Annotated in this window: 53 protein-coding genes, 1 tRNA gene and 1 riboswitch (1 of these 55 running past the window's edge); of the genes, 17 read left to right on the top strand and 37 right to left on the bottom strand. The window is 67.2% G+C overall.

Annotation, left to right across the window (positions count from 1 at the left end; all coding sequences use genetic code 11):
* Both ACT3S2_RS05415 and ACT3S2_RS05410 read left to right on the top strand, forming a co-directional pair.
* On the top strand, window positions 1-66 hold the final stretch of the coding sequence (locus tag ACT3S2_RS05415) for a hypothetical protein (RefSeq protein WP_444554249.1). It extends 288 nt beyond the left edge of the window; 66 of the gene's 354 nt are visible here — the last part of the coding sequence; the start codon falls outside the window, past its left edge; it ends in the stop codon at window positions 64-66.
* Window positions 50-670 carry a hypothetical protein gene (locus ACT3S2_RS05410; protein WP_444554250.1) on the top strand — a complete coding sequence of 207 codons (621 nt, stop codon included), beginning with the start codon at window positions 50-52 and terminating at the stop codon, window positions 668-670. The genes ACT3S2_RS05415 and ACT3S2_RS05410 overlap by 17 nt, the downstream gene beginning before the upstream one ends.
* Window positions 671-705: 35 nt before the next feature.
* On the opposite strand, the gene ACT3S2_RS05405 is transcribed toward ACT3S2_RS05410, so the two are convergent.
* Genes ACT3S2_RS05405 through ACT3S2_RS05395 form a run of 3 tightly spaced genes read right to left on the bottom strand, consistent with a single transcriptional unit; the run spans window position 706 to window position 4,109 of the window.
* Window positions 706-1,206 carry a PTS sugar transporter subunit IIA gene (locus tag ACT3S2_RS05405; RefSeq protein WP_444554251.1) on the bottom strand — a complete coding sequence of 167 codons (501 nt, stop codon included), beginning with the start codon at window positions 1,204-1,206 and terminating at the stop codon, window positions 706-708.
* Entirely contained in the window at window positions 1,175-2,944 is a 1,770-nt protein-coding gene (locus ACT3S2_RS05400) for a glycerol-3-phosphate dehydrogenase/oxidase (RefSeq protein WP_444554252.1), read from the bottom strand. Before ACT3S2_RS05400 ends, ACT3S2_RS05405 begins: the two co-directional genes overlap by 32 nt.
* Before the next feature lies 1 nt (window position 2,945).
* The gene (locus ACT3S2_RS05395) at window positions 2,946-4,109 is read right to left on the bottom strand and encodes a GuaB3 family IMP dehydrogenase-related protein (RefSeq protein WP_444554253.1); all 1,164 of its coding nucleotides are present in this window, start codon (window positions 4,107-4,109) and stop codon (window positions 2,946-2,948) included.
* A gap of 220 nt (window positions 4,110-4,329) precedes the next feature.
* Between ACT3S2_RS05395 and ACT3S2_RS05390 the strand changes: the two genes are divergently transcribed.
* On the top strand, window positions 4,330-5,334 hold the full coding sequence (locus ACT3S2_RS05390) for a carboxylate-amine ligase (RefSeq protein WP_444554254.1): 1,005 nt from the start codon (window positions 4,330-4,332) through the stop codon (window positions 5,332-5,334).
* Window positions 5,335-5,362: 28 nt separating this feature from the next.
* Here ACT3S2_RS05390 and ACT3S2_RS05385 read toward each other — a convergent pair.
* The 18 genes from ACT3S2_RS05385 to ACT3S2_RS05300 form a co-directional block, all read right to left on the bottom strand.
* A tRNA-Leu gene (locus ACT3S2_RS05385) sits at window positions 5,363-5,436 on the bottom strand.
* Between the two features lie 114 nt (window positions 5,437-5,550).
* Complete coding sequence (locus ACT3S2_RS05380) at window positions 5,551-6,930, bottom strand: NAD(P)/FAD-dependent oxidoreductase (RefSeq protein ID WP_444554255.1); 1,380 nt, start codon at window positions 6,928-6,930, stop codon at window positions 5,551-5,553.
* Window positions 6,931-6,972: 42 nt separating this feature from the next.
* Complete coding sequence (locus ACT3S2_RS05375) at window positions 6,973-8,457, bottom strand: S8 family serine peptidase (protein ID WP_444554256.1); 1,485 nt, start codon at window positions 8,455-8,457, stop codon at window positions 6,973-6,975.
* Between the two features lie 43 nt (window positions 8,458-8,500).
* On the bottom strand, window positions 8,501-9,454 hold the full coding sequence (locus tag ACT3S2_RS05370) for a Ppx/GppA phosphatase family protein (RefSeq protein WP_444554257.1): 954 nt from the start codon (window positions 9,452-9,454) through the stop codon (window positions 8,501-8,503).
* Window positions 9,451-10,182 (bottom strand): DUF501 domain-containing protein, encoded by a 732-nt coding sequence (locus ACT3S2_RS05365; protein WP_444554258.1) that lies wholly within the window; start codon window positions 10,180-10,182, stop codon window positions 9,451-9,453. Before ACT3S2_RS05365 ends, ACT3S2_RS05370 begins: the two co-directional genes overlap by 4 nt.
* Before the next feature lie 21 nt (window positions 10,183-10,203).
* Window positions 10,204-11,130 (bottom strand): septum formation initiator family protein, encoded by a 927-nt coding sequence (locus ACT3S2_RS05360; RefSeq protein ID WP_444554259.1) that lies wholly within the window; start codon window positions 11,128-11,130, stop codon window positions 10,204-10,206.
* A gap of 123 nt (window positions 11,131-11,253) precedes the next feature.
* Window positions 11,254-12,534, bottom strand: a complete 1,281-nt coding sequence (gene eno, locus ACT3S2_RS05355) for a phosphopyruvate hydratase (protein WP_444554260.1) — start codon at window positions 12,532-12,534, stop codon at window positions 11,254-11,256.
* A gap of 77 nt (window positions 12,535-12,611) precedes the next feature.
* Window positions 12,612-13,346, bottom strand: coding sequence for a MazG nucleotide pyrophosphohydrolase domain-containing protein (locus ACT3S2_RS05350; RefSeq protein ID WP_444554261.1), 735 nt, complete (start codon window positions 13,344-13,346; stop codon window positions 12,612-12,614).
* Window positions 13,333-14,514, bottom strand: a complete 1,182-nt coding sequence (locus ACT3S2_RS05345; protein ID WP_444554262.1) for an adenosine deaminase — start codon at window positions 14,512-14,514, stop codon at window positions 13,333-13,335. Before ACT3S2_RS05345 ends, ACT3S2_RS05350 begins: the two co-directional genes overlap by 14 nt.
* A 74-nt stretch (window positions 14,515-14,588) precedes the next feature.
* Window positions 14,589-15,257: a DedA family protein gene (locus tag ACT3S2_RS05340; protein WP_444554263.1), complete on the bottom strand. Its 669-nt coding sequence runs from the start codon at window positions 15,255-15,257 to the stop codon at window positions 14,589-14,591.
* A gap of 186 nt (window positions 15,258-15,443) precedes the next feature.
* Window positions 15,444-16,754, bottom strand: a complete 1,311-nt coding sequence (locus tag ACT3S2_RS05335; protein WP_444554264.1) for a thymidine phosphorylase — start codon at window positions 16,752-16,754, stop codon at window positions 15,444-15,446.
* Between the two features lie 39 nt (window positions 16,755-16,793).
* Window positions 16,794-17,210 carry a cytidine deaminase gene (locus ACT3S2_RS05330; RefSeq protein ID WP_444554265.1) on the bottom strand — a complete coding sequence of 139 codons (417 nt, stop codon included), beginning with the start codon at window positions 17,208-17,210 and terminating at the stop codon, window positions 16,794-16,796.
* 4 nt (window positions 17,211-17,214) lie between these two features.
* The gene (locus ACT3S2_RS05325; protein WP_444554266.1) at window positions 17,215-18,504 is read right to left on the bottom strand and encodes an ABC transporter permease; all 1,290 of its coding nucleotides are present in this window, start codon (window positions 18,502-18,504) and stop codon (window positions 17,215-17,217) included.
* Window positions 18,501-19,838, bottom strand: coding sequence for an ABC transporter permease (locus ACT3S2_RS05320; RefSeq protein WP_444554267.1), 1,338 nt, complete (start codon window positions 19,836-19,838; stop codon window positions 18,501-18,503). The genes ACT3S2_RS05325 and ACT3S2_RS05320 overlap by 4 nt, the downstream gene beginning before the upstream one ends.
* Window positions 19,831-21,426 carry an ABC transporter ATP-binding protein gene (locus ACT3S2_RS05315; protein WP_444554268.1) on the bottom strand — a complete coding sequence of 532 codons (1,596 nt, stop codon included), beginning with the start codon at window positions 21,424-21,426 and terminating at the stop codon, window positions 19,831-19,833. Before ACT3S2_RS05315 ends, ACT3S2_RS05320 begins: the two co-directional genes overlap by 8 nt.
* Window positions 21,427-21,645: 219 nt before the next feature.
* The gene (locus ACT3S2_RS05310) at window positions 21,646-22,764 is read right to left on the bottom strand and encodes a BMP family lipoprotein (RefSeq protein WP_444554269.1); all 1,119 of its coding nucleotides are present in this window, start codon (window positions 22,762-22,764) and stop codon (window positions 21,646-21,648) included.
* Between the two features lie 213 nt (window positions 22,765-22,977).
* Complete coding sequence (locus ACT3S2_RS05305; protein WP_444554270.1) at window positions 22,978-24,186, bottom strand: amidohydrolase; 1,209 nt, start codon at window positions 24,184-24,186, stop codon at window positions 22,978-22,980.
* An 85-nt stretch (window positions 24,187-24,271) separates the two neighbouring features.
* Window positions 24,272-25,384 carry a mannose-1-phosphate guanylyltransferase gene (locus tag ACT3S2_RS05300; protein ID WP_444554271.1) on the bottom strand — a complete coding sequence of 371 codons (1,113 nt, stop codon included), beginning with the start codon at window positions 25,382-25,384 and terminating at the stop codon, window positions 24,272-24,274.
* Between the two features lie 263 nt (window positions 25,385-25,647).
* Between ACT3S2_RS05300 and sdhC the strand changes: the two genes are divergently transcribed.
* Genes sdhC through ACT3S2_RS05280 form a run of 4 tightly spaced genes read left to right on the top strand, consistent with a single transcriptional unit; the run spans window position 25,648 to window position 29,102 of the window.
* A complete protein-coding gene (gene sdhC, locus ACT3S2_RS05295; protein ID WP_086999449.1) occupies window positions 25,648-26,028 on the top strand; it encodes a succinate dehydrogenase, cytochrome b556 subunit in 381 nt (126 codons plus the stop codon).
* A 3-nt stretch (window positions 26,029-26,031) separates the two neighbouring features.
* Window positions 26,032-26,481 (top strand): succinate dehydrogenase hydrophobic membrane anchor subunit, encoded by a 450-nt coding sequence (locus ACT3S2_RS05290; protein WP_444554272.1) that lies wholly within the window; start codon window positions 26,032-26,034, stop codon window positions 26,479-26,481.
* 51 nt (window positions 26,482-26,532) lie between these two features.
* Window positions 26,533-28,320, top strand: a complete 1,788-nt coding sequence (gene sdhA / locus ACT3S2_RS05285) for a succinate dehydrogenase flavoprotein subunit (RefSeq protein ID WP_444554273.1) — start codon at window positions 26,533-26,535, stop codon at window positions 28,318-28,320.
* On the top strand, window positions 28,320-29,102 hold the full coding sequence (locus tag ACT3S2_RS05280; RefSeq protein ID WP_086999444.1) for a succinate dehydrogenase iron-sulfur subunit: 783 nt from the start codon (window positions 28,320-28,322) through the stop codon (window positions 29,100-29,102). The genes sdhA and ACT3S2_RS05280 overlap by 1 nt, the downstream gene beginning before the upstream one ends.
* A gap of 57 nt (window positions 29,103-29,159) precedes the next feature.
* Here the strand turns inward: ACT3S2_RS05280 and ACT3S2_RS05275 are convergent, their stop codons facing one another.
* From ACT3S2_RS05275 to ACT3S2_RS05205, 15 genes are all read right to left on the bottom strand, one after another.
* Entirely contained in the window at window positions 29,160-30,347 is a 1,188-nt protein-coding gene (locus ACT3S2_RS05275; RefSeq protein WP_444554274.1) for a YihY/virulence factor BrkB family protein, read from the bottom strand.
* Complete coding sequence (locus ACT3S2_RS05270) at window positions 30,313-30,900, bottom strand: 2'-5' RNA ligase family protein (RefSeq protein WP_444554275.1); 588 nt, start codon at window positions 30,898-30,900, stop codon at window positions 30,313-30,315. The genes ACT3S2_RS05275 and ACT3S2_RS05270 overlap by 35 nt, the downstream gene beginning before the upstream one ends.
* A gap of 2 nt (window positions 30,901-30,902) precedes the next feature.
* Window positions 30,903-31,982: a tryptophan--tRNA ligase gene (trpS, locus tag ACT3S2_RS05265; protein WP_444554276.1), complete on the bottom strand. Its 1,080-nt coding sequence runs from the start codon at window positions 31,980-31,982 to the stop codon at window positions 30,903-30,905.
* A gap of 12 nt (window positions 31,983-31,994) precedes the next feature.
* Complete coding sequence (locus ACT3S2_RS05260) at window positions 31,995-32,831, bottom strand: exodeoxyribonuclease III (protein WP_444554277.1); 837 nt, start codon at window positions 32,829-32,831, stop codon at window positions 31,995-31,997.
* Between the two features lie 24 nt (window positions 32,832-32,855).
* Window positions 32,856-33,377: a hypothetical protein gene (locus tag ACT3S2_RS05255; RefSeq protein WP_444554278.1), complete on the bottom strand. Its 522-nt coding sequence runs from the start codon at window positions 33,375-33,377 to the stop codon at window positions 32,856-32,858.
* Between the two features lie 79 nt (window positions 33,378-33,456).
* Window positions 33,457-34,521 carry an NAD-dependent epimerase/dehydratase family protein gene (locus ACT3S2_RS05250; protein ID WP_444554279.1) on the bottom strand — a complete coding sequence of 355 codons (1,065 nt, stop codon included), beginning with the start codon at window positions 34,519-34,521 and terminating at the stop codon, window positions 33,457-33,459.
* Window positions 34,518-34,877 (bottom strand): VOC family protein, encoded by a 360-nt coding sequence (locus ACT3S2_RS05245; RefSeq protein WP_086999433.1) that lies wholly within the window; start codon window positions 34,875-34,877, stop codon window positions 34,518-34,520. The genes ACT3S2_RS05250 and ACT3S2_RS05245 overlap by 4 nt, the downstream gene beginning before the upstream one ends.
* 60 nt (window positions 34,878-34,937) lie before the next feature.
* Entirely contained in the window at window positions 34,938-35,768 is an 831-nt protein-coding gene (locus ACT3S2_RS05240; RefSeq protein ID WP_444554280.1) for an ABC transporter permease, read from the bottom strand.
* A 1-nt stretch (window position 35,769) separates the two neighbouring features.
* Window positions 35,770-36,654, bottom strand: a complete 885-nt coding sequence (locus tag ACT3S2_RS05235; RefSeq protein WP_444554281.1) for an ABC transporter permease — start codon at window positions 36,652-36,654, stop codon at window positions 35,770-35,772.
* A complete protein-coding gene (locus ACT3S2_RS05230) occupies window positions 36,647-37,588 on the bottom strand; it encodes an ABC transporter ATP-binding protein (protein WP_444554282.1) in 942 nt (313 codons plus the stop codon). Before ACT3S2_RS05230 ends, ACT3S2_RS05235 begins: the two co-directional genes overlap by 8 nt.
* Before the next feature lie 59 nt (window positions 37,589-37,647).
* Window positions 37,648-38,751 (bottom strand): fatty acid desaturase family protein, encoded by a 1,104-nt coding sequence (locus tag ACT3S2_RS05225; protein WP_444554333.1) that lies wholly within the window; start codon window positions 38,749-38,751, stop codon window positions 37,648-37,650.
* A 196-nt stretch (window positions 38,752-38,947) separates the two neighbouring features.
* Window positions 38,948-39,736 carry a hypothetical protein gene (locus tag ACT3S2_RS05220; protein WP_444554283.1) on the bottom strand — a complete coding sequence of 263 codons (789 nt, stop codon included), beginning with the start codon at window positions 39,734-39,736 and terminating at the stop codon, window positions 38,948-38,950.
* Between the two features lie 187 nt (window positions 39,737-39,923).
* The gene (locus ACT3S2_RS05215; protein ID WP_444554284.1) at window positions 39,924-40,808 is read right to left on the bottom strand and encodes a bifunctional methylenetetrahydrofolate dehydrogenase/methenyltetrahydrofolate cyclohydrolase; all 885 of its coding nucleotides are present in this window, start codon (window positions 40,806-40,808) and stop codon (window positions 39,924-39,926) included.
* Between the two features lie 2 nt (window positions 40,809-40,810).
* Window positions 40,811-42,100, bottom strand: coding sequence for a serine hydroxymethyltransferase (glyA, locus tag ACT3S2_RS05210; RefSeq protein WP_444554285.1), 1,290 nt, complete (start codon window positions 42,098-42,100; stop codon window positions 40,811-40,813).
* Between the two features lie 70 nt (window positions 42,101-42,170).
* Window positions 42,171-42,257, bottom strand: a riboswitch (ZMP/ZTP riboswitch).
* A gap of 3 nt (window positions 42,258-42,260) precedes the next feature.
* Window positions 42,261-44,144 (bottom strand): heavy metal translocating P-type ATPase, encoded by a 1,884-nt coding sequence (locus ACT3S2_RS05205; protein WP_444554286.1) that lies wholly within the window; start codon window positions 44,142-44,144, stop codon window positions 42,261-42,263.
* Between the two features lie 92 nt (window positions 44,145-44,236).
* On the opposite strand from ACT3S2_RS05205, the gene purU reads away from it, so the two are divergent.
* From purU to ACT3S2_RS05165, 8 genes are all read left to right on the top strand, one after another.
* Window positions 44,237-45,085 carry a formyltetrahydrofolate deformylase gene (gene purU, locus ACT3S2_RS05200; RefSeq protein ID WP_444554287.1) on the top strand — a complete coding sequence of 283 codons (849 nt, stop codon included), beginning with the start codon at window positions 44,237-44,239 and terminating at the stop codon, window positions 45,083-45,085.
* A 34-nt stretch (window positions 45,086-45,119) separates the two neighbouring features.
* Window positions 45,120-45,641 (top strand): gamma carbonic anhydrase family protein, encoded by a 522-nt coding sequence (locus tag ACT3S2_RS05195; protein ID WP_444554288.1) that lies wholly within the window; start codon window positions 45,120-45,122, stop codon window positions 45,639-45,641.
* 51 nt (window positions 45,642-45,692) lie between these two features.
* Complete coding sequence (locus tag ACT3S2_RS05190; RefSeq protein WP_444554289.1) at window positions 45,693-46,766, top strand: Gfo/Idh/MocA family protein; 1,074 nt, start codon at window positions 45,693-45,695, stop codon at window positions 46,764-46,766.
* A 51-nt stretch (window positions 46,767-46,817) separates the two neighbouring features.
* Complete coding sequence (locus ACT3S2_RS05185) at window positions 46,818-48,308, top strand: glutamate--cysteine ligase (RefSeq protein WP_444554290.1); 1,491 nt, start codon at window positions 46,818-46,820, stop codon at window positions 48,306-48,308.
* Window positions 48,309-48,419: 111 nt separating this feature from the next.
* A complete protein-coding gene (locus tag ACT3S2_RS05180) occupies window positions 48,420-49,610 on the top strand; it encodes an ROK family transcriptional regulator (RefSeq protein ID WP_444554291.1) in 1,191 nt (396 codons plus the stop codon).
* Between the two features lie 73 nt (window positions 49,611-49,683).
* The gene (gene mmsA / locus ACT3S2_RS05175; protein ID WP_444554292.1) at window positions 49,684-51,243 is read left to right on the top strand and encodes a multiple monosaccharide ABC transporter ATP-binding protein; all 1,560 of its coding nucleotides are present in this window, start codon (window positions 49,684-49,686) and stop codon (window positions 51,241-51,243) included.
* Between the two features lie 52 nt (window positions 51,244-51,295).
* Entirely contained in the window at window positions 51,296-52,564 is a 1,269-nt protein-coding gene (mmsB, locus tag ACT3S2_RS05170) for a multiple monosaccharide ABC transporter permease (protein ID WP_444554293.1), read from the top strand.
* A gap of 44 nt (window positions 52,565-52,608) precedes the next feature.
* Window positions 52,609-53,709 (top strand): substrate-binding domain-containing protein, encoded by a 1,101-nt coding sequence (locus ACT3S2_RS05165; protein ID WP_444554294.1) that lies wholly within the window; start codon window positions 52,609-52,611, stop codon window positions 53,707-53,709.
* 84 nt (window positions 53,710-53,793) lie between these two features.
* On the opposite strand, the gene ACT3S2_RS05160 is transcribed toward ACT3S2_RS05165, so the two are convergent.
* Window positions 53,794-54,804 (bottom strand): bile acid:sodium symporter family protein, encoded by a 1,011-nt coding sequence (locus tag ACT3S2_RS05160; RefSeq protein WP_444554295.1) that lies wholly within the window; start codon window positions 54,802-54,804, stop codon window positions 53,794-53,796.
* Window positions 54,805-54,996: 192 nt separating this feature from the next.
* Here ACT3S2_RS05160 and ACT3S2_RS05155 point away from each other — a divergent pair, with 192 nt between their 5' ends.
* Window positions 54,997-56,658: an ABC transporter substrate-binding protein gene (locus tag ACT3S2_RS05155; RefSeq protein WP_444561359.1), complete on the top strand. Its 1,662-nt coding sequence runs from the start codon at window positions 54,997-54,999 to the stop codon at window positions 56,656-56,658.
* A gap of 15 nt (window positions 56,659-56,673) precedes the next feature.
* Window positions 56,674-57,671: ABC transporter permease (locus ACT3S2_RS05150; RefSeq protein ID WP_444554297.1), on the top strand; the 998-nt coding region annotated here is incomplete at its 3' end.

The following is a 57,671-nucleotide window of genomic DNA, read 5'->3' as shown; positions in this document are numbered from 1 at the left end:
ACCGTCGTGTCGCTCGTGATCGAGAGCATGGTTCTGGTAGTGGTCTTATATGGACTCCTTCGCTAACGCCACGGCCGAGACGACGGCACGGGCCCGCCGTGCGGTCGAACTGGCCGGCCGGCTCGCGGACCCCCTCGAAGCGGACGGGGCCGTGACCGCCCTGCGGCAGGCCGAGGAGTTGAAGTACCTGGCCGATGATCTCCTGACCGCCGCGGCATCCCGGGCCCATGATGCCGGTCTGAGCTGGCAGGACATCGGCAACCAGTTGGGAATCTCCCGGCAGGCCGCCTACCAGCGGTTCGCCGTGGGCAACCCGGCCGACGACGAACGGCGGCGCGAGGACCACGCGCTCCTCGACCAGGTCCGGAGGCTATTCGCGGCCATCGATTCAGGCGGCCTTGAACGGATCGGCGCGGAATTCACCCCACGCATGCTGGCCCAGGTCCCCCCGTCCACCGTCACGGCGCTGTGGGCCGATGCCATCGGATCCCTCGGCCCCTTCGATCGGCTGACCGCAGCCACGGTGCGGCGCAACGGCTCCACCCGCTTCGTGCACTGTTCGCTGGTCTTTGCCGACGGTCTGCTCGATGGCCGGGTCGCCGTGGACCGTTCGGGCAAGGTCGCCGGTCTGCTGATCACCGACCCGGGGTTCACCCCGCCGGCCGGCTGACCCGGCCCGGCAGGTGCCGGCCGGCACCGGATCGACTAGACGTCGGTGAAGTCGACCGTGGAATTGATCAGATCGGCAATGACCTCGGCGTCGTAGGCTCGGCGCAGGGATTCACGGAAGGACGGCTTGACCAGACTGCGGGCCAGGGTGGCCAGGACCTGCAGATGCACCGAATAGCTTCCGGCGGGTGTCGCCAGGAGCAGCACGACCGTGGCCGGGCCGTCGACCGACCCGAAATCCAAGGAGTGTCCGAACGCCGTGATCCCCACGGCAATGGAGACCAGGTCGGCGTGTGCGGTCCGGGCATGGGGCATGCCGATCCCGCCGGGCAGCCCGGTGGCTAGTTGGTGTTCGCGCGAATTGACCTCGCCGACGAAGCCTTCCAGGTCATCGATCCGACCGGCTTCGAACAGTCTTCCGGCCAACAGCCGGACGGCCTCCTGCCGGTCGGCCGCCTCCATTTCCAGGACGACCAGTTCAGGGGTCGTGAGTTCATCGTTCTGTTCAGTCGCGGACGGGGACAATATCTTCAACATTCAGTCGTGTTTCATCGGCGGACTCGTCGTCGGGCTGCTCCTGGCTGGCGCGTTCGGCAGCCACGCGGGCTTCGTAGAACGCGACTTCGCGATCGCACTGCGCCTGGCTCCACCCCAGCAGCGGGGCCATGATCCCGGCGACGACCGGGGCCGCCGCCACTCCCCGGTCCCACGATTCAATGGAGACGCGGGTTCGGCGGGTCAACACGTCCTCGACGTGTCGTGCCCCTTCATGGGTGGTCGCGTAGACGACTTCGGCGGCCAGGTAGTCGTCCGCGCCGGGCAGCGGGCGGGCCAGATCCGGGTCGGCGGTGGCCAGGGCCAGCACATCGCGGGCCAGCGAACCGTAGCGGCCCAGCAGGTGTTCGACCCGGGAGACGTGCAGCCCCGAGGATTTGGCCATGCGGTGGCGGCTGTTCCAGCCCGCCTGGAAGCCCTCCGCCCCCAGCAAAGGGATCGTTTCGGTGCAGGAGGTCGGGGCGTTCAGGTCCATCGAACGCACCGCCTCGTCGATGGCATCGCGGGCCATGACCCGGTAGGTGGTGTATTTGCCGCCGGCGACGACCACCAGCCCCGGGACGGGGTGGGTCACGACGTGTTCACGGGAGAGCTTGGCCGTGGAATCGGATTCCCCGGCCAGCAGCGGGCGCAGCCCCGCATAGACCCCTTCGACGTCCTCGCGGGTCAATGGACGCTTGAGCACCTTGTTCACATGATCCAGGATGTAGTCGATGTCCTCACTGGAGGCCGCGGGATGTGCCTTGTCCAACGTCCAGGCGGTATCAGTGGTCCCGATGATCCAATGCCGTCCCCAGGGGATGACGAACAACACCGATTTCTCGGTGCGCAGGATCAGCCCGACCGTCGACTGGAAGCGGTCGCGGGGCACCACCAGGTGCACGCCCTTGGAGGCCTTGACCCGCAGTTGTCCCCGATCGGTCACCAGGTCCTGGGTTTCGTCGGTCCAGACGCCGGTGGCATTCACGATCTGCTTGGCCCGGACGGTGAACTCCTCACCGCTTTCCTGATCCGCGAGCCGGGCCCCGACCACGCGTCCGGCCTCGCGGACGAAATCCACGACCTTGACCCGGTTGGCCGCCACGGCGCCGTAGTTCGCTGCCGTGCGGACCAGATCCATGACCAGCCGTGCGTCGTCGACCTGGGCATCGTAATAGCGGATCGAACCGACGAAGGCCTCGTCCTTGAGGCTCGGTGCGCTGCGCAATGTCGCCTTCCGGCTCAGGTGCCGGTGGAAGGGCACCCCGCGGCTATGTCCTGAGGCCAGCGACATCCCGTCATAGAGGGCGATTCCCGCCCCGACGTAGGGGCGTTCGATGAAGCGCTTGGTCAGTGGATACAGGAACGGGACCGGCCGGACCAGGTGTGGTGCGATCCGGTCGATGAGCAGTCCACGTTCCTGCAGGGCCTCGCGCACCAGCGCGAAGTCCAGCATCTCCAGATAGCGCAACCCGCCGTGGATGAGCTTGGAGGATCGCGAGGACGTCCCGGCCGCCCAGTCACGGGCTTCGACGATGCCGACCTTCAGCCCCCGGGTGGCCGCGTCGAGGGCGGATCCGGCTCCGACGACTCCCCCACCGATGATCAGCAGGTCCAGTTCGGCCTCGGGCCCCTCCGTGGTCGCCCGCATCGTCTCGAGCGAGGCGGTGCGGAAGGTCGGGTCGAGCACTCCCCTGGTTGACGTGGATCCCGGTTCGCGGTGCTTCATCGGTGGTGTCATGCTACCCAGCTTCGTACGGGGAGACGACGACGTCAACGCGTTGGAACTCCTTCAGATCCGAATAACCGGTGGTGGCCATGGCCCGGCGCAAGGCGCCGATCAGGTTCGAGGTGCCGTTGGTGTGGCGCGAGGGGCCGAGCAGGACCTCCTCCAGCGGACCCACGGTTCCCACGCGGACCCGGTCGCCCCGGGGGCTGTTGTCGTGGTGGGCTTCGACACCCCAGTGCCAGCCGCGTCCCGGGGCCTCTTGGGCCCGGGCCAGGGCACTGCCGAGCATGACGGCGTCGGCCCCCATGGCAATGGCCTTGACGATGTCTCCGCTGGTGCCCAGTCCGCCATCGGCGATGACGTGGACGTAACGTCCCCCGGATTCGTCGAGGTAGTCGCGGCGGGCGGCGGCCACATCGGAGATCGCGGTGGCCATGGGGGCGTGGATGCCCAGGGCGCGACGGGTCGTGGCGGTGGCACCCCCGCCGAATCCGACCAGGACGCCGGCGGCGCCGGTACGCATCAGGTGCAGGGCCGGGGTGTATCCGGCGGCGCCGCCGACGATGACGGGAACGTCGAGCTCGTAGATGAACTGCTTGAGGTTCAGCGGTTCCTGGTTCTGCGACACGTGTTCGGCGGAGACGGTGGTACCGCGGATCACGAAGATGTCCACCCCGGCGTCGATCACCGTCCGGTAGTACTCCTGCGTGCGTTGCGGGGTCAGGGAGCCGGCCACCGTGACCCCTGCGTCGCGGATTTCCGCGAGCCGCGAGGTGATCAGCTCGGCCTGGATCGGCGCCTGGTAGAGCTCCTGCAGCCGGGCCGTCACCGCCGGGTTGACGTGTTCGCCCAGGGTCCTGTCGTCCTCGACCCTGGACTCCAGCGAGGCGATCTCCGCCAGCACCGGCTCCGGGTCCTCGTAGCGGGTCCACAGCCCCTCGAGGTTCAGGACCCCGAGGCCACCGAACCTGCCCAGGGCGATCGCCGTGGCCGGACTCATGACCGAGTCCATCGGGGCACCGATGATGGGGCTGCTGAACTGGTAGGCGTCGATCTGCCAGTTCACTGACACGTCCTGCGGGTCACGCGTGCGGCGGGTGGGGACGACGGCGACGTCATCCAGCGAGTAGGCGCGGACGCCTCGTTTTCCCCGGCCGATCTCAATCTCATAAGTCACCGGCTTAGCCTATCAGCGCCGCCACGCACGGGCCGGGCTTCGTGACTTGGGCCCCCTTCGTCGGCCGATGGCGGCCTCGGCGCCCCGCCGGCCCGAGGAGGGGTGACAGCCACGGCGTCCACAGCTACGCTCGGCTGCAGCGGGGGCCTTCGCCCAACCCTGCGCCGGCACGGCGCACCGGTTCGTCCCTCTTCGGGGCGGACACCAGCCAGGAGGAGATATGAAGTTCGGCATCGAGGAGGATCTCCTGTGCGTGGACCCGGCCACGGGCCGACGCGTCGAGACCGGTGATCCGGGAACCGGCAGCGAGGCCGACGAGGCGGAGCCGGATTCATTCATCTTCCGGACCGGCGCCGAGGCGCTGGAGGCGTTGTTGGAGGATCGCCGGGCGCTGGGGGCGCTGGCGGCCGACGGCGGTGCGATCGCCACGGGGTTCGGTCTGGTTCCCGCGCTGTCCCCCGCGGCGGACCCCTGCGCCCCCTCGACCGGTCGGGAAGGGGGTGCCCTGCGGATCCATCTTCCGGTTCCGACTCCCGAAGAAGGGGTCCAGGTCATGAACCACCTGCGTCGTTGGATGCCCGTCCTCATGGCCTTGGGCGCCAACTCGCCGCTTTGGAACACCGCCGACACCGGATACGCCAGCTGGAGGACGCTACGCAACCGGACCTTGCCCGTCCACGGCATCCCTCCGCACTTCTTCGGCGCCCGCGACTACACCGAACGCGTCGACCGGCTGCTGGAGAGTCCGGGCATCGACACCCAGGACCACGTCGGATGGGGAGCACGGCTTTCCCCCTTGCGCGGGAGCCTGGAGGTCCGCGCCATCGACATGCAGCTGACCGCCGGGGAATCAGTGCTTTTCGCCCTGCTGGTCCGCTCGCTGGCCGTGGAGGCACTGCACCGGTCCCCCACTCCCGATGGCATCACTCCCGAAGAGTCCGACGCCGCCACCTGGCATGCCGCCCGCCACGGCGTGGAGGGGGATCTGGTCGGGCTCCCCAGTTGCGAACGGTCCTCGCCCTCGGCACTGGCCCATCTGATGTTCGACACGGTCGAGGACCATCTGATCGGATTCGGCGATGCCGCCTATGTGTCGGCGGGTTTGCGGGAACTCCTGAATTCCGGGAACGGCGCCGCCCGCCAGCGCGTGGCCTTCGAGCACGGGGGAATCGCCCGGGTGGTCGAATTCGCCGGAGCCGAATTGGTCAGGGAAACGACGTGGTGAGCCGGTGAACCGCCGGCTCCGGCAGTAGTACCCCCAGTCGGACTCGAACCGACAACACAGAGATTTTAAGTCTCCCGCCTCTACCGATTGGGCTATGGGGGCCCGCAGCTAGATCCTACAAGAGCGTCGGCCCCCGGACGCCACACGGCGCCGCGTCCTTCCCGGGATTCGGGGGACGCGGCGCCGTGGGATGCCGGGTTCCGGCGGTGCCGAAGACTACTTGGCTGCGGCCTTGGGCTTCGGGGTGGCTGCCTCGACGAACCCGCGGCGCGGGGTCTGAAGATCGGCGATCTGGGTGATGTCGCGCTTGAACAGCAGGTTGGCGAACCAGTCGCCGGCCACGCGGAACTTGCGCTCGAACGTCGGCATGGCCATGCCGTGGTAGCCGCGGTGGGCGACCCAGGCCGGCACGCCCTTGAGCTGCAGGCCGAGGACCTTGGCGACGCCCTTGCCGGTGCCGAATCCGGCGACGGCACCCATGTTCTTGTGCTCGTACTCGCCCACCTGGCCCACGCCGTAGCGGGTGGCGTAGATGTTCGAGGCCAGCAGCTTGGCCTGGCGGACGGCGTGCTGGGCGTTGGGCACGCAGGTGCCGTCGGGCAGGCCGCCGGTGACATCCGGGACGGCAGCGACATCGCCGGCGGCCCAGGCGCCCTCGATGGGGCCGTCGTCGCCGGTGATGCGCAGATCGGTTCCAACGCGGACGCGGCCGCGCGGCTCGATCGGGAAATCGGTGGAGTGGACCATCGGGTTGGCCTGCACGCCCGCGGTCCAGACCAGGGTGTCGGTCTCGAAGGTCTCGCCGGGGGTCTTCTCCGGCATGTTCGTCAGCTCGAGCGTGCCGTTTTCGGCCTTGCCCAGCGACGTGTTCAGCAGGACCTCGATGCCGCGCGAGCGCATGTGCTCCACGACCCAGACGGCCTGTTCCTCGGTGACCTCGGGCATGATGCGGCCCATGGCCTCGACCATCACGAAGCGGATCTCGTCCTGCTCGACGCGGCTGGTCTTGGCGACGGCGGCGCGCACCAGGTCCTCGAGTTCGGTGATGGTCTCGATGCCGGCGAAGCCGCCACCGACCACCACGAACGTCAGGGCGCGACGGCGGGCTGCCGGATCGCTCATCATCGACGCGGTCTCGACACGCTCGAGGACCTTGTTGCGCAGGGCGACGGCCTCTTCGATGGACTTCAGTCCGATGCCCTCGTCGGCCAGGCCGGGGATCGGGAAGGTCTTGGTGATGGAGCCGGCGGCCATGACGACGTCGGTGTAGCCCAGTTCGAAGGGCTCCCCGTCGGTCGGGACGACGACGGCCTTGCGGTTGGCGTGGTCAACGGCGCTGACGCGGCCGGTGATCAGTTCCGCGTTGTCCAGGTGCGTGCGGTGGGAGACGGTCACGTGGCGGGGCTCGATCTTGCCACCGGCGACCTCGGGAAGGAACGGCTGGTAGGTCATGTAGGGCAGCGGATCAACGACCGTGACGACGCCGCCATGGGCCTTGACCTTGTTCTGCAGCTTCATTGCGACGTACAAGCCGACGTATCCACCGCCAACGACGAGGATGCGTGGGCGATCGGAAAGTTCAGGAGTGTTTGCCATGAGCCCATACTAACGCCATCAACCGCTATGTGAAAGTCTTCACTAGCGACTTTCCGGGAGATCATCGAAAGGATCCCGATCCGCCTCGGAGGCGGTCCATTCCGCATCCGCCACCGTCCCGGCCGCGGCGGCCAGGGCGGCCCGGTTCCGGCGTCGCACCGTGACCACATGCACACCGCCACCGACGATGATGATCAATGCCAGCGCGCCGAATCCGATGACCAGCACCGCCGGCAGCGCGCCGGCGGGATCCTCCGGGGCGACGGCCTCGGGGGCGGCCACCGCCGGGACGGAGGATTCCTCCTCGGGCTTGGCGCTGGGCTTGGAGGCATTGGGGCGGGTGACCTGGCCGCGGCGGTGGACGTGGATCCATTCGGCGATGGTGCCCAGCGGGTTCTGGTCCACCGAGGGGACATCGGTGGTCAGGGCGGCCTCGGCGTCCAGCAGACCGTAGCCGTAGAGGTTGTCCACCCCGGGCTCCCCCGCGTCCTCAGCGGTGGCCAGGATGCGCTGGATGACGTCGCGGGCCTTCATCTCCGGGTACTTCGAACGGATCAGGGCCGCGACGCCGGATACCAGCGGTGCCGCACCCGAGGTCCCTGACCAGTCGGCGTACCCGCCATCGGGCAGCCCGCCCACCAGCGGGTCGGCGGGGGCCGCCACGCCGATGCTGATTCCCTGCGTCGAGGAGTCCCAGCTGGCCTTGCCCTTCTTGTCGACACCAGCCACGGTCAGCACCCCGGGGATGGTTGCCGGCGCCCCGACCTGTTCCATGCCCCCGGCACGGTTCCCGGCGGCGGCGACGATGACGACGTCGTGCTCCTCGGCGTATTTGAAGGCCTCGTCCCAGCTGGTCGGCCAGCTCGGCGTCGTGGACCCCAACGACATGTTGATCACGTCGGCCCCCTGGTCCACGGCCCATTTCACCGCGCGCGGGACCTGCTCGCTGATGGGGACGCCCCCGGGGTTCTCCGACCCCAGCCACAGCGACCCCGAGAGCAGCTCCGCCTTCGGGGCCACACCGATGACGCCGTCGGGGCCGGGCCCGGGTTTGGGGATCTTCACCGGATCGGGTTTCTTCGGCGGATCCTCGTCGTCCTTCTTCGCGTCCTTCACGGCACGCTTCCAGGCAATGGTCTGCTTCTCGTCTTCTGCCTTGGCCTTCGCGATGGCCTTTTCGTTGTTTCCGTGTCCGGCCAGCAGGGTGCCCACCAGGGTGCCGTGCTCGGGCAGCGCGCCGAGGGGTTCGGTGCCGTCCTTGTTCCCTGCCGCGGAGAAGTCGCTGCCGCCGATGACGGTCCCGCTCAGATCGGGGTGCGAGTCGGCGATGCCGGTATCAATGACCGCGACGGTGACGTCCTCGCCCTTGGAGACCTTCCAGGCCTGCTTGATGCCGTAGTCCTTGAGCCAGTATTCGCTGTCACGGATCTGATCCGCCTGGGCAGCGGGGGCGGCGACCAGCAGCGTTGCCGCGGCCAGCAGGCTCGCCAGGAGGCCGGCGGTGGCACGGGTCGGACGTGACGTCACGGGCGGTTCCTTCAAGGGTCGGGGACGACGGCGGGAGGACGGCCTACTGCCGCGCCAACCCGAGGGCGATACCGTCCAGAATATCGTGTTCGCTGGCCACCGCGGTGCGCACCCGGTTTCCGGTCAGCTCGGCGACCCGGAGCAGGATGGTCCGGTAGATCAGCGCCCCGGCGGCAATGACATCGACCCGGCCCGGGTGCATGTACGGCAGTTGTTCCCGGCGGCGCCGCGAGAAGCCCAGGAATTCGCTGGCCGCGGCCTCGATGACCCCGACGGGCAGTTCGGCGCCGTCGATCTTCTCGGGCTGGTAGCTGTGCAGATCCAGCACATGAGCGGTCACCGTGGTGATGGTTCCGGCCACGCCGACCACCCGGTCCACTTCCTGCAGGGGCACGGTCTGCAGCACCGTGTCGATCTGCCGGTTGGCTTCGGCTTCCGCGGCGGCGATCTGCTCGGCCGTCGGCGGGTCGTCGGTGAGGAAGCGTTCGGCATAACGCACGCAGCCCATGTCCATGCTGATCGCCGCGCGCACGCCTTCGCTGCTGCCCACCACGAATTCGGTGGACCCTCCCCCGAGATCGATGACCAGGACGTCTTCCGTGTCGGCGGGCGGCCGGACCGACACGGCGCCGGCGAAGCTCAAGGCGGCTTCCTCCGAGCCTTCGATGACCTCGGGGGTGACGCCGAGCCGGGTGCGGACCCCGTCCATGAACTCATCCCGGTTCCCCGCGTCACGGGTAGCCGAGGTGGCGACGAACCTCACCCGCTGGGCACCGTGCCGGCCGATCAGTGCCGCATATTCATCCAGTGCCTCAAAGGTGCGCTCCAGGGCCTCGGGGGCCAGGTTCCCGGTGGCATCGACGCCCTGGCCCAGGCGCACGATGCGCATCTGGCGGGCCACGTCGAGCAGTCGGATCCGTCCGTCGTCGTCCTCGATGACATCGGCGATCAGCAGCCGGATGGAATTCGTTCCGCAATCGATGGCGGCAACCCTCATGCCTGGCCTCCTGGATCGTGTGGTGCGGGCTGTTGCCCGGTCGTTTCAGCGTGTTCGCGCGCCTGTCGGGCAGCGCTGCGCCGGGCCTTCTTCACGGCAGGGTCCTCGGCCTGGGTCTTGACGTGGCGGCTGCGGTCCTGTGCGGGAACGGGCGCCTCGGTATCCCAGGCCCCCCGGCAGTGGCACCGCTCGGCGGTCCACCATTCGGCGATTCCGGCAATGGCCTCATCGCCCAGCGGGTTGACCCCGGCCCCCGCGGAGAGCGAATGTCCCACCAGCACGTGCAGGCATTTCACCCGGGTCGGCATGCCGCCGGCGGACACCCCGTCGATTTCCGGGACGGCGCCGACTCCGGTGCGCCGGCCAATGGCATCGCGGGCCGCGAGATAGTCCTGGTGGGCCGCGGTGTAGGCGGCCGTCAGCGCCTCGTCCTGTCCCAGGCGTTCGGTCATCGTTGCCATCAACCCGGCGGCCTCCAGGCGGGAAACCGCGGAGGTGATGACCGGATGGGTGAGGTAGAAGGTCGTGGGGAAGGGGATGCCCGAGGCCAGCCGCGGGGCGGTGGTGGCCACCAGCGGATTGCCACAGAGGCACCGGGCCCCGATCTCCACCACATTGCGGGCCGGACGGCCGAGCTGACGACTCAGCGTGTCCAGGTCCCCGGGGGTGGGGACCCGCTGTTCGGCGTCCAGCGCCTCATGGCGCGGTGCGGTGGCGGGATGCTCCACGGATTCTCCTTCAGGAAATGATCAGTCGGTGGCCGAGCGTACAACGGTGTCCCAGAGGGAGTCGACCCACGGCAGGTCGGTCCGGACATCGCCCACGCTCTGCGGGCCCGCGGCGGAATCGTCGCCGGTGGCCCCGACCACCATGTACTTCTTCTCGCCCGGCATGACCAGGTTGATGCGGTTGCGGGCCTGGGCCTTGACGTAGGCCGGGTCGTCCCAGCGGGCAATCTGCGAGGTCAGCTCGGCCTGCTCCTGCTGCTTCTCGGCGATCGAGGCCTGCACTTCGGCGACCTCGGCCCGCTGGTCCATGTAGGTTCCGACGCTGGGTAGCAGCAGGACGGTCACCACGGCCAGGATGACCGCCAGGGTCAGCAACCGTCCGGAGAAGGCCCGGGCCGGGACCGGGGCACCGGCCTCGGTCGGGGCCTGCGTGGCCTCGGGTTCGCGGTGGCCGTTGCCGGAGCGGATCGCCCCGGAGAGTTCCGCGCGTTCGCGCAGCCGCTTCTCGCGGGGCCCGCTCGGGCGTGGCCCGGGACGTTTGCCGGCCGGAGTCGACTTCGCTGCCGACGGTGTGGCCGGTGCCCTCCCGCGGGAGGCCGGCGAGGATTTCGCCGGGGACTTGCCGCTGCCCGGGGCCGCCGGGGTACCTGGCTGCTTCCGCGCGGTGGAGGGCCCTGCGGGCTGCTTGCGGGCCGCCGGCTTATCGGGGGTGGGTTTCTTCGCCGCGGACCGGCCGGCCGCCGATGACGGGGACGGGGAATCCTCGGACGTGTTCCCGGGTCCGGGAGCGGCACCCATCGGGACGACCTTCTGCCGGTTGACCGCCGCCGGGGTGCGGGGGGCGGACGGTGCAGGAACGACGGCGTCTTCGTGGTCGCCGGAGGCGGCGGGGTCGTGCCCCGGCTCGGCAGGCCTGGCCCGTGGCATGTTGGGACGTCGGTTTGCCATGGGTGTCCTTCCGGTCTGCTCGGTGGGTCCGGGGGTGGGCCGGGTGCACGCGCCTGAAAGGCGTGAGGGGAACCGCCGGTGTCCGGCGACTCCCCTCAGCACTTTACGCGTTGCGGTGCGACCTTAGGCGGTGAAACGCGGGAAGGTCGCCTTTCCTGCGTAGAACGCGGCATCGCCGAGCTCTTCTTCGATGCGCAGCAACTGGTTGTACTTCGCGACGCGCTCGGAGCGGGCCGGGGCGCCGGTCTTGATCTGGCCGGCGTTGGTGGCCACCGCGATATCGGCGATCGTGGTGTCCTCGGTTTCGCCGGAGCGGTGCGAGGTGACGGTGGTGTAGCCGTTGCGCTGGGCCAGCGACACGGCATCGAGGGTCTCGGTCAGTGAACCGATCTGGTTCACCTTGACCAGCAGCGAGTTCGCCGTGGCGGAATCGATGCCCTTCTGCAGGCGCTCCGGGTTGGTGACGAAGAGGTCGTCGCCCACGATCTGGACCTTCGAGCCGATGGCGTCCGTCAGGGTCTTCCAGCCCTCCCAGTCGTCTTCGTCCAGCGGGTCCTCGAGGGAGACCAGCGGGAAGTCCTTGACGAGCTGGGCGTAGTAGTCGCTCATCTCGGCGGCCGTGCGGGAGGCCCCTTCGAACTGGTAGGTCCCGTTCTCGAAGAACTCCGAGGAGGCGACGTCCAGTGCCAGGGCGATGTCCTCGCCCGGGGTCAACCCGGCCTTCTTGATGGCGTCGATGATCAGTTCCAGGGCGGCCCGGTTGCTTTCCAGGTTCGGGGCGAAGCCGCCCTCGTCCCCCAGGCCGGTGGCCAACCCGCGTTCCTGCAGGACCGATTTCAGCGCGTGGTAGACCTCGACGCCCCAGCGCAGTGCCTCGGAGAAGGTGGAGGCGCCGACGGGCACGACCATGAACTCCTGGATGTCGACATCCGAGTCGGCGTGCGAACCACCGTTGAGGATGTTCATCAGCGGCACCGGCAGGACGTGGGCGTTCGGTCCACCCAGGTAGCGGTAGAGCGGCAGGTTGGAGGACTCGGCGGCGGCGGAGGCCACGGCCAGCGACACCCCGAGGATGGAGTTGGCGCCCAGCGTCGACTTGTTCGGGGTCCCGTCCAGATCGATCATGATCTGGTCGATGGCCCGCTGGTCGGTGGCGTCCTGGCCGATCAGGGCCGGCTGGATCGTGTCGATGACCGCGTCGACGGCCTTGGTGACGCCCTTGCCCAGGTAGCGGGACTTGTCACCGTCGCGCAGCTCAACGGCTTCAAAGGCTCCGGTGGAAGCGCCGGAGGGCACTGCCGCGCGGCCCAGCGAGCCATCGGAGAGCAGGACTTCGGCTTCTACGGTCGGGTTGCCGCGCGAGTCGAGGATTTCGCGAGCGTGGATGGCATCGATCAAGGCCATGGAAGGTACTCCTTCGTGGGTGGGTTGGGGGCCGTACACAGCATTGGATACGCGGGCACGTTGCCTCGCGTCCCAGCCTAGCCTGTGCCGGGTGTGGAGGAGGAAGTTGGTTGCGCGGCCGTCATGTAACGTGCGACGGCGGTGCGCAGGGACCGTTCGGCGTCCAATCCACGTTCGTGGGCGTCGGCGACGATCCCCAGGAGCAGCTCGCCGAGTTCGGCTTCAGTCTCCACCACCGCGGCGCCCGGCACCGGCGGGGCGGCCGGCGCCCCGGGCCCGCCGCTCCAGCGACGGGCCCGGCCGATCGTCTTATCGGCCAGGGCGAGGGCCGGAAGATGACGCGGCAGCGAGGAGAACGGGTCGGTGCGGGAGGGGTCCTCGGCGCGTTTGGCGGCATCCCAGGATTCGACGATCTCCTGGACGTCCTCGGGGTAGGTTCCGCGCAGGCTGCCGTCGCGGTGGAAGACGTGGGTGTTGCGGCGGATCATCTTTTCGCTCAGATGCGCGGCGATGTCGGAGAAGTCGAAGGCCCCCCGTTCGGCGGCGATCTCGGCGTGCAGGACCAGTTGCAGAAGCACGTCGGCCAGTTCCCCGCGCAATTCGTCGTCATCCTGGCCGGTTTCGATGGCCTCGAGCAGTTCGTAGGACTCCTCGACCAGGTATTCCACCAGCGAGGCATGGCTCAGTCCGGCGGTCCAGCGGCAGTGCCGGCGGAGGTCCGCAATGATGCCCATAAGGCGTTGCGGCTCCCCCGGCGTGCCCGGGCTCCCCCCGGGCCGGGCCCCGCTCATGATCGGTTCAGGCCTGGTCATCGTCCTGGTCATCGCCGTCGCCGGTCATCCCCGCATATTCGGCGTTGATGTACTCGACCAGGGCTTCGCGTTCCTCCAGCGGCAGGAAGGCCGCCTCGGCCGCGTTGAGCGTGAGCTCGAGCAGGTCGTCCAGATCGTAGTCGAATGCTTCGACCAGCAACTCGAACTCGCCCGAGAGGCTCGTCTCCGACATCAAGCGGTTGTCCGGGCTGATGGTGACGGTGAAACCCGTCTGGTAGAGCAGGTCGATGGGATGGGACTCGATGCCCTCGCCGAAGGCCGCGGTGGCCCCGGTCTGCAGGTTCGAGGACGGGCAGATCTCCAGCGGAATGCCCCGGTCGCGCACCCAGTTGGCGACCGGCCCCAGGGTGACCAGCCCGGTGTCCTCTTCGACCTCGGATCCGTCATCGTCGGTGCCACCGAACTGGATCTCGATGTCCTCGGCGATGCGCACGCCGTGGCCCAGCCGTTCGGCCCGCCCGGTCAGCAGGGCATCGACTATCGAATCCACTCCCGCGGCTTCGCCGGCGTGGACGGTGGTGGGGAAGAAGTTCGTGGCCAACAGATCGAAGGCCTCCTTCATCCGCGAGGGCGGGAACCCGTCCTCGGCACCGGCGATGTCGAAGCCGACGGCCCCGTTGCCGCGATGGCGCAACGCCAATTCGGCGATCTCCACGCCTCGATCGGCATGGCGCATCGCGGTGATCAGCTGGCCGACCTGGATGGGCCGGCCACTACCGGCGACGGTTTCAACCCCTTCGTCCAGGCCCTGCTGCACGGCCTGGACGGCTTCGTCCAGGCTCAGCCCGCCGGCCAGATGCTGTTCGGGGGCCCAGCGCACTTCCCCGTAGACGACGCCGTCGTCGGCGAGGTCCTCAACGAATTCACGGGCCACCCGGACCAGGTTCTCGTGGGTCTGCATGACCGCCACGGTGTGTTCGAAGGTTTCCAGGTAGCGCGGCAACGAACCGGAGTTCGCCGATTGGCGGAACCATTCGCCCAGGGCGACCGCGTCGGTGGAGGCCAGTTCATGGCCTGCCGCGGCGGCGAGTTCGATGATGGTGGACGGACGGAGTCCGCCGTCGAGGTGGTCATGCAGCGAGACCTTCGGCAGGCTGCGGAAGTCGAATTCGGGGTCATAGGCGGTATGGATCAGCTCTTCACTCACGTACCCAGCGTACTGGGCGGGGCAACGCAGCGGAACCACTGAATCCCGGGAGCCCGGGACCGCGTTGCCGCGGCTCAGTGCCCCCGCTCGGCGGGGACTTCCAGCAGCGGGGGCGCCGGCTGGGCGTCCGGGGCCTGCGGGTCCGTGCCAAGCCGGCGCCGCAGGACATTGAGGACCCGGTCCACGATGAAGCCGAACACCATGGCGATGGCTATGGACAGGCCGATCCCCAGCAGCGGGTTGTCCTTCATCCAGTGGCCGCCGACGGCACCGATGGTGGTGGAGTAGGCACTCCAGGTCAGGCATCCCAGCACGTCGAGCAGGGTGAAACGGCGGCGGGAGAACCGGGTGGCCCCGGCGGTGAAGTTCACCGCCACCCGGCCGACGGGGATGTAGCGGGCCGTGAAGATCAGCAGGGCGCCCCGTCGTTCGAGTTCCCGTCGGGCGAAGGCGAAGGTCCGTCGCGTCCGTGGACGACGCATCCAGCGGAACCGATCCAGGCCGATCCGCCGGCCGAACCCGTAGGCGATCTGGTCCCCGGCCATCGCCCCGGCCGCTCCGACGACGCCCAGCAGCAACAGCGACGGGGACCCCGAGGCCACCGCGACGGACGCCAGCGCCACCAGCAGCGACTCGCTGGGCACCACCGGCATGAACCCGTCGATCAGGCAGAGCAGGAAGAGCAACGGCAGGATCCACCAGGCGGTCGAGGCATGGAGGATGACCTCGTTGACGATCTCCATGAGGCAGGGTCCCTTGGCTGGAATTATTCCGTCTTCCGGTGGACGACGGCGGCCGCACCCGGTCTTCGTCGGGTGATGCATCCAGTCTGGCCCATCGGACCCGGCCGTGGCCTCCCACCCCGGGATGATTACGGGTCCGACCCGGGTCATCCCCGAGGTCGGCGGACACGCAACCCGGCGGAGCGGCTATTCGGCGATCCGCTCCAGGATCAGGCGTTGGCCGTTCCTGCTGCCTTCGGCGCTGATCACCGCTGCCGACTCCAGTGCCTCCAGGGCCCTGCCGAATTTCTCGGGGGTGTCGGTCAACAAGGTCATCAGCGGTTGGCCGCGGCGGACCACGTCTCCGGGTTTGGCGTGCAGGCGCACCCCGGCCCCGGCCTGGACCTCGTCCTGCCGACGGGCCCGCCCGGCACCCAGCCGCCAGGCCGCCACCCCGACGGAGAGGGCATCGAGTTCGGTGAGCACCCCTTCGGCCTGGGCGTACACGGTCTCCGATTCGCGGGCGACCGGCAGGGCGGCGGCCGGGTCCCCTCCCTGGGCGGAGATCATCTTGTGCCAGACGTCCATGGCACGGCCGTCGGCCAGCGCGGCCGCAGGGTCGGCGTCGTGCACCCCGGCGCCGGCGAGCATCTCCTGGGCCAGCTTCACCGTCAGTTCCACCACATCGGCAGGTCCGCCTCCGGCCAGGACGTCCACGGATTCGGCGACCTCGATCGCGTTGCCGGCGGTGAGCCCCAACGGAGTGGCCATGTTGGTCAGCAGCGCCACCGTCTTGACCCCGGCGTCGGTGCCCAATCCCACCATCGTGCGGGCCAGTTCGCGGGCGTCCTGTTCGTTCTTCATGAACGCCCCGGATCCGACCTTGACGTCGAGGACCAGGGTCCCGGTGCCCTCGGCGATCTTCTTGGACATGATCGAGGAGGCGATCAGCGGGATGGCTTCGACGGTTCCGGTCACATCACGCAGGGCGTAGAGCTTCTTATCGGCCGGAGCCAGCCCCGTCCCGGCCGCGCAGATCACCGCACCGCAATCGGAGAGCTGGTCCATCAGGGCCGCAGTGGACAGCGAGGCGTTCCATCCGGGGATGGATTCGAGCTTGTCCAGGGTTCCGCCGGTATGCCCGAGGCCACGGCCGGACAGCTGGGGTACCGCGACCCCGAAGGCCGCCACCAACGGGGCCAGCGGCAGGGTGATCTTGTCCCCCACCCCGCCGGTGGAGTGCTTGTCCGCGGTGGGCTTGACCGCCCCCGCGGGGGTGCGCAGCGAGGAGAAGTCCATGCGTTCGCCCGAGTTGATCATCGCCGTCGTCCAGCGGGAGATTTCCGCCCGGTCCATCCCGTTGAGCAGGATCGCCATGTTCAACGCCGCCATCTGTTCCTCGGCGATGACCCCGCGGGTATAAGCGTCGATGGTCCAGTCGATCTGTTCGGGACTCAGCGTCCCGCGATCGCGTTTGATGCCGATGATCTCGACCGCGTCGAAGTGCTCGGTGCTCATGCTGGACCTTTCGTCGGTGCTCCGGCCGGATGGCCGGAGCTAGTGCAACAGGGTTTCGGGGCCGAAGGCGTCGGGCAGGACCTGGTCCATGGTGGCGATCCCGCGGACGGTCATCAGTTCCATCCCGGGTCCACGGTGTTCGTAGAGCAATTGCCGGCAGCGCCCGCAGGGCATCAGGATGTTGCCGGTTCCGTCCACGCAGTAGAACGCGCGCAGCCGGCCGCCCCCGCCCATATGCAATTGTCCGATCATGGTGCATTCGGCGCAGAGGACGACCCCGTAGGCGGCGTTTTCGACATTGCAGCCGCTGATGATCCGCCCGTCCTCGGTCACTGCCGCCGCCCCGACCGGGAACTTCGAATACGGGGCGTAGGCGTGTTCCATCGCCGCGGTGGCCGCGATCCGCAGGCGTTCCCAGCCGGCGGGGTCCAGCGGCGTCGTCGGAGGGTGGGGCACGGGCCTACTCCTTCACGTAGGCGACGCCGTTGGAGGCCGGGGGTCGTGATTTCCCGGCCAGCCCGGCGACGGCAAAGATCGTCACGATATAGGGCAGCATCTGCATGAACTGGTTGGGCACCGGGGTGCCCAGGATGCTCAGCACGAACGAGAGGTTCAACGAGAAGCCGAACAACAGGGAGGCGAAGAACGCCCCGATCGGGTTCCAGCGCCCGAAGATCATGGCCGCCAGGGCGATGAACCCCTGCCCGGCGGTCATTTCCTTGCTGAAGGACGAGGACGTCACCAGGGTGAAGAACGCACCCCCGAGACCGGCGACGACCCCGGCGAGCAGGACGTTGGAGAACCTGATGGCCTTGACCCTGATGCCCACCGTGTCGGCGGCCTGGGGGTGTTCGCCCACGGCCCGCACGCGCAGGCCCCATCGGGTCTTGAACAGGCCGAACCAGACCAGGAAGACGGCGACGTACATGCCGTAGCCCAGGATCGTCTGGTCGAAGAAGATCGGACCGAACACCGGGATGTCGGCCAGGCCGGGGATCCTGATGTTGTGGAACGACGGCGGGGAGTTGAACAGGGCCGTATCGGCCTTCATCACGGTGGAGAAGAGGAAACTGGTCAGCCCGGCGACCAGGACGTTGAGTACGACGCCGACGATGATCTGGTTGACCATGTATTTGATGCTGAACACCGCCAGGACCGCGGAGACGAGCATGCTGGCCACCACGGCGGCCAGGACACCGGCCAGCAGGCTCTGCGTGATCGATCCGACGACCGCGGCGCCAAAGGCCCCGGCCAGCAGCTGGCCCTCGATGGCGATGTTGATGACCCCGGTCCGCTCACACAGCACGCCGGAGAGCGAACCGAAGATCAGCGGGATGGCCAACGTGAACGAACCGGCGATCAGACCGGAGAAGTAGACGTTGGGGTTGTTGGCGCTGCCGATGACCCAGACCAGGAAGGCAATGACCCAGATGGCCGCGAAGGCCGGGACCAGCCATTTCGGGGCGGTGGCCCGCCGGGAGGTCAGCCGGAAGGAATACGCCGCCAGTCCCAGCAGCAGGATGGCGCCGATCCATCCCACGAGCGTGGTGCCGAGCATCACGTCGGGGACCTTGATCGCGTCGTGGTCGGTCGAGATGCGGAACCTGGCCGTGGCGCTCGGGCTGCCGATGGCGAATCCGAGAAGTGCCACCAGGGCCAGGACGGCCAGCACCATGGGGGTGCTCCAGTTCCGGTGGGCCGTGCCGACCGACGTCACGCCGGCCGAGGGGGTGGTGGTTGCGGTGCTCACGCTGCTCCTCCGGTCCCGGCGGTCCGCGCCGTGGTGGTCTTGCTCTTCTTCTTGCCGGTGTTGATGCGGAAGATCGCTTGCACCAGCGGCGGGGCGGCGATGAACAGCACGATGAAGGACTGGACGACCAGCACGATGTCGATGGGGATGCCGGTGTTGGATTGCATGCCCACGCCACCGGCCCGCAACGCGCCGAACAGCAGCCCGGCGAAGAGGGTGCCCATGGGTTTGGAGCGTCCCAACAACGCCACGGTGATGGCATCGAATCCGAAGCTGGCGGCGATGTCACTGGACAGGGCGCGTTCGGTGCCCGAGATCTGTGCGGTGCCGGCGAGCCCGGCGAGGGCCCCGGCGACCACCATGGCGGTGATGTAGGCCTTGGAGACATTGATCCCCGCGGTGCGGGCCGCCAACGGGTTGGCCCCGACCGCACGAAGTTCGAAGCCGGTCGTGGAACGGTTGAGCAGCCACCAGACGAAGGCCACCGCGGCCAGGGCCACGACGAAACCGTAATGCAGCCGGAAGCCGCTGCCGAAGATCAGCGGGTAGGCCGCCGAGGAGTCGATGTTCGGGCTGATCGGGTTGTTGGAGCCGGGGCGTTGGAAGCCGGGGGTGGTCAGCAGATAGAGCAGGAAGTAGAGCGCGATGTAGTTGAGCATGATCGTCACGATCACTTCGTGGGCTCCGCGTCGGGCCTTGAGCACCCCCGCGATGCCGCCCCAGAGGGCACCGCCGATGATCCCGGCCACCATCGCCAGGATCAGGTGGATTCCGGCGGGCAGGTCCAGGGTGAATCCGACCCAGCCGGCGAGCAGGGCGCCGACGATGATCTGCCCCTGGCCACCGATGTTGAACAGGCTGGCCCGGAACGCCAGGGCGACCCCGAGTCCTGCGAGGATCAGCGGGGTGGCGTCGGTCAGGGTTTCGGTGAGGGGATAGATCGCATTGGCGAAACCGTCGGCCTGGGTGTTGAAGATGGAGCTGCGGAAGAGCGCCACATAGGCTTCCGACACCGACGTCCACACGGCCCCCAACAGATCCATGGGCCGGGCGAAGAAGTAGCTCGAGGCCTCGGTGACCCGCTCGTCGGTCGCGGCGATCAGGATGGCTCCGACGATCAACGACAACAGGATCGCCAGGACGGACACCATGCCGTTGCCGGTGGTGATCCGAGTCATCAGCGAAGCCTGGGGGTCCGGTCCGGACGCCTCGGCCAGCTGGGCCGGCGAGTTCCCGGCGTCGGCTCCTCCGGGGATCGATCCCGGCTCCCCCGCCGGGGTTTCGCTGTCTGGGGCGACGGGGCCCGGTCCGGGCCCGTCCACGGGATCATTCATTCCCGGACTCCTCTTCTTGGTTTGGGTTCGCAGCCGCGGCACCGGATCCCTGATCCGTGGCCTCGGGAAGCGGGGTGGCGCCGGCCTCGGCGGCGGAGCTGCCGGCCATCATCAGGCCCAGGACCTCGCGCGGGGTGTCTCCGGGGACGATGCCCACCAGGCTGCCCTTGTACAACACGGCAATCCTGTCGGCCAGTTCGGCCACCTCGTCGAGTTCGGTGGAGACGATCAGCACGGGGGTGCCTCCGTCGCGTTCGGCGAGGATGCGCCGGTGCAGGAATTCGACCGAGCCGACGTCGACGCCGCGGGTTGGCTGCGAGGCGATGAAGAGCTTCAGGGGCCGGGACAGCTCCCGCGCCATGACCACCTTCTGCTGGTTGCCGCCCGAGAGGGTTCCGGCATTGGACTGCCCGCTCTGGGTCCGGATGTCGTATTCCTCGACCTTGTCCTCGGCGTTGCGGTTGATCACCGCCGGGCGCATGTTCAGTCCGCGGGCATACGGGGCCCGGTCATATTGGTTGAGCACGAGGTTCTCCGCGACCGTGAACGTGGAGACCAGTCCATCGGTGCTGCGGTCCTCCGGGACGAACCCGACCCCCGAGTTGATGATGGACTTCACGCTCCGGCCCAGCAGGTTCTCGCCCTCGAGCATGACCCGGCCCGTGGCCTGGTCCATCAGGCCCATGATGGCCTGGGTCAGTTCGGTCTGCCCATTGCCCTGGACCCCGGCGACCGCCAGGATTTCCCCCTGGCGCACGCCGAAGCTGATGTCGTCGAGCAGGACCTGGCCGGTGGGGGCCACCACGTTGAGGTGCTCCACGCGGAAGGTCTCCTCCCCCGGGGTGGCGTCCTCCTTGCCCAGGGCGAGGTTCACCTCACGGCCGACCATCAGCGAGGCCAGTTCGCTCGCGGAGGCCTCGGGTTCGGCCTTGCCGACCACCCGGCCCCGACGGATGACGGTGATGACGTCGGAAACGGCCTTGACCTCGCGTAGCTTATGCGAGATGAAGACCACCGAGGTGCCGTTGTCGCGCAGTTGCCCGATGATGCTCAGCAGTTCGTCGGTTTCCTGGGGCGTCAGCACCGCGGTGGGCTCGTCCAGGATCAGGATCCGCGCATCGCGGACCAGTGCCTTGATGATCTCCACGCGTTGTTGGACCCCGACGGGCAGGTCCTCCACGATGGCGTCGGGATCGACGTGGAAACCGAATTGCTCGGAGATCTCACGGATCTTGCGGCGGGTGGCCTCCAGATCGAGGATCCCGGCGGCCTTGGTGGCCTCGTCCCCGAGGGCGACGTTTTCCGCCACGGTGAAGACCGGGACCAGCATGAAGTGTTGGTGGACCATGCCGATGCCGGCGGCCATGGCGTCGCCGGGGCCGTTGAAGGACACCGGCCGGTCGTCGATGAGCACCTGCCCCGAGGTGGCCTCGTAGAGGCCGAACAGGACGTTCATCAGGGTTGATTTGCCGGCCCCGTTCTCGCCCAGCAGTGAATGCACCTGACTGTCTTCGACCACCACGTCGATGTTGTCGTTGGCGGTGAACGAACCAAATTTCTTGGTGATTCCGCGAAGTTCCAATTTCACGTGCTCTACCGTGTTCCCTTCTTTAGCGGCCCGGGCTCCAGGGGATCTGCCCCGATGCACCGTGGGCCATCGAATCCAGCGTAGCCGCGAATCGTTGGACGTCGGATGAGGCACGCGCCGCCCGTTTCCGGGATGGTCTCCCGTCTTTCCGGACGGCGCGCGCCGTGTCTGCTGGTTGGTCCTGACCCATCGCTTCGATGGGTCAGGACCTCCCGCGGACTATTTCTTCGGGCTGGACGGCGACTCGACCTTGATGTCGCCGGAGATGATGTCGGCCTTGATGTCGTCCAGCTGCGACTTCATGTCATCGGAGACATCGGAGTCGAAGTCGTGGAACGGTGCCAGGTCGACACCCTTGTTCTCCAACGTCCCGACATACGGGGTGTTGTCGAACTCGTCGTCCAGGTCCTCGGTGATCACGTTCTCGACGGCCTCACCCATCAGCTTCATGACGGAGGTGAGCACGAATTCCTGCCCGGAGGGAAGTGACTCGTAGCCATCGGAATCGACCCAGACGACCTTGGCGTCCTTGCCGTTGGAGTTGGCGTCCTTGACGGCGTCGATGGTGCCCAGGCCCACCGGACCGGCGACGGGCATGATGATGTCCGCCCCTTCGTTGATGAAGTTGGTGGTGGTCGTCTTGCCCTTGCCCTGGTTCTCGAAGTCGCCGGTGAACGTACCGTTCTGCTTATCGGCGTTCCAGCCCAGGACCTTGACCTTCTCGTCGTTCTTCTCGTTGTAGTACTGCACCCCTTCGTCGAAGCCGTCCATGAAGATGGTGACGGTCGGGATGTTGATGCCGCCGTAGGTGGCGACCTTGCCGGTCTCGGACGTCCCGGCGGCCAGGTAGCCGGCCAGGAAGGCGGCCTGGGCCGTGTCGTAGATGATCGGCTTGACGTTGGGCAGGTCGATCGAGTCGTCATCGATGATCGCGAAGTGCGCGTCCTCGGTCTTCTCCGCCAGGTCCTTGGTGGCATCGGCCAGCAGGAAGCCCACGGTGATGGTCAGGTTGCACCCGCCCTTGACCATGGAGTTCAGGTTGGGCTCGAAGTCGGTCTTGGCCTTGGACTCGGCCTGCTTGGTCTTGATGCCCAGGTCCTTCTTCGCCTTCATCAGGCCCTCGTAGGAGGACTGGTTGAAGGAGCGGTCGTCGAATCCGCCGGAGTCGGAGACGATGCAGCCGGTGTAGTCGGCGGCGCCGGGGTGGCTCGAGGCGGCCGAATCATCGCCACCGGAATCGGGGGCGGCCCCGCAGGCGGTCAGGACGAGGGCGGAAACGCCCAGGACGGCGGCGAGCTTGCCGGTGGAGCGCTTCAGGGTGCGCGGTGACTTCTTCAAGGTTCCTCCAGTGACGAGTGATGCTTCAGGGCCACCCCCTCCACGGGCCAGGTGACCTACCTGGGCCCCTCGAACGGGTGCCGACCGCCTTCGGCCTCCACATGTGGGGAGGACGTGACGGAAGATACAGTATGCCCCACTCGGACCGACCTGCCAGCATAAATAGTTGACACGACTATATTGTTGACCTTTTGTTACCTACTGGTAGCTCGATCAGACGCTTTGTCCAGGATTGATGGCGCGCAGGGCGGCAGCAGCCATGACCCGGATGCCTGTTTCGATGGCCTTCTCGTCCGGGATGTAGTCACCGCGATGCAGATCGTAGGTCTCCCCTCCCGGGGTACGCGTTCCCAGCCGCATCATGGCCCCGGGAATGGTGTGGGTCATCCAGGCGAAGTCCTCCCCGCCCATGGACTGCGGGATGAGCACGATGGCCGTCGACCCGATCTCGGCGCGCGCGGCCCGTTCGATCAGATCCGTTTCCGCTTCGGCATTGACCACCGGCGGGACCCCGCGGGTGTGCTCGAGTTTCACGTCGACACCATAGGGGACGGCGATCTGACGGACGACCTCGTCCAACAGCACCCCCGCCGATTCCCAGGCGTCCCCGTCCAGGCAACGCATGGTCCCGGCCAGGTAGCCCGCGGCGGGGATGGCGTTCGGGGCCGACCCGGCATGGATCTGGCCCCAGACCACCGAAACGGCGCTGCGCACGTCGATCCGCCGGTTGAGCACCGCCGGGACACCGACGGCGATCTCCGCCAGGGCGAAGACCAGGTCCTCGGTCAGATGCGGTCTGGAGGTGTGGCCGCCCCGGCCCGACAGTTCGATTTTGATGGTGTCGCTGGCACTGGTGATCGCCCCGATGCGGGTGCCGATCGTCCCGGCGTCGACCCGGGGTTCGCAGTGCAGGGCCAGGATGCGCGGGACCCCTTCGAGGACTCCCTGGGCAATCACCGACAGGGCCCCGCCGGGCATGGTCTCCTCCGCCGGCTGGAAGATCACCCGGATCCTGCCGCCGAGTTCACCGGCGGCGTGCATGCGCCCCAGGGTCAGGGCCACCCCGAGCATGACCGTAGTGTGGATGTCGTGCCCGCAGGCGTGGCAGACCCCTTCCCGGGTCGAGGCGTAGTCCAGCCCGGTTTCCTCCAGGATCGGCAGGGCATCGATATCCGCCCGCAGGCCCAGGGCGATGTCCCCCTCACCGATATCGACGTAGAGCCCGGTCCCCTCCAGGGCCCGTGGCTCCAGTCCGGCCGCCTCGAGCTCCGCCAGGATGCGTGCCGTCGTCCGGGTCTCCTCGAAGGAGAGTTCCGGGTTGGCGTGAAGGTCACGTCGGAAGCCCACCAGTTGGGGCAGCAACGGCTGCGCCCAGGGCCCGATCGCGGGATAGGTCGTCTGCCTCGAGGAATCGTAAGTCACAGAAGCGACTTTACGACGTCGCCGCGGCAACCACCGAGTTTGCAACGCATCATTTCGTGCGCGTCGCCGGCCGGCGGGAACCCGGCTACAACACGTCGAGGTCGCCGGAGGCCTTGAGTGCCTCGACGGCCTTCTTCACGGACTGGGCATGGTCGCTGGTGGTGACCAGCAGTGCATCCCCGGTATCGACGACGACCACGTCCTTGATGCCGATCAGGGCGATCATGCGTTTGGTGTCCGAGACCACCACTCCGGAGGCATCGTCGGCGTAGACCCGGGCCCCGTCCCCCAGCACGGTGAGGTTGGTGGCCTCGCTGGCCGGATTCAGCCGGCCGATGGCGGCGAAGTCGCCGACGTCATCCCAGGTGAATTCACCGGGGATCATTGCGACGTCGCCTTGTTCGGCTGCTGGTTCGGCCACCGCATAGTCGATGGCGATCTTCGGCAGGGTCGGCCAGATGCGCTTCTTCACCGCATCGCGTTCGGGGGTGTCCCAGGCGTCGGCGATCTCCATCAACCCCGCATGCAGTTCCGGTTCATTGCGTTCGAGATGGTCGAGCATCAAGGACACGGGGGCGACGAACATCCCCGCATTCCACAGGTAATCCCCGCTGTCGACGTAGCGCTGGGCCACTTCCTCGTCGGGCTTCTCCACGAATTCGAGCACCGAGGTGGCGCTGGGGGCCCCTTCCACGGTGAGGGCATCGCCGGCGCGGATGTAGCCGAACGCCGTGGACGGTGAGGCCGGTTTGATCCCGATCGTCACGATCTTGCCGGTAGCTGCGGTCAGGATGGCCTCGCGGACGGCCTCCTGGAAGACCTCCACCGGTCCGATGACCTGGTCCGCGGCAAAGGACCCCATGATGATGTCCGGATTCCTCCGGTGCAGGATGGCTGCCGCCAGGCCGATCGCCGCCGCGGAGTCCTTCGGCTCGGATTCGAGTACGAGGTTCGTTTCGCTCAGTTCGGGCAACTGCGACTGGACGGCTTCGCGGTGGGCCTGCCCGGTGACCACCATGATGCGCTTCTCGGCCAGGGGAACGAGCCGCTCATAGGTTGCGCGGATCAGCGTCGTCCCCGATCCGGTGAGGTCGTGCAGGAACTTGGGGGCGGCCGCTCGGGAGAGCGGCCACAGCCGCGTTCCCACGCCGCCGGCGGGGATCACGCCGTGGAAGCGCGCGAGGAGGTCATCATTCATGGATCCCACAGTAGGCGATCACCGAACCGTTTCGCTGGAGGACGGGCTGGATTTAGGGCACGAAAATGTCACGTATTTTCCGCGCGAATCCGTGTATTCCCCCTCGTCACCACGGTCGCCGTGAGGCTCGCCACACAGGTAGGGTGGAGACGAACCCTGACGGACCCCGTGGTCTAGGATCAGGCTAGGAACGCTTACGCACCGGCGCCAATCTTTTGTGTGCACGCCACACGAACGCCCTTGCATGCATGGAGGTAAATTCAGTGTCGAAGACATCGTCAGGCACCCTCTACCGCGGCCACGAAGGCATGTGGTCCTGGGTAGGGCATCGGGTCACCGGTGTCGTCATTTTCTTGTTTCTTTTGGTGCACGTGCTCGATACGGCCTTGGTGCGGGTCGACCCCGGCGCCTACGACGCAGTGATCGGCACGTATAAGAACCCGTTGATGGCCGTCGGAGAGCTCGGTCTCGTCGCCGCGATCGTCTTCCACGCCTTCAATGGCCTGCGCCTGGTCCTGGTCGACTTCTGGAAGTCCGGCCCCAAGTACCACCGTCAGCTGCTCTGGGGAGTGCTGATCGTGTGGGTCGTGGTCATGATCGGCTTCGCCATCCGTCACCTGTCGCTCGCCTTCGGAGGTTACTAAGCCATGGCTCCCACGGAATTCGTTGCACCGCGTTCGACTCGGGTCGACCCGAAGTACCTGCGCTCCAAGTCCAAGAACGGCAACTTCGAGATGCTCGCTTGGCTCTTCATGCGCATCTCGGGGGTCCTGCTGGTCATCCTGATCTTCGGCCACCTCTTCGTGAACCTGCTGGTCGGTGACGGCGTGCATGCCATCGACTTCGGGTTCGTCGCCGGCAAGTGGGCCAACCCGCTCTGGCAGTTCTGGGATCTGACCATGCTGTGGCTGGCGATGCTGCACGGCACCAATGGCGTTCGCACCATCATCAACGACTACGTCGAAAAGGATCGTCCGCGGTTCTGGCTCCAGCTGGTGCTGGTGCTGTGCTCGGCGGCCATCGTCATCCTCGGGACGCTCGTGATCTTCACCTTCGATCCGTGCATCCCCGGCTCCACGCTCGCGGTCTGCCAGTAGTCCCGGCACGCTTCGCCGACACCAAGATTCAAAGAAGAGGGAACATCCGGTATGCAGGTACATAAGTACGACGTCGTCATTGTCGGCGCCGGTGGCGCGGGCATGCGCGCTGCCATCGAATCCGGCCAGCAGGCCCATACGGCCGTGCTGACCAAGCTCTACCCCACCCGTTCACATACGGGCGCCGCCCAGGGCGGCATGTGTGCCGCCCTGGCCAACGTCGAGGAAGACAACTGGGAGTGGCACACCTTCGACACCGTCAAGGGTGGCGACTACCTGGTTGACCAGGATGCCGCCGAGGTCATGGCCAAGGAGGCCATCGAGGCGGTGCTGGACCTGGAAAAGATGGGCCTGCCGTTCAACCGCACCCCCGAGGGCAAGATCGACCAGCGTCGCTTCGGCGGCCACACCCGCGACCATGGCAAGGCCCCCGTCCGTCGGTCCTGCTACGCCGCGGACCGCACCGGGCACATGATCCTGCAGACGCTCTACCAGAACTGCGTGAAGCACAACGTCGAGTTCTACAACGAGTTCTACGTCCTGGACATGCTCACCGTCCAGGAGGAGGCCACCCGCGAGGATGGCACCACCTACCTGCAGACCCGGGTGGCCGGCGTCGTCTCCTACGATCTGGCCACCGGCGAGATCCACGTCTTCCAGGCCAAGTCGGTCGTCTTCGCCACCGGCGGGGCCGGCAAGGTCTTCAAGACCACCTCCAACGCGCACACCCTGACCGGTGACGGCATGGGCATCGCCTTCCGCAAGGGCATCCCGCTGGAGGACATGGAATTCGTGCAGTTCCACCCGACCGGCCTCGCCGGGCTCGGGATCCTCCTGTCCGAAGCGGCCCGCGGTGAGGGCGCGATCCTGCGCAACTCCGAGGGCGAACGGTTCATGGAACGCTACGCCCCGACCATCAAGGATCTGGCGCCACGCGATATCGTCGCCCGTTCGATGGCCAACGAGGTCCGCGAAGGCCGCGGTTGCGGCCCGAACAAGGACTACGTGCTGTTGGACCTCACGCACCTGGAGCCGGCGCATATCGACGCCAAGCTTCCGGATATCACCGAGTTCGCCCGCACCTACCTCGGGGTGGAGCCCTACACGGAGCCGGTGCCGGTCTTCCCGACCGCGCACTACGTCATGGGCGGGGTACCGACCAACATCAAGGGCGAGGTCTTCCAGGACAACGAATTCACCATTCCCGGGCTCTACGCCGCCGGTGAGGTCGCCTGCGTGTCGGTGCACGGCTCGAACCGGCTGGGCACCAACTCGCTGCTGGACATCAACGTGTTCGGCAAGCGGGCCGGCATCGCGGCCGCCGAATACTCCAAGACGGCCGATTGGGTCGATCTGCCGGAGAACGCCACGGCATCCACCGAGGCCATGCTCGACGTCGTCCGCAATGCCGGCGGCACCGAACGCATCGCGGCGATCCGCAAGGACCTGCAGGAGACCATGGACACCAACATGCAGGTGTTCCGCTCCAAGGACACCATCATGAAGGCCATGGCCGACATCAAGTCCTTCCGTGAGCGCTACGCCAACATCAGCATCCAGGACAAGGGCAAGCGCTTCAACCTGGATCTGCTCGAAGCCGTGGAACTGGGCTTCCTGCTGGACTTGGCCGAGGTCATGTCCGTTTCCGCACTCCACCGTCACGAATCCCGTGGCGGCCACTTCCGCGAGGACTTCCCGGACCGCGACGACGAGAACTTCATGAAGCACTCGATGGTCTACAAGGACGACACCGCGCAGATGGAGGGCATCGAGGGCATCCGGTTCGACACCAAGCCCGTCATCTTCACCCGTTACCAGCCGATGGAGCGTAAGTACTAATGAGCAGCGAGATTCCCGAACCAGCATCCAAGGTCGACCTGGCCCCCGGTGTCGGCGGCGGCGGGGAGATCCCGAAGTTCGACATCACCCTGCGGGTGCGCCGATACCAACCGGAATTCTCCGAAGACGTGACCTGGGAGGATTTCCAGTTGACGATGTTCGGCACCGACCGCGTGCTGGACGCCCTGCACAAGGTCAAATGGGAGATCGACGGCTCGCTGTCGTTCCGCCGTTCCTGCGCCCACGGCGTCTGCGGCTCCGATGCCATGCGCATCAACGGCCGTAACCGCCTGGCCTGCAAGACCCTGTTGAAGGACCTGGACACCGAGAAGCCCATCACCGTGGAGGCCATCAAGGGCCTGCCGGTCGAGAAGGACCTCATCGTGGACATGGAACCCTTCTTCCAGTCCTACCGCGAGATCATGCCCTTCATGATCACCAAGGGCCACTCCCCGACTGCTGAGCACTACCAGTCCCCCGAGGAACGCGAGCGCTACGACGACACCACCAAGTGCATCCTCTGCGCCGCGTGCACCTCGTCCTGCCCCGTCTTCTGGACCGATGGCCAGTACTTCGGCCCGGCAGCGATCGTGAACGCCCACCGCTTCATCTTCGACTCCCGGGACGAAGGCGGCGACATGCGTCTGGAGATCCTCAACGACAAGGAAGGCGTGTGGCGTTGCCGCACCACCTTCAACTGCACCGAAGCCTGCCCCCGCGGCATCCAGGTCACCAAGGCGATCTCCGAGGTCAAGCAGGCCATCCTGGCCCGCTCGGTCTAGCCACCACGGCCCCCGAGGCCTGACGAAGGCGCCGCCCCCACGGGGACGGCGCCTTCGTCATTTCTGGTTCCTGCCCTGCTTCCACCCCGCCGGGAGATGGGCGACTGGTCCCGGCGTGAGCATTTGCTTCGAACGCGAGCGCAGGCCCTTCGGGTTTCCGCGCAGTGCGGTGGCAACGATGTCCGCCGTGGTCACCGCACCCCAGGCGGTCGCCAGGAGGTAGACCTGGCTCAGCAGGTAGAACCAGACGAACAGCCCCAGGATCACGGCGAAGGGGGCGAGGATCGGATTGCTGCTCGCGCTGCCCAGCAGCAGTGAGGAGAAGTAGCGCAGGAGCGTGGAACCGGCCCCGGCGATGAAGGCAGATTGCAGCAGCGCCACGCGGGGCATGGTGATCCCCGAGGCCAGCCGAAACAGGATCACCGCGACCACCGAGTCCAGCACCAGCATCACCACCAGGCTCGCCACCCGGGTCAGCATCACCGAGAAGGTCGATTCCAGCTCCAGGAAGTCGATGATCGTCTGCAGGGCCGTGCTGGCGATGACCCCCAGGCCGGTGGTGAGGATCAGGCTGATGCCCAGCAGAAGCAGCACCCCCAGGTCCTTGATCTTGGCCAGGACGATGTTGGACTGCGATTTGAGCAGCCCGAAGACCCCGCGCATCCCCTCGCGCAGGCCGGCGATCCACCGCAATGAGGTCAGCAGGGAGACGACGGTGGAGATCACCAGAGCCCACCCGAACCCCCGCGTGCGGAAGAGCTGTTGCGGGGTTGCCAGTCCCCCGTCCCCGGTATCGATCAGCCCGGGGGTGGTCTTGGCGACGCCGTCAACCACGAATTCCTGCAGTTGTTGGTTGCCACTGGCCAGGATGCCCAGAACGGAGAAGCCCACGACCAGCAGTGCAGCAATGGAGAAGAACATCTTATAGGCGGCGCCCGCCGCCATCACCGACCCATGGCGCTGCCCGTAGAGGGTGAAGACACGTAACGGCTTCCAGACGTTCAGTCGTCCCATCAGGGCTCCGACGCCGGCGATCGCGATCTTCGGCAGGCCGGCTTTTTCCCGGCGGGCCCGTCCCAGGGCGGCCCGTTGATGCATGGCCTTGGTGTGCAGGCCCGCCCGGTCCAACGGGGAGATCAGCGTGCCCAGATCCGCCGTCGATCGGGCCGGATCGCTATAGGCGGCGGTGCTGGCCGGAGGGCTGCCGCGCCTACGCTGGGTCGGGATGCGCGCCGTCTTGGCCAAGTGTCAGTTCCTCCTGCAGGGCCCAGAGGCCTTCGGCGTCGTACTCGAACAACCCGATTCTATCCACCGGGAAGGTGGCGTCGTAGCCGGCCAAGGAGGTCATGGCCCGCTGCATCGGTTCCTCGGCCAGATCGTGGGCCAGGGTCAGATGCGGGTGGAAGGGGAATTCGGCGCGCGTTTCCAGCGGGCCGGCCTGCAGCTGCCGATGCAGCGACACACAGGCGTCGAATCCCTCGGTGACCCGCAGGAACACCACCTGGGAGACGGGCCGGAAGGTCTCGGTCCCGTGGAGCCTGAGGCTGAAGGGCGCCGTACCCGCGGCGACCCGGCGCACATGGGCGCGTGCTGCGGCCCAGTCGGCGGCCCGGGCGCCGGTGATCAGGGTGATGTGTGGCGGGACGCTGCGGGCCACCGGATCCCCGAAGGACAACCGGTGTTCCCTCAGCTCCGAGCGGTGCGGTTCGGGCAGCGGGATGACGATCCCCACGCCGACCCCCTCGCCCCCGGGACCGGTGGCCCCGGGGGTCGTGGTGCCCGACGCAGGGATGCTCATCGTTATCGCGGGCTCTGGCCAGCGTCGGGGCCCGCCGCGTCGAACGCCGTCTCGGTCCGCGCCGGCAGGAACCCGATGTTCGAGTAGACCGCCTCCAGGGTGGTGGAGGCGACTTCACGGGCCCGGGCCGCCCCGACCGCCAATTGGCGGTCCAATTCCGCTGAGTCGTCCAGCAGTTCCAGGGTCCTGCGGCGGATCGGTTCGACCCGGGAGACCACGGCGTCGGCCACATCGACCTTCAGGTGCCCGTACATCCTGCCCTCATATTCCTCCACCAACCCGTCCACCGGGGTGCCGGTGATGGTGGAGAGGATCTCCAACAAGTTGGAGACACCTGGCTTCCCGTCCCGATCGAAGGCGATGACGGTGTCGTTGTCGGTCACCGCGGATTTGATCCGCTTGGTGATGACCTTCGGGTCGTCCAGGATATTGATCAACCCGTTCGGGCTCGACGCGGATTTGGACATCTTCGAGGTCGGGTCCTGTAGATCGTAGATCCGGGCGCCTTCCTTCTGGATGAGCGGTTCCGGGATCCTGAACGTCTCCCCGAAACGGTGGTTGAAACGCTGGGCCAGGTCCCGGGCGAGTTCCACATGCTGGCGCTGGTCGTCACCCACCGGAATCGCATGCGGCTGGTAGAGCAGGATGTCCGCGGCCATCAGCACCGGGTAGGTGAACAGGCCGACGCTCACGGCATCCTGTCCGCCCTTGGCCGACTTGTCCTTGAACTGGGTCATCCGCGAGGCCTCGCCGAACCCGGTGATGCAGTTGAGCACCCAGGCCAGTTGGGCGTGCTCGGGGACGTGGGACTGGACGAACAGCGTGGCCGCGTCCTGGTCGATGCCCCCGGCAATGTACTGGGCGGCGGTCGTCCGGGTGCGTTCACGCAGCGAGGCCGGGTCGTGCCCGACGGTGATCGCATGCATGTCGGGGACGAAGAAGAAGGCGTCGTAGTCGTCCAGCGCCTTGACCCAGTTGACGAGCGCCCCGAGGTAGTTGCCCAGGTGCAGGGAGTCGGCGGAGGGTTGCATCCCCGAGAGGACGCGCGGCCGACGTTCGGCCGCTGCTTCAGTGTCAGTCATGGTGGGTTCTTCCTAGAACTGGTAGTCGACGACCAGTGGTGCGTGGTCGGAAAAGCGCGTGTCGTAGCTCGGGGCGCGGTCGACGACGGCGTTGGAGGCCAGGGCGGCCAGGTCCGGGGTCGCCATCTGGTAGTCGATCCGCCACCCGGTGTCGTTGTCGAAGGCCTTGCCGCGGTAGGACCACCAGGTGTAGGGGCCGTCGACGTCCCCTGCCAGTTCACGGGCCACGTCCTTGAAACCGATCTCCTCACCGAAGAAACGGTCGAAATAGGCGCGTTCCTCGGGGAGGAAGCCGGAGTTCTTGACGTTGCCCTTCCAGTTCTTGATATCGCGTTCGGTGTGTCCGACGTTGAGGTCACCGGTGACCAGCACGTGCTTGGAGGCCGCCTTCAGCTCCGGCAGCTTGGTGGTCATGACGTCGAGGAAACGATATTTATCGTCCTGTTTGGGGCTGTTGACCTCACCGGAGTGCACGTAGGCGCTGACGACGGTGACCTGCTCGCCGTTGAGGTCGAAGTCGGCTTCGACCCAGCGGCCGGAGGTCTTGAAGTAGTCCTCGCCGATGTGGTCCCGGGTGGCGGTCGGCGCCTGGCGGGAGGCGATGGCCACCCCGGCGCGGCCCTTGGCTTCCGCCTCGGCATGCAGGATGTGCCAGTCATCGCCGAGGAGTTCGCGCACGATCTCGTCCGGTGCACGCACTTCCTGCATGGTCAGGATGTCGATGTCCCGGTCCTTCAGCCAATCGGCCATGCCGCGCCGGTAGGAGGCGCGGATGCCGTTGAGATTGACGGAGGCGACGCGTACGGCGCCCGGGTTCTTGGCCTGGTTCTGTTCCTCTGCTGTACTCACCTGATCCAGCTTACCGAAGAATTCCTAGTCGATGACTTCCCCGGAGAGTGGATCACTGCCACCGGAGGGCTTCATCATCTCCCGGGCGTTGTGCGCGGTGATCTCGATCGTTTCCACCGCGCGGTCGACCATGCCCCGGGCGTCGTCCCCGCCGGCATCAAGGTGCTCCTTGATGACCCCGGCCTGGACCTGGACGATCTTGAAGGAGTGTTCCAGTTTCAGGTCACGGGTGCGCGATCCTTCGTCCACCACGACGGTTTCGGCAGGCTCGGGCTGGCGGGCGCGGGCCGCCATGGAGGCGGAGGCGTTCTGCAGCTGGCTGCTGACCTTGCGGGCGCCGCGGCGCAGACCGAAGACCAGGAAGGCGGCCAGCAGCAGCCAGCCCAGTGAGATCACGGCGACGATCCACCCGATCACGTCGTTCTGGTTGGCGGCGAACACGACCGCCACCAGGAAGACAGTGACCATGACGGCCAACGACAGGGTGCTGGCCTTGAGGGTGATCTTCTTTTCCGAGCCGGGGCGGGCCGTGCCGATGGGTTCCATGTTCCTAGTATCCCAAACCCGGGGCGCTGTCCGGGACAAGTTTCCCGTGGGCGAACACCCCGGCAGGATCCGGCGAGGCTCAGCGGTGCGGCAGCAAGCCAGGGAACCGGCGCAGATACGCGTCCTCGGCAGCATAGTCCGCGGCGAAATCGCCGAAGTGCGGGCTTCCGGCGAAGCTTTCCCGCGGCAGCCCGGCCAACCAATCCAGTTCGTCGGTGACCGTTTGTGCGTAGGTTCCCACCGGAACGTAGCCCAGGTCCCGTGACGCCGTGGTGTCCAGCACGATGGCGGGCCGGGAGTCCCAGGGATGGGCCCCCAGGCCTTCCGGGGCGTCGTCGTCCAGGAGGACCTCGTGCCAGTCATGGCCCAGCTGCGCGGCGACCACGCGGGCGATGTCCAGCCCGCTGGGGGCGTCGGGGTCGGCGCTGTTGAGCACCCGGGCCCCCTCGGGGGCCTCGGCGACGCATTCGATCAGGGCCGCGGTGTTCACCGCGGCCGTCGTATGGTCCGTCCCCCTACCGCGTCCGGCCAGCACCAGCACCCGGCGGCGGTCCAGAACCCGGCGGACGAAGGCCCATTCCCGGGCGGGCGCGGCGCCGACCCCGTGGACCTTCGAAGCCCGGATGACCGTGGCGTTCGCCCCGGATTCCAGCAGCGTCAGTTCGGCAGCGACCTTATTCGGCCCATACCCTGCGGCGGAGGCGAACGGCATGCTCCCGGGAGCCAGGGTGGGGTGGTCCTCGGCGATAGGGCCGGTGAATTCCGGCCGGTGGGCCGAATTCACATGCCGGCCTTCGGCGTCGACATAGACGGCCTTGCTGGAGAGCATCACCACCCGTCCGATGTCATCCCGCAGGGGAAGCAGGCTGCGCGCATGCCCCGCGGTGTAGCTCAGCGTGTCCACGACGAGATCCGCCCCGTCGCCGATGACGGCGGCCAGGGCCACGGGATCGTAGCGGTCCGCGGCGACGAAACGCACCCCGGCCCGGCCCAGATCGGCTGGCAGGTGGTGCCGGTCCCGACCGGTCACGTCCACCGCCCATCCAGCGGAGGCCAGTCGGGCGGCGGTGGCCCGTCCGAGCAGGCCGGTACCGCCCAGGACGACCGCACGGCGCCGAGAGGTCCGCTGCGGGCCCGGGGTCACCAGGACACGAGGCAGAAGGGGTGGCGCTGGGGGTCCAGGTAGACGCGGTAGTTCTGTCCGCCGGTGTTCATCGAGGTCGCACCGAGTTTGAGCACGGCTTCCTCGGCGACATCCAGGTCGTCGACCCGGATGTCCAGGTGGGCCTGCTGCGGGTGGGTCTGGCCCGGCCACTCGGGGGGCTGGTAGTTCTCCACACGCTGGAAGGCGATGGCGGGCCGGTCGGGGGCGTCCCCGATGGTGATCCATCCGTCGTCGTCATGCTGCACCCGCACCATGCCGAGGGCTTTTTCGTAGAAATCTGCCATGATTTCCGTGTCTTCGCAGTCGATGACGACCGCATGCCAACTGCCGATCACGGCGCCTCCTTGGGTTCTGGTCCGGACCAGACTACCTGCCGGAGGCCTCCGACACCCATCTCACTTCAGGAACAGGGCCCGCAGACGATTCGTGGTCAGCATCATTCCGCCGCCGATCATCAGCACGTAATAGAGCACATGCACCACCGTCATGACCCCGAAGGCACCCACCGAGAGCTGGCGCAGCAGCTCGACCCCGTGCCAGAGCGGCAACACCTGGATCAGCCACTGGATGGCCTGGGGGTAGACATCCAGCGGGTAGAACGTCGCCGAGAACAAGAACATCGGCAGCATGATGAACGTGACCCAGTCCAACTGTTGGAACGTCCGGATATAGGAGGTGATGCCCATGCCGATCGATGCGAAGCCGAAGGCGATCAGGACCGCGGCCGGGACCATCAGCAAGGCCCACCAGGTGGTGATCAATCCCATGGCCGCCATGACGATGGTGAACCCGGTGGCGTAGAGGAATCCGCGCAACAGGGCCAGGAAGATCTCCCCCAAGGCCACATCCAGCGGGCCCAACGAGGTGTGGAGCATGTTCTGGTAGAGCTTGCCGTAGTTCATCTTGAAGAAGACGTTGATGGTGGAGTCGTACAGCGCCCCGTTCATCGCCGAGACCGTCAGCAGGGCCGGCGCGATGTAGGCGGCGTAGCTGATCGGGGTTCCTTCGGGACCCTGGACGGTCCCGATCAGCGCACCCAGCCCGATCCCCATCGAGAGCAGGTAGAGCACGGGTTCGACGAATCCGGAGATCATGATGGCCGCGTTGGAGGTCCGGGTGGCCATGAGGCCACGTTCGATCACGGCCCGGATATTGCGTGAGTACAGGGCGGCGAAGGGGCGGCGGTCGGGCTTCAGGACGAGGTCGGCGTCACGGATCAGACTCATTTCATCCCTCCAGCCGGCGGGCATAGACCCGACGGGCGAGCAACAGTCCCCCGCCGGTCAATGCCAGCAGGTAGAGCACGTGCACCACGGAGAGCCAGAGGGGCTCGGCATACCCGTAGGAGAGCACCCGCCCGATTTCGGTGGCGTGCCAGACCGGGGAGATCCATCCGATCCACTGCAGGAACCAGGGCAGCGTCGACAACGGGAACAACGTGCCGGAAAACAGGAAGAGCGGCATGACGATGAATCGTTCGACGAGTGCGAATTGGCCCTTGTCGTCCCTGACCGAGGCCGAGTAGGCCATCAGCGGCAGGCCAAAGGCCAATCCGGCCAGGGAGGCGGTGAGGATCGACAAGACGGCCCAACCGCTGGTGGCCGCACCGAAGAGGAGCACGATGACCAGATAGACGATGCTCTGACCCAGGATCCGGATCGCGACGGCCAGCGCATGGCCCTGGCAGATCTGTTGCGGGGTCAGCGGGGTGGCCAGCGGCCCGTAATAGGTCTTCCACCATTTGAATCCGGACATCACCCCGTAGGTGAATTCCCCCGACGCGGTCATCATGGCCGCGGAGGCCAGGAGGGCCGGGGCCACGAACTGCAGGTAGCTGGCGCCGTCGAAGCTCGCAGTCCCGGAGTTCGCATCGACCAGCGAGGCCAATCCGACCCCCATGGCGAACAGGTAGATCAGTGGGTTGCCCACGGAGTAGGCAATGACGATGTCCAGATAGCCCTTCATCGCTCGGAGGTACTGTTCGGCGACGTACCAGCTGCCGAACCTCCGGGTCTTGCGGGCGCTGGTGGCGGGCGGATGCGGGACCAACGGCGTCAACGACGCCGGCCGGCTGGGCCCGGTGGTGGAAGGTGCTGCTTCGTGGTTATTCAATGAGGCTCCGCCCGGTCAACCGGAGGAACACGTCCTCCAGCGATGAACGGCGCACCAGCGAGGTCAGCGGGGTCAGGCCCCGGGCCGTCACGGCGTCCAGGGCTGCTTCGCCGTCGTGCGCATAGATCAGCAACCGATCCGGCAGGACCTCGATCCTCTCCCCGATCCCCGCCACGGCGTCGGCGGCCCCGGCATTGCGGTCGGCCCCGAAGCGCAGCTCGAGGACCTCACGGGTGGAGTATTCCCGGATGAGGGCCGCCGGGGACCCCTCGGCCATGATCCGGCCCTGGTCCACCACGATCAGCCGGTCGCAGAGTTGTTCGGCCTCGTCCATGTAGTGGGTGGTGAGGATCAGTGTGACCCCGCGTTCCTTGAGCCGGAACAGCCGGTCCCAGAGGATGTGCCGGGCCTGCGGGTCCAGCCCGGTCGTCGGTTCGTCCAGGAGCAGGACGCGGGGATCGTTGATGAGTGACCGGGCGATGGTCAACCGGCGTTTCATGCCTCCCGAGAGGTCGTCGACACGGGCCGTGGACTTCTCGGTGAGTTGGGCGAATTCCAGCAGTTCGTCGGCCTTGGGTCGTAGATAGCTCATCGGCAGCCCGAAGTAGCGTCCATAGATGATCAGGTTGTCCCTGACCTTCAATTCCTGGTCGAGGTTGTCCTCCTGCGGCACCACTCCCAGGTGCGCCCTGACTTCGGGGCCCTGTTGTTCCGGGTCCAGCCCCATGATGCTCAGGGTCCCGCCGCTGCGTTGGGACACCCCGCCGATCATCCGCATGGTCGTGGATTTGCCGGCGCCGTTGGGCCCGAGCAGCCCGAAGGATTCCCCGGCCGGGACCTCGAAGGAGATGGAGTCCACGGCGGTGAAGTCCCCGTAGCGTTTGGTCAGCTGGTCGGCAACGATGACCGCGGGGCGAGATGGGTTCTGAATCACATCCGCACTCTACTGGCAACGAGTGATTGGCACCAGCCAATCAGCGTGGTCGTCCTGGTTTAGTGGGGGCGGTATTCCTGGACCATCGGGCAATCGAACGGGTCGCGGGCGTTCAGTCCCACCGTGTTCAGGTACTTCACGACCTGGCCGTAGGATTCACCGACCGAGGCGACCGTGTAGGGCACCTTCAGTTCCTGGCAGTACTCGCGGACCATGACGCTGACCTGGCGCAGGTGCGGGCGCGGCATGCTGGGGAACAGGTGGTGTTCAACCTGGTAATTCAGGCCACCGTACACAGCGGTGAGAACGCGGGTCCCAAAGGACGTCCGTCCCACGATATTGCGCGAGGTCAGGACCTGGCGGCTGAAGAAGTCAATGGTGGAGGTCTTGGGGATGAGCGGCATGCCCTTGTGGTTCGGGGCGAATGAGGCACCCATGTAGACGCCGAAGACGGCCATCTGGACGCCCAGGAAAGCGCTGGCAATACCCCACGGCAAGAAAATGTACAAGACCGCCAGGTAGAACGACAGGCGCAGGGCGACCATGAGGATCTCGCGGGTGCGCTGCTTCACCGGGCGGCGCGAGAAGAGATACCGGAACGAGTGGAAGTGCAGGTTGAACCCCTCCATCGTCAGCAGCGGGAAGAACAGGTATCCCTGCCGGCGGGTCAACCAGGCCAGGACGCCGGTACGCGCCGCGGCATCCTCGGGAAGGAAGGAGACGGTGTCCTGTTCGATATCGGGATCCTTGCCGATGGTGTTCGGCTTGGCGTGGTGACGGGTGTGCTTGTTCATCCACCACTGGTAGCTCATGCCCACGACGGCATTGGCGAGGATCCGGCCGACCCGGTCATTGGCCGGACCCGACTTCAGCACCTGCCCGTGGGAGGCCTCATGGGCCAGGAAGGCGAACTGGGTGAGGATGATCCCCAGGGCCGCCGCCACGAACAGCTGGAACCAGCTGTCGCCCAGCAAGGTGAAGCCGGTGACCGCGGCGGCGAGCAGAAGCGTCAGCAGCATCACGACGCCGAGATAGTAGCCACGGCGTCGGCCCATCAGCCCTGCATCGAGGACCCGGTTCTTGAGCAGGCTGAAGTTCCGGGCCCCGGCGTTGCGCCGTTTGGGGGCGGTCGTCGATGAATCGTGGGTCAGGATGGAAGGCATTTGAGCGCTCATGTGCACTCCCTCGGAGTGTAGTTCCTGGCCTCGCGGCCGCAGGAACTGAAAACCTCATGATCCCTGAATCACCACTATACGCATGTGGGCTGTGCAACGACTGAGCGTGGGCCGCCGAACAGGCCGCATGACGCCGCCCGGCCACGCCTAAACGGCGGGGCCGGGCACGGCGATGGGCGGACCGTCAGCCTTCGTCGAGATGCTTGGGGTTGTCCCCGGGACGTCCCTGCTGATCAACCTCAGGTGTGTCGAGGCCATCGGTTTCGAGACCGTCGGCCCCGGTGAGGTCGGGTCCTGCGGGGCGATCCGCGCGTTGGGCGGTGGCCTCGCCGGAGGCGTCCGAACGATCATCGGATAAAGGATCGCCGACCACCGGTTCTGCTGGCTCCCGACGAACCCGCTGCCCCGCGGCATCGCCCTCACGAGTCACCCGTGGTTCATCCGCCACCGGTCCAGCATCCTCACGACGACCGGGTGCTGCAGGTTCCTGGCGACGCTCGCCGTCCACCGGTTCCCCGGCGGCGGGACCCTCGGCACGACGGCCCCTGCCGGTCTTCCCGGCCTCCGGGGCGGTCTCCTTCCCGGCGTCCGGGTCCAGTTTCTCGGCCTGGCGCAGCCGTTCCTCGGAGGCCTCCATCTGTTCGCTCGCCGCGGCGGCCTGCCGGTCGGCGTCCATGCGCTTGCGTTCGGCGGCGACCTCGGCCTCCTTGGCCTCCGCCTGCAGGCGCTGGGCTTCGATCTCCCGTTCCTTCGACTTCAGTTCCGCGGCATCGGCGTCGGCTTTCGCCCGTTGCGCCGAGCTTTCGCGTTCTCGGACCTGGAGCTGGGCTTCCTGCTCTTCGGCACGGATCCTGCCGGCTTCTTCACGGTTGCGTTCGGCCTTCTTCCGGCCGGCCACGCGGGCGATGATGCCGATGATGACCAGTACCACCACGACGGCGACAACAATCCAAATGATCTGTGAGGTATCCATGTGATCAAACCCCTTGGCTGGGTGGGAAACTTCGGGACCTTACACCGCATGTCTACCATCCACGCCCGCGTGATGACAGCATTCCCATCCGGGGAAACCCTGCGGGGCCGCCGACCCGCCGCGGCCTCGACGACCACGCACGGGTGCCCGGGACCCCTGGGGTTCCCGGGCACCTGTCCTGGTGGTCTCAGTCGGCCTGGCGTTCGGCGCTGTCCACGACGTTGTCCAGCAGCATGGCGCGGGTCATCGGCCCCACCCCGCCGGGGTTCGGGGAGATCCACGAGGCGACGTCGTAGGCCGCAGGTTCCACGTCTCCGGTGACGACCGCCTTGCCGCTGCCGTCGTCGACCCGGCTGACGCCGACATCAAGAACGATGGCTCCCGGTTTGAGGTCGGGGGCCTTGATCATATGGGCCTTCCCGGCGGCGGCGATGACGACGTCGGCCCGGGAGAGGTGCTCGGCCAGATCCCGGGTGCCGGTGTGGGCCAGGGTGACGGTGGCATTGACCTGCCGGCGGGTCAACAGCAGGCCGATCGGTCGCCCGATGGTCACCCCGCGGCCGACGACCAGGACGTTCTTGCCGTCGAGTTCGATCCCGTGGCGGGCCAGCAACTCCACACAACCCTTGGGGGTGCAGGGCAGCGGCGACACCATCGGCCGGTTCACGTTGGCCACCAGCCGGCCCAGGTTCATCGGGTGCAGGCCATCGGCGTCCTTGGACGGGTCCATGGCTTCCAGGACCACGTCCTGGTCGATGTGCTCCGGCAGGGGGAGCTGGACGATGTAGCCGGTGCATTCGGGGTTCTCGTTCAGCTCGTGGACGGCCGCCAGCAGGTCCTCCTGGCTGGTGTCCGAGGGCAGGTCGATGCGGATCGAGGTGATCCCCACTTCGGCACAGTCCTTGTGCTTGCCCCCGACGTACCATTTCGAGCCCGGGTCCTCCCCGACCAGGACGGTTCCCAGTCCCGGAGTGATGCCGCGTTCCTTCAGGGCGGCGACCCGTTCGGTCAGTTCGGCCTTGATCGTCTTCGCAGTGGCTTTTCCATCGAGGATTCGTGCGCGTTCAGTCATGATCACCACTGCTCCAGTTCGGCGTAGAGGGGGAAGTCTGCTGCCAGGCGCTCCACACGGGCACCCAGGGTGGCGGTATCGGCCGCTTCCCCGTCCCGCAGGGCGGTGGCAATGATATCGGAGACCTCGGTGAATTCGGCGGCCCCGAAACCACGGGTGGCCAGTGCCGGGGTCCCGATGCGCAGACCCGAGGTGGTCATCGGCGGACGCGGGTCGAAGGGGACGGCGTTGCGGTTCACGGTGATGCCGATCGAGTGCAGCAGATCCTCCGCCTGCTGGCCGTCCAACGCGGAATCACGCAGATCCACCAGGACCAGATGGACGTCGGTCCCGCCGGTGAGCACGGAGATCCCCGCTGCGGTGACGTCCTGGGCGGTGAGCCGCGCAGCGAGCAGGCGGGCTCCTTCGACGGTGCGTTCCTGACGTTCGCGGAACTCCTCCCCCGCGGCGATCTTGAAGGCCACGGCCTTGCCGGCGATGGCGTGCATCAGCGGCCCGCCCTGCTGGCCCGGGAACACGTTGGAGTTGATCTTCTTATACAGTTCCAGGTCGTTGGTCAGGATCAGGCCCGAGCGCGGTCCGGCGAGGGTCTTATGCACCGTGGAGGTCACGACGTCGGCGTATTCGACGGGGTTGGGGTGCAGACCGGCGGCGACGAGTCCCGCGAAGTGGGCCATGTCGACCCAGAGCAGTGCCCCGACCTCGTCGGCGATCGAACGGAAGGCCGCGAAATCGAGCTGGCGCGGGTAGGCGGACCAGCCGGCGATGATGACCTGCGGCTTCTCTTGGATGGCCTGGGCCCGCAGCTTGTCCATGTCGATGGTGAACGTCTCGGGATCGACCTCGTAGGCGGCGACCGCGTAGAGCTTGCCCGAGAAGTTCAGCTTCATCCCGTGGGTGAGGTGGCCCCCGTGGGCCAGGGACAGGCCGAGGATCTTGTCCCCGGGGTTGATCATGGCCGCCAGGGCCGCGGCATTGGCCGTGGCCCCCGAATGCGGTTGCACGTTGGCGTATTTGGCACCGAAGAGCGACTTGACGCGGTCCCGGGCCAGGTTCTCGGCCACGTCGACGTGCTCGCAGCCGCCGTAGTAGCGCCTCCCCGGGTAGCCTTCGGCGTATTTATTGGTCAGCACCGAACCCTGGGCCTGCAGGACCGATCGCGGGGCGAAGTTCTCCGAGGCGATCATTTCCAGGGTGTTGCGTTGGCGGCCGAGTTCTGCGGTCAGCACCGCGGCGATCTCCGGGTCCACTTCGGATAGTGGTTGGTTGGTGACGGGGTGTGGTGTGCTCACGAAATCTTCTCCTGCTGCGGGGATGGTCTTCGATTAGGGGCCACCCCGGCGGCAGGCGCCGCTGCGGAGACCCCCGGGCCCAGGCGCGCGATCCGTTTGGTTCCTGCTGTTGCCGCTCCCTTGTGGTCATCCACCAGCGCCAGTCACGACGCCTTTCATGTTACTGGATGGAGCCTGCCGTCGCAGTCCTGCGGACCTGCGATGACGTGGCCGGACCGCTCAGGGACCGCAGGGCGTTGGCGATGGCCACCACGTCCACGACCTCCTGGGCCAGGGCGCCGAACAGTGCCGGAAGGCCCCCCGTGGAGGCGTAGACCATGAGGCCCACGGAGAGCAGGATCCCGATCCAGATGGATTGGCGGGCCACCCTGACGGTGCGTTGGCCGATCTCCACCGCCGTGGCCGCCACCGAGACGTCGTCGATCATGATCACGACGTCGGCGCTTTCGGAGGCCGCAGTGGCCCCATGGACGCCCATCGCGACCCCGACGTCGGCGGCCGCCAGCACAGGGGCGTCATTGATCCCGTCCCCGACCATCATCACCGGGCGGTGCGGCAAGGCCGCCAGCAGGTCGACCTTCTGCCCCGGGTGCAGCTCGGCCCGGACGTCGGTCAGCCCCACCTGGCGGGCCACGTCCTGCGCCGTCGCGGCGATGTCACCGGTGAGCATCACCCGGTCCTTGACCCCCGCCCGGTCCAGGCGCGCCATCATGCCCGCCGCCTCCTGGCGCAGCGGGTCGCTCATCACCAGCATCCCGACGTGGACGCCGTCGATTCCCAGGTAGACACCGGCTTCGCCGGCTTGGAGGGATCCGGGGGCGAATCCGGAGCTGTGGTCGGCGATCCACCGTGGTTTGCCCACCATCACCCGGTGGCCTTCAACGGTGCCGCTGATCCCTTCGGTCGCCATCTCGGTGGCATCCTCCACCGGGTGCAGGGCCATCCCGCGGGTGCGGGCGGCCGCCGTGACGGCGGGGGCGAAGGCGTGGGTGGAGTAGGCCTCCAGCGAGGCCGCCAGTTCCAGAACCCGATCCGCATCGAGCCCGCCGGTCAGACCCGGGGTGACCGCGATGCGCTTCAGCCGCGGGGTCCCCGTGGTCAGGGTCCCGGTCTTGTCGAAGGCCGCCGTCTTCACCCGGCCCAGCCGTTCCAGGGTTCCGCCGTCCTTCACGATCGCCCCCTCACGGGCCGCCTGGCTCATCCCTCCCATCAAGGCCACCGGGGCGGCGATCAGCAACGGACACGGGGTGGCGACGACCAGGACCTCGGCGAACCGCACCGGATCCCCCGAAAGCCACCAGGCGAGCCCGCCCACCAGATAGGCGAAGAGTGTGAAGGGGACTGCGTACCGGTCGGCCAGGCGCACCAGCGGTGCCCGCGATTCGGCGGCCTGCTGGACCAGGGCCACGATCCGGGCGTATTGCGAGTCGGCCGCCGTGGCGGTGGCGAGCAGCGATACCGCCACCGTGCCGTTCACGGCGCCGGAGGGCACGGGTTCCCCCGCCGCCCGGGTCACCGGCAAGGATTCACCGGTCACCGCGGATTCGTCGAAATCTGCGCTGCCTTCCAGCAGCGTCCCGTCCACCGGAACCACGGTGGAGGGGCGTAACAACACGATGTCACCGGCGGCCACGTCCTCGAGCGGGGTCTCGGAGACGGTGCCGTCGGAGGCAACCAGTTGGGCGGTCCGCGGGACCCGGTCCAACAGTCCGGTCAGTTCCCGCCGTGAACGGTACTGGGCCGCGTCCTCGAGCCCTTCTCCCCCGGTCAGCATCAGGCAGATGACCAAGGCCGCATGGTATTCACCCACGACCACGGTGGCCACGATCGCCGTCAGGGCCAACACGTCGATCCCCCAGTGTCCACGCAGCAGGTCTTTGACCATGTCCACACAGACCGTCGCGGCCACGACCAGGGCGAAGCCGGAGGCGACCAGCCGGGCCGGCCCGTGCAGGCCGCCGATGTTCAGCCCGACGGTCAGCAGTCCGAACCCCACGGTGGCCGCAAAAAGCGGGTACCGCCTCAGGAAACGAAGAATCACCATGCCCTAGTCATAGCCTGTTGTCCCCGGGAGTTCCATGACCCGGGTGGACCCTCGTTTTCGCTGACGCCTGCGGGCCCCGATAAACTCCGGGGGTGACCAGCCAGCAATTCATCGTGACCCTCTCCTGCGCCGACCAGCCGGGCATCGTGCATGCGGTGTCCGGCGCCCTGTTGGAGGCCGGATGCAACATCACCGAATCCCAGCAGTTCGAAAGCCCCGAATCGGGGTCCTTCTTCATGCGCGTCGCCGTTTCCACCGAGGCCGGTCAGGAGCAGGTCCAGTCCCGCTTGGATGCCGTGGCCGCCCGCTTCGCCATGGAGCTCGCCGTCCACGCCGAGGCCCGGCCGCTGCGCACCCTGATCATGTGTTCCACCGCCGGACACGCCTTGAACGACCTGCTGTACCAGCAGCGCGCCGGGTCCCTGCCGATCGAGGTCCCGCTCATCGTCTCCAACCACCGGGACCTGGCCCCGATGGCGGAGTTCTACGGGGTGGATTTCCTGCATCTCCCGGTCACCCCCGCCACCAAGGCCGACGCCGAGGCCCGGCTGTTGGAGCTGGTGGAGCACCATGACATCGAATTGGTGGTGTTGGCCCGGTACATGCAGATCCTCTCGGACGAACTGTGCCGGGGGTTGTCCGGGCGGGCGATCAACATCCACCATTCGTTCCTGCCTTCCTTCAAGGGGGCCAGGCCCTACCACCAGGCCCACGCCCGGGGCGTGAAGATGATCGGGGCGACGGCGCACTTCGTGACCGCGGATCTCGACGAGGGCCCGATCATCGAACAGCAGGTCATCCGGGTCAACCATTCCCAGACCCCCAGCCAGTTCGTGGCCATGGGCCGCAGCGTCGAGGGAAGCACGCTGGCCCAGGCCGTGCAGTGGGCCGCCCAACGGCGGATCCTGCTCGACGGGCGCCGGACCGTGGTCTTCAACTAGCCTTCCGGGGCCCCGGGGTTTGTAGACTCGCCCCATGACACACATCATCACCATCGATTCCCATACCCCGAAGATCGCCTCCTCGGCCTTCACGGCCCCCACGGCCACGCTCAGTGGCGATGTGGAGCTCGGCGAGCGCGCCAGTGCCTTCTACGGGGTGTCCGTGCGCGGGGATTCCGCCCCGATCCGCATCGGCGACGACACCAATCTGCAGGACAACGTGGTCGTCCACGCCGACACCGGCTTCCCCACCACCGTGGGTACCGGCGTCTCCGTCGGCCACTCCGCGGTCATCCACGGCTGCACCATCGGCGACGGCTCCCTGGTGGGCATGAGCGCCACCGTCATGAACGGCGCCCGGATCGGTGAGCAGTCCCTCGTGGCGGCCGGCGCCCTGGTGCTGGAGGGCACCGACGTCCCGCCGCGTTCGTTGGTGGCCGGGGTCCCGGCCAAGGTCCGCCGCGAACTCAGCGACGAGGAGGTCGAGTCGCTGCGCACCAACACCGAGCACTACCTCGTCCTGGCGGGCAAGCACCGCGACGCCAACGCAGGCTGAGCCGGAACGCCCCCGATTGCCGGGCCCCCTGCGTCATGCCAAGCTGGGGGCATGAACCCCCGTTTCCCCACCCCGCCCTGCGCCGCGCCCGACGCCGGATCACCCCTGACCGCCACGGGACGGCCCCTCCGGTGGGGGGTGGTCTCCACGGGGCGCATCGCCGCGACGGTGGTCGGTGATCTCGGCCTGCTCGAGGATGCGACGCTGCACGCCGTCAGTTCCCGCGACGCAGGCCGGGCGGCCGCCTTCGCCGCCGACCACGGTTTCGCCGTCGCCTACGGCCCCCTGGACGGGGTGTCGGGCCACGATCGGCTGTTTGCCGACCCGGCCGTCGACGCGGTCTACATCGCCACCCCTCATGCCCAGCACTTCGCCGTCGCCCTCGCGGCCCTGCAGGCGGGCAAGCATGTCGTGTGCGAGAAGGCGCTGACCATCAATGCCGCCGAAGCCGCCGAGCTGGTGGAACTGGCCAGGTCCCGCGGCCTGTTTCTGATGGAAGCCGTCTGGACCCGGTTCCTGCCGGCCGTCCACCGTGCCCTGGACCTCCTGGAGGCCGGGGCGATCGGGGAAGTCGCCTGGGTCCGGGCCGATCTCGGCTTCCCGGCGGACTACGACAGGACCTGGCGGCTCTTCGACCCCGCAGCCGGTGGTGGGGCCCTGCTGGATCTGGCGGTCTATCCGCTGACCTGGGCGCTCGGGGCCCTGGGCTTCCCCCAGTCGGTCCAGGCGGTGGGGACCCTGAACGACGACGGGATCGACACCCAGGAGTCGTTGACCCTCACCTACGGCTCGGGCGCCCAGGCCCAACTGCTCTGTTCGTTGAACGGCGCAGGACCCCGGGAGGCGGTGATCTCCGGCAGCACCGGTTTCCTGCGCATCACCGGCCCGCTGAACAACCCGCCCTCCTTCGAGGTCCACCCCCTCGACGGTCAGGCCAGGACCGAGAGGTTCGACACGGTGGGCCGGAACTACGTCTATGAACTGCGCGAGGCCACCCGCTGCATCCAACAGGGACTGACCCAGAGCCCGACGATGAGCTGGGAGGATTCGGTGGATACCCTGCGGCTGTTCGACGGGGTCCGCAACCAGTTGGGGGTCAGCTACCTCAACGACCGCGGCCGCTAGGGCCTCCGGCCCCCGCCGGCGTGCAGGCCCGCATCCGTATACAGATGACCAATGCCCCAGTACGCTCAGGCCATGGGAGCAGAAGTCAGGAAGAAGACCTTCACCCGGGCGCAACGCACCCGGTACCGTGAACGCCTGAACGAGAACCTCGAGACCTTCGAGGACTTCCTCTCGAACGGGCATTTCGCCGCCTCGGGGACCATCGGCGTCGAGCTGGAACTGAACCTCGCCAACGAGGACTTCACCCCGGCGATGCGCAACACCGAAGTCCTGGAATCCATCGCCGACGAGGCCTTCCAAACCGAGATCGGTGCCTTCAACATCGAACTGAACCATCCGGCCCTGGACGTCTCGGGTCGCGGGCTGCGCGATCTGGAGGAGGGGCTGCGGGCCCAGCTCAACCATGCCGACGCCCAGGCCGACCAGGTCGGTGCCGATTTGTTGATGACCGGCATCCTGCCCACCCTGCGTCCCGAGCAGTTGCAGGACCCCGACTGGATGAGCACCGGCAAGCGCTACGCCGCCCTGAACACCTCGGTGCTGCAGGCCCGCGGCGAGGACGTGTTGATCGATATCTCCGGCCAGGAACGCCTGAGGTTCTATGCCCCCACGATCGCCCCGGAGGCCGCCTGCACCTCCGTCCAGCTCCACGTCCAACTGAGCCCGGCCGAATTCGCCCCGGCTTGGAACGCGGCCCAGATCATGGCCGGACCCCAGATCGCCTTGGCCGCCAACTCCCCGGTGTTCCTGGAACGGGTGTTGTGGCACGAGACCCGGATCGAATTATTCAAGCAGTCGATCGACACCCGGGCCCCGGAAATGCGGGCCCAGGGGGTACGGCCCCGCGTCTGGTTCGGCGATCGGTGGATCACCTCGATCTTCGACCTCTTCGAAGAGAATGTGCGCTATTTCCCGGCGCTGCTCCCCGAACTGGCTGGACGGCGTCCGCAGAAGACGAAGGCGGGGGCCCCGTATCTGCACGAACTGCGCCTGCATAACGGGACCGTCTACCGCTGGAACCGGCCCATCTACGACCCGGGGGTTCAGAGGCCGAACCTGCGGTTGGAAAACCGGCTGCTGCCCGCCGGTCCCTCCGTGCTGGACACGGTGGCCAATGCGGCGTTCTTCTTCGGGCTGGTCCGCCGGCTGCGCAGGTCCCAACGTCCGTTGTGGTCACGGATGGCCTTCGGCACGGCCACGGAGAACTTCCTGACCTGCGCCCGCGACGGGCTCCATGCCATGGTCTACTGGCCCGGGGTCGGGGAGATCCCGGTGTCCGAGCTCATCGTGCGCCACCTGATCCCGCTGGCCGCCGAGGGATTGGCGGATCTGGGCGTCGAGGATGCCGTGGCCGCGCGGTATCTCGACGTGCTGCGCGAACGGGCCCGCACCGAACAGAACGGGGCCCTCTGGCAGATCCAGGCCCTCGACCGGCTCGAGGCCCGCGGGCTGGACCGCCGCCATGCCCTGCAGGAAATGACCCGGCTGTACTGGGACCACATGCACCATTCGGGCCCGGTCCACGAGTGGCCGCTGCCTTAAGGAACTGCACCCCTCCCCCATTGACGTAACCCTCCATACACAAGCCACTAGTTTTTTAATTCTTGCGTTTACTTATTGACGGCAACAAATCCTTGTTGCAGACTTTTCAGCATGCAAGAAACGAGAGCTGGATCACATGGCGGCCCCAGGAGTCCCGGATCGCAATCCGCATTGCGCCACCTGAACCAGCAACGCCTCATCGATAGCCTGCTCGCCGGCCCCGCAACCCAGGCCGAGCTCTCCCGCCAGACGGGGCTGTCCACGGCCACCGTCTCCAACATCGTGAAGTTCATGCAGGCCTCCGGCCTGGTCGATACCGAACCCACCACCAGTTCGGGACGCCGGGCCCTGAACGTGCGTCTCATCAACGACGGGGCCATCGGTGTCGGCATCGACTTCGGCCGGCGCCACCTGCGGGTGGTCTTCTCCTCGCTGACCTACCAGATCATCGCGGAGAAGACCGTGATCCTGCCGCTCGGGCACCAGGGCGAAGAAGGCATCGCCGCCGCCGCACGGCTCGTGGACGACCTCCTGGCCGAACACGATCTCCAGCGCAGTGCCCTCATCGGTGCCGGCGTGGGCATCCCCGGACCCATCGACCGCCGCAGCGGGACGGTCGCCCAGGGGGCCATCCTGCCCGAATGGGTGGGGCTGAACCTGCAGGAACGCATCGAAGAAGTCCTCGACATCCCGGTCATCGTCGACAACGACGCCAACCTCGGAGCCCTGGCCGAGGTGACGTGGGGTCCGCATAACGGGGTGGATAACCTGGTCTTCATCAAGATCGGTTCGGGCATCGGCGCCGGGTTGATCATCAACGGTTCCCCCTACTACGGCAACATTGGAATCACCGGGGAAATCGGCCATGCGACCGTGCAACAACATGGCTCGATCTGCCGCTGCGGCAACCGCGGTTGCCTGGAAACCGTCGCCTCCACCACCATCATGTCGACCCTGCTGGCCGGGGGCGAGCATCCACCCCACACGGCCGAGGACATCGTCACGCAGGGACGCGCCGGCGGCTCGGCGGTCCTGCGCGTGCTGGACGACGCCGGCATGGCCGTCGGGCAGGAGCTGGGCAACATCGCCAACCTGCTCAACCCCGAAGCCATCGTCGTCGGAGGCCCCCTGGCCGGTCTGGGCGAACTGTTGCTGGACCCGATCCGACGCGGCCTGCACCGCCATGCCGTCCCCATCGTCGGCGAAAGCACGAACGTCGTCATGTCCTCACTGGGTGAACGGGCCGAATCCCTGGGAGCCGCGGCACTGGCCTTCCAGCATGTCGGGATCCGTGCCCCCTGACCCCCGCGGCGGTCCGTGACCGACCAGCACCGAAGAATCCCCTCGACCACCCACTGGAAGGCCCTAGGGCACCATGCACACACCATCTGCCGGACAGCACGCCCCGAACCTGTTGGAAATGCGCTCCATCACCAAGGAGTTCCCGGGCGTCAAGGCCCTGGACACGGTCAACCTCAACGTCCGCGTCGGAGAAATCCACGCGATCTGCGGCGAGAACGGTGCCGGGAAATCGACCCTCATGAAGGTGCTCTCCGGGGTCTACCCGCACGGGACCTACACCGGGGACATCCACTACCAAGGAAAAGTCCAGACCTTCCGCACCATCAATGCCAGCGAAGAGGCCGGCATCGTGATCATCCACCAGGAACTCGCCCTGATCCCCGAGCTGAGCATCATGGAGAACATCTTCCTGGGCAACGAGCCCACCCGCTTCGGGATGATCGACTGGTCCACCGCCCGCCGCTTGTCGCTGGACCTGTTGGCCCGGGTCGGCTTGAACGACGACCCCGACACCCCGATCAAGGAGATCGGGGTCGGCAAGCAGCAACTGGTGGAGATCGCCAAGGCACTGAACAAATCGGTGAAACTGCTCATCCTTGATGAACCGACGGCCGCGTTGAACGAATCCGACTCCCAGCATCTGCTGGATCTGATCCGCGGGCTCAAGGGCAGGGGCATCACCTCGATCATCATTTCCCATAAGCTCAACGAAATCGAACAGGTCGCCGACTCCATCACGATCATCCGCGACGGACGCACCATCGAAAGCCTCGATGTCCAGGCCGACGGCGTCAACGAGGACCGGATCATCAAGGGCATGGTCGGCCGGACCCTGGAGTCGCGCTTCCCCGAGCACGCGGCAGAGCTCGGCGAGACGTTCTTCGAGGTCTCCCACTGGAACGTCGGCCACCCCCAGGTCCAGGACCGGATGGTCTGCAAGGACTCGTCCTTCTTCGTCAGGCGGGGGGAGATCGTCGGTTTCGCCGGGCTCATGGGAGCCGGACGCACCGAATTGGCCCGCTCGGTCTTCGGCCGCTCCTACGGTCGGTACCAATCCGGGACCATCACGATGAACGGCCGCCACCTTGAATTGCGCACCGTCGCCCAGGCCATCCGTGCAGGCCTCGGCTACGTGACCGAGGACCGCAAGACCCTCGGCTTGAACCTGCTCGACGACATCCAGGAGACCACCGTCTCGGCGAACCTGGGCAAGATCAGCAAGCACCAGGTGGTGGACCGGGACCGGGAATTCGAGGTGGCCGAGTACTACCGCAAGGCGCTGCGCATCAAGACCCCCTCGGTGCAGGAAGGGGTTGCCAAGCTCTCCGGCGGCAACCAGCAAAAGGTCGTCCTGGCCAAATGGATGTTCACCGAACCCGACCTGCTCATCCTCGACGAACCCACCCGCGGCATCGACGTGGGAGCCAAGTTCGAGATCTACGGGATCATCCAGCAACTGGCCAGGGCCGGCAAGGGGGTCATCGTCATCTCCTCCGAACTGCCCGAACTACTCGGTCTCTCCGACAGGATCTACACGATCTTCGAGGGAGCCATCACCGGGGTCATGGACCGCGAGGACGCCACCCCCGAGCACCTCATGCGCCTGATGACCTCGGCGCGCCAACCTGCCTGAGCCTTCCGGCCGGCACCTCCCCCACCCGCACCCGCGAACCTAGGAACCGATAATGAACGCGATCAAGCAGCTCTTTGGCGGAAACACCCGTCAATTCGGCATGATCTTTGCCCTGGTGGCCCTGGTGGTCTTCTTCCAGATCATGACCGACGGGGTCACCCTGACCTCGGGCAACCTGATGAACCTACTCAATGGCAATGCCTACATCCTCATCCTGGCCATCGGCATGGTGCTGGTCATCATCGCCGGGCACATCGACCTCTCGGTGGGCTCGATCGCCGCCTTCGTCGGCGTCACCGTGGCCCTGGCCATCCGCGACTGGGGGCTGCCCGCCTGGGCCGGCATCCTCCTGGGTCTGGCCCTGGGCGTGGTGATCGGAGCCTGGCAGGGCTTCTGGGTCGCCTATGTCGGGATCCCCGCGTTCATCGTGACCCTGGCGGGCATGATGCTCTTCCGCGGACTGAACCAGTTCGTGGGCAAATCCAACACGATCCCGGTCCCGGAGGACTTCCAGTACATCGGTGCCGGCTACCTCAGGGAGGTCGGACCCAATACCGGCTACAACAACCTCACCCTCCTGCTCGGCCTGGCCACCGTCGCCCTGGTGGTCATCATGTCGCTGCGCGGCCGTGCCAAGGCCCTGCGGCTGGGCGCCCTGGTCCCGCCGCTGTGGGTCCAGCTCACCAAACTGACCCTGATCAGCGCCGCCATCCTCTACGCCACCTATCTCTTTGCCACCGGCCGACCGGGGACCTCGCTGCCGATTCCGGGAATCATCCTCATCGGCCTGGTGATCATCTACGGCTTCATTTCCTCGCGCACGGTCTTCGGCCGCCATATCTACGCCGTCGGTGGCAACCGCCACGCCGCCGAGCTCTCCGGCGTCCGCTCCAAGAAGGTCAACTTCCTGGTCATGATGAACATGGCAGTCCTCGCCGGGTTGGCCGGCATGATCTTCGTGGCCCGTTCCACCGCCTCGGGGCCCTCCGATGGCAACATGTGGGAGCTCGACGCGATCGCCGCGGTCTTCATCGGCGGCGCCGCCGTCACCGGCGGCGTCGGCACCGTGGTCGGTTCGATCATCGGCGGCCTGGTGATGGCCGTGCTGAACAACGGCCTGCAGCTGCTCGGCGTCGGGGCCGATGCCACCCAGATCATCAAGGGCCTGGTGCTGCTGGCAGCCGTCGCCTTCGATGTCTACAACAAATCCCAGGGCAAACCCTCCATCACGGGTCTGTTGACCCGGGGGCTGTCCTCCCGCAACCGTCCCGCGGACGAAGGGATCCCCTCCACCCCGGATAAGATCCCGACCTCTGTCTGACACCTTCCATCCGGCTCCACCCGCACCACCAGAAAGAGAAACCAATGAAGATCATGGGCAAAGCAACCAAGTTCGCCGCGGTCACGGCGATCGCCGCGCTGGCACTGACCGGTTGCGGCCGGCAGGATGCCGGGGCCGCCGCCGACGCGGACGGTGCTTCAGGATTCGACGAGGGCGCCACCATCGGTGTCGCCCTGCCGCAGAAGACCAGTGAGAACTGGGTCCTGGCGGAGAACCTATTCAATAAGGACCTCAAGGACAAGGGTTTCAAACCCGACGTGCAGTTCGCCAACAGCGGCGTCGCCGAACAGCAGAACCAGATCAACGCCATGATCTCCAAGGGCGCGAAGGTCATCATCGTCGGGGCCATCGACGGAGCCCAGTTGGGCAACCAGCTCAAGGCCGCCAAGGAGGCCGGGGCCACCATCATCGCCTACGACCGGCTGCTGCTGAACACCCAGGACGTCGACTACTACGTCGCCTACGACAACTTCAAGGTCGGCCAGCTCCAGGGCCAGGCCCTGCTGGACGGGTTGAAGGAGAAGAAGGGCAAGGCCCCGTACAACATCGAGCTGCTCGCCGGCTCCCCCGACGATGCCAACGCCCAGGTCTTCTTCGACGGCGCCATGGACGTGCTGAAGCCGGCCATCAAGGACAAGACCGTCAAGGTGGCCTCGGGGCAGCAGAAGTTCGAGCAGGCGGTGACCCAGGGGTGGAAGGCGGAAAACGCGCAGAAGCGCATGGACACCCTGCTCACCGGCACCTACACCGGTTCCAAGTCCCTCGACGGGGTCCTCTCCCCCAATGACACCCTGGCCCGCGCCGCCCTGACCTCGGTCAAGGCAGCAGGCAAGGACGTCCCGGTCGTCACCGGGCAGGACTCCGAGGTCGAGTCGGTGAAGTCCATCATGAAGGGCGTGCAGTACTCCACCATCAACAAGGACACCCGTGCCCTGGTGGAGCATTCGGTCACCATGGTCCAGGACCTGCAGGAGGGCAAGGACGTCGAAGTCAACGACCCCGACTCCTACGACAACGGGACCAAGGTCGTTCCGGCCTACCTGCTCAAGCCGCAGATCGTCACCCAGGAGAACGTCAAGGAAGCCTATGTCAACGATCCGGTGCTGGGCCCGCTGACGAAGTAGCGACCCCGCCTCCGGCGGCAAGGGAGGACGACGACGGAACCCGTCGTCGTCCTCCCTTCGTAGTCCCAGGGGGCCGGTGGAGTCCTACTGCGGCCGCGCGCTGCTGCGCCGCCAGATCGCCGCCAGGATCGCTCCCGAGACGTTGTGCCAGACGGAGAACACGGCGCCGGGCAGGGCGGCCTCGGGCGCGAAATAGGTCTTGGCCAGCCCGGCGGCCAGCCCCGAGTTCTGCATTCCGACCTCGATGGCCATGGTCCTGCGGGAGGGGATCGGCAATCCGAAGATCCGGGCGGCCCCGTAGCCGACCAGGTAGCCCAGCCCGTTGTGCAGGATGACCGCTGCCAGGATGAGCAGCCCGGCGCTGAAGATGGCCTCGGCGCTGCCTGCGACGACGGCGATGACCACGAAGGTGATGGCCAGGACCGAGACCCAGGGCAGTGCCGGCAGGATGGCGGCCACCAGCGCCGGGGCGACGGTGCGCACGATCAGGCCCAGCACCACCGGGATCAAGACGATCTGCACGATCGACACGGCCATCGACCCAGCCGCGACGGGCAGGTACTGTCCGGCCAGCCAGAGGGTCAGCAGCGGGGTGAAGATCGGGGCGAGCAACGTCGACACGCTGGTCATCGTCACCGACAGGGCGACATCGCCCTTGGCGAGATAGGTGACCACGTTCGACGACGTCCCTCCCGGGGCGCAACCCACCAGGATGACCCCTGCCGCCAGGGCCGGCGGCAGCCCCAGCAGGCTGGCGACCCCCAGCCCGAGCAGCGGCATGATCACATATTGGGCGATGACTCCCAGCAGCACCGGCAAGGGTTGGCGCACCACCAGGGAGAAGTCGGGCAGGGTCAGGGTCAGGCCCATGCCGAACATGATGAGCATCAGCCCCGGGTTGATCAGCGGCGCCAGCGAGGTGAAGGGGGCCGGGAAGAACAAGGCCACCGCCCCGCCCGCGAGAATCAGGAGCGGGAACAGCGTCACGGCCACCCGGGCGCTGCGTTCCTCGCCGGGGTTCGTCCCGCCCCGGGGTTCGGTCGTCACCGTCGACGGCGCCTCTGGCCCGCCGGGTCCTTCAGGAGTGCTTGGCATGGAAACCATGGTTTCAAACCCGGGCCCGGGGCCGATAATTGTGACTTGGGGCGCCCACTGTGTCCCACGCCACCGCAGGGCCGGGCTCCCCTGCTTTAGGCTGGTGGGGCATCCCGCGCATCAGCGTGGTCCGCCGCGCGCCCGCCATCACCGGGCGCCGGTGCCCCAGCATCTGTCGAGGAAGTCACACCCATGCCCGTAGTCCCCCGTCCCGCACGGCCGGCCTCGCTCGCCGCGTCCCTGCTCGCTTCCCTTCTCGTCCTGACCGGTTGCGCCGGTTCGGGTGGCCCCGGAGGTTCGGCCTCCGATGACACCCCGGTCGAGGGTGGGACCCTGGTCTACGCTTCGGGCGACGCCGAACCGACCTGCCTGGACCCGCATGTGGGCGGGAACTACCCGCAGGCCCTGTTGGCCGGCCAATACCTCGAGACCCTGTACACCAAGGACGAAGAGGGGAAGATCGTCCCGTGGCTGGCCTCCGGGGCGGAAGCCTCCGAGGACGGGCTGACCTGGACGCTCACCCTGCGCGAGGGCATCGAATTCACCGACGGGACCGCGTTGGACGCGGCCACGGTCAAGGCGAACATCGAACACCTGCAGGACCCCGACACCGCCTCCTCCACCGGCTATCTGGCGGTGGCGAAGATCAAGAGCATGGACGTCGTGGACGATTCGACGTTGACGTTGAACCTCTCGGCCCCGGATTCGGCCCTGCTGGAATCGTTTTCGATGCCGTGGGTCGCGATCGAATCGGCGCAGGCCTTGGAACGCAGCCAGGCCGACAACTGCGCCGCCCCGGTGGGCACCGGCCCCTTCACCGTCTCCAAGTGGACCAAACAGGATTCGGTGGAACTGACCCGCAACGAGGACTACACGGTCCCCGTCGACGGCGCCGACCATGCGGGGCCCGCCCATCTGGAGGCCATCACCTGGAAGTTCATCCCCGAGGCCGCCACCCGTTATGCCGCCCTGCAATCGGGCACGGTGGACATGATCGACAACGCCCAGCCGGACACCATCAAGGCCGCCGAGGACGCCGAGGACATCGACCACCTCGATGCCCCGCGTCCGGGGGCCTCGAACCGGATCGAACTGAATTCCTCCAAGGCCCCGTTCGACGATGCGAAGGTCCGTGAGGCCTTCATCCGCGCCGTGGACGTCCAGGACGGCCTCTCCTCGCTGTTCTTCGATACGGCAGAGCGCTCCTATTCGGCACTGTCCAGCGTCGAACCGATGGGCTACTCCGATGAATCCGCCTTCGAGCGGGACCCCGAACAGGCCAATCGGCTGCTGGACGAGGCCGGCTGGACCGACCGCGATTCCCAGGGGTACCGCACCCAGGACGGCAAACGCCTGTCCCTGACCTTCCCGGTGAGCACCAACCAGTCGGTCCCGGCCGAACAGTCGCTCTTCCAGCAGTTCCAGGCCACCGCCAAGGAGGTCGGCTTCGAGGTCAAGCTCGACCTGCTGGACCTCTCCAGCTGGTACGACGTCCTGGGCGAGAACCACTACGACCTGGTCAGCGCCCCGTACACGAAGGTCGGCCCCGACGTGCTGTCCATCCTGTTCCATTCCTCCAACACGGTCCCGGCCCCTTCGGGCTACTTCGCCAACCACGCCCAGGTCAAGGACAAGAAGCTCGACGCCCTGTTGGAGGAGGCCAGCGCCACCAACGACGCCGATGAGCGCCAGGCCAAGTACACCGAAGCCCAGAAGATCGTCCTGGAAGGCCATTACCTCCTGCCGTTGTACGACCAGCAGAACCACTTCCTGTACAGCACGGATCTGCACGACGTCGGGGCGATGACCGCGGTGGCCTCCCCGACGTTCCACGACGCCTGGTTGGCGAAGTAGGAACGACGCCGGAGCATGGCCGGGCAGACGACCTCCGACCCCACCCAGACCCGACGCAGCAGCCGGGGCGCCCCCACCGCGTGGCGTCCCGTCGGCGTCTGGCTGGCTCGTCGTGCCGCCTCGGCGGTCTTCGTGCTCTGGGCCGTGGCCACACTGATCTTCGTCGCCATCCGTCTCATCCCCGGGGACCCGGCGGAGGCGATCATGGGCGGGCCCGGGTCGCAGGCTTCGGCCGAGGCCCTCGAATCCGCCCGGGTCGACTACGGGCTCGACCGGCCGGTGGGCGTGCAGTACCTGACCCTGTTGGGGCATCTGGCCACCGGGAACCTGGGGACCTCGTATTCGTTGAAGATCCCGGTCTCCGAGGTGCTGGCCGCCCAACTTCCGGGAACGCTCGGCCTGGCCGTCGGCGCCTGGATCCTGGCCTGGGTGGTGGCCCTGGGGCTCGCCCTCTATTCGGGGTTGGGCGGTCGGGGCGCCTCCGCCGTCGGTTCGGCCCTGGAGATCGCCGCGGCCTCGGTCCCGCACTTCTGGCTCGGTTCGGTGCTGGTGCTCCTCTTCTCCAGCGCCTGGCGGTGGCTGCCACCGGTCAGCAACGGCACGGTCGCCGGGCTGGTCATGCCGATCGTCACCCTGGCCCTGCCGTTGGCGGGATTCCTGGGCCAGGTGATGCGTGAGTCCATGGTGACCGCACTGAACTCACCCTTCGCGCTCTCGGCCCGCGCCCGCGGGGAGTCCGAGGCCGGCGTCGTGCTCCGCCATGCCCTGCGCCATGCGGCCCTGCCCGGGGTGGCCCTCTCCGGCTGGGCTTTGGGGTCCCTGGTCTCCGGCGCGGTCGTCGTGGAGTCGATCTTCGCCCGGCCCGGCCTGGGGCGCACCCTGCTCGAGGCCGTCACGCTGCGCGACGTCCCCCTGGTCACCGGGGTCGCATTGGTTTCGGCGCTGGCCTACGTCGTGGTCATGGCTCTCTCCGATCTGGCCGAACGGCTCATCGACCCGCGGATCCGGGGGCG

The organism is Arthrobacter sp. AOP36-A1-22 (genome assembly GCF_052377615.1).
Classification (GTDB): Bacteria; Actinomycetota; Actinomycetes; order Actinomycetales; family Micrococcaceae; genus Arthrobacter_H.
Note: the sequence above shows the minus strand (reverse complement) of the source record. Positions and strands in the feature narration are given on the sequence as shown.

Coding starts and splice junctions, on each gene's coding strand:
- ACT3S2_RS05380 (WP_444554255.1), bottom strand. CDS start 6,930: ATGGCAAACACTCCTGAACTTTCCGATCGCCCACGCATCCTCGTCGTT.
- ACT3S2_RS05410 (WP_444554250.1), top strand. CDS start 50: ATGGACTCCTTCGCTAACGCCACGGCCGAGACGACGGCACGGGCCCGC.
- ACT3S2_RS05280 (WP_086999444.1), top strand. CDS start 28,320: ATGAGCAGCGAGATTCCCGAACCAGCATCCAAGGTCGACCTGGCCCCC.
- ACT3S2_RS05160 (WP_444554295.1), bottom strand. CDS start 54,804: ATGCCAAGCACTCCTGAAGGACCCGGCGGGCCAGAGGCGCCGTCGACG.
- ACT3S2_RS05360 (WP_444554259.1), bottom strand. CDS start 11,130: ATGGCAAACCGACGTCCCAACATGCCACGGGCCAGGCCTGCCGAGCCG.
- ACT3S2_RS05255 (WP_444554278.1), bottom strand. CDS start 33,377: ATGGAACCCATCGGCACGGCCCGCCCCGGCTCGGAAAAGAAGATCACC.
- mmsB (WP_444554293.1), top strand. CDS start 51,296: ATGAACGCGATCAAGCAGCTCTTTGGCGGAAACACCCGTCAATTCGGC.
- trpS (WP_444554276.1), bottom strand. CDS start 31,982: ATGACTGACACTGAAGCAGCGGCCGAACGTCGGCCGCGCGTCCTCTCG.
- ACT3S2_RS05340 (WP_444554263.1), bottom strand. CDS start 15,257: ATGGAGATCGTCAACGAGGTCATCCTCCATGCCTCGACCGCCTGGTGG.
- ACT3S2_RS05190 (WP_444554289.1), top strand. CDS start 45,693: ATGAACCCCCGTTTCCCCACCCCGCCCTGCGCCGCGCCCGACGCCGGA.
- sdhA (WP_444554273.1), top strand. CDS start 26,533: ATGCAGGTACATAAGTACGACGTCGTCATTGTCGGCGCCGGTGGCGCG.
- ACT3S2_RS05400 (WP_444554252.1), bottom strand. CDS start 2,944: ATGACACCACCGATGAAGCACCGCGAACCGGGATCCACGTCAACCAGG.
- eno (WP_444554260.1), bottom strand. CDS start 12,534: ATGGCCTTGATCGATGCCATCCACGCTCGCGAAATCCTCGACTCGCGC.
- ACT3S2_RS05370 (WP_444554257.1), bottom strand. CDS start 9,454: ATGAGGGTTGCCGCCATCGATTGCGGAACGAATTCCATCCGGCTGCTG.
- ACT3S2_RS05180 (WP_444554291.1), top strand. CDS start 48,420: ATGCAAGAAACGAGAGCTGGATCACATGGCGGCCCCAGGAGTCCCGGA.
- ACT3S2_RS05290 (WP_444554272.1), top strand. CDS start 26,032: ATGGCTCCCACGGAATTCGTTGCACCGCGTTCGACTCGGGTCGACCCG.
- ACT3S2_RS05240 (WP_444554280.1), bottom strand. CDS start 35,768: ATGAGTCTGATCCGTGACGCCGACCTCGTCCTGAAGCCCGACCGCCGC.
- ACT3S2_RS05405 (WP_444554251.1), bottom strand. CDS start 1,206: ATGTTGAAGATATTGTCCCCGTCCGCGACTGAACAGAACGATGAACTC.
- ACT3S2_RS05350 (WP_444554261.1), bottom strand. CDS start 13,346: ATGACCAGGCCTGAACCGATCATGAGCGGGGCCCGGCCCGGGGGGAGC.
- ACT3S2_RS05165 (WP_444554294.1), top strand. CDS start 52,609: ATGAAGATCATGGGCAAAGCAACCAAGTTCGCCGCGGTCACGGCGATC.
- ACT3S2_RS05195 (WP_444554288.1), top strand. CDS start 45,120: ATGACACACATCATCACCATCGATTCCCATACCCCGAAGATCGCCTCC.
- mmsA (WP_444554292.1), top strand. CDS start 49,684: ATGCACACACCATCTGCCGGACAGCACGCCCCGAACCTGTTGGAAATG.
- ACT3S2_RS05300 (WP_444554271.1), bottom strand. CDS start 25,384: ATGAATGATGACCTCCTCGCGCGCTTCCACGGCGTGATCCCCGCCGGC.
- ACT3S2_RS05215 (WP_444554284.1), bottom strand. CDS start 40,808: ATGACTGAACGCGCACGAATCCTCGATGGAAAAGCCACTGCGAAGACG.
- ACT3S2_RS05205 (WP_444554286.1), bottom strand. CDS start 44,144: ATGGTGATTCTTCGTTTCCTGAGGCGGTACCCGCTTTTTGCGGCCACC.
- ACT3S2_RS05155 (WP_444561359.1), top strand. CDS start 54,997: ATGCCCGTAGTCCCCCGTCCCGCACGGCCGGCCTCGCTCGCCGCGTCC.
- ACT3S2_RS05220 (WP_444554283.1), bottom strand. CDS start 39,736: ATGGATACCTCACAGATCATTTGGATTGTTGTCGCCGTCGTGGTGGTA.
- ACT3S2_RS05320 (WP_444554267.1), bottom strand. CDS start 19,838: ATGAATGATCCCGTGGACGGGCCCGGACCGGGCCCCGTCGCCCCAGAC.
- ACT3S2_RS05270 (WP_444554275.1), bottom strand. CDS start 30,900: ATGAGCATCCCTGCGTCGGGCACCACGACCCCCGGGGCCACCGGTCCC.
- ACT3S2_RS05390 (WP_444554254.1), top strand. CDS start 4,330: ATGAAGTTCGGCATCGAGGAGGATCTCCTGTGCGTGGACCCGGCCACG.
- ACT3S2_RS05225 (WP_444554333.1), bottom strand. CDS start 38,751: ATGCCTTCCATCCTGACCCACGATTCATCGACGACCGCCCCCAAACGG.
- ACT3S2_RS05185 (WP_444554290.1), top strand. CDS start 46,818: ATGCCCCAGTACGCTCAGGCCATGGGAGCAGAAGTCAGGAAGAAGACC.
- ACT3S2_RS05335 (WP_444554264.1), bottom strand. CDS start 16,754: ATGAGCACCGAGCACTTCGACGCGGTCGAGATCATCGGCATCAAACGC.